The following is a 54,607-nucleotide window of genomic DNA, read 5'->3' on the forward strand; positions in this document are numbered from 1 at the left end:
CATGATGGAGTACCCCATCGGCCGCGCCTACGTCGACACCCGCATCCAGACCATCTACGGTGGCACCACCGAGATCATGAAGGAGATCATCGGACGCGACATCGCCGCCGAATACGCCTGATCCACCCCGTATCCGAAGGAGAGACACCATGTTCGATCTGTCCGGCAAGCGGGCACTGGTCACCGGCGGCTCGGCCGGAATCGGGCTGGGCATGGCGCGCGGGCTCGCCTCCGCAGGTGCCGACGTGGCGCTGTGGGGCCGCGGCGCCGAACGCCTCGAGAAGGCGGCGGCCGATCTCGCGACGACCGGGGCCCGCGTGGTGACCCGATCGGTGGACGTGTCCGACGAGGAGGCCGTGCGCGACGGTGTCGCCGCGACGGTCGCGGAGCTCGGCGGCCTCGACGTCGTCGTGGTCAACGCCGGAATCGGTGTGCCCCTCGTCAAGTTCGTCGAGTCGAGTACCGAGGACTACCGGCAGGTGACGGCCGCCAACCTCGACGGGGCGTACTTCACCCTGCGCGAGACGGCCAGGGTGCTCGTCGACCAGGGCACCGGCGGATCGGTGATCGTCACCTCCAGCCTGGGTGCGATCCAGGGCGCCGGGCGCAATCAGGCCTACGCCGCCACCAAGGCAGGGGTCCTGGCCCTGGCCAAGGGGTGCGCGGTGGAACTTGCCCGGCACCGCATCCGCGTCAACAGCGTGCTGCCCGGCTGGATCGCCACCGACATGACCGGACCGCTCCAGGGCTCCGAATCGTTCACCACGCACGTCATTTCCCGGGTACCGTTGGGCCGGTGGGGAACTCCCGAGGACTTCGCCGGCATCGCCGTGTACCTCGCGAGCGACGCGTCCGCGTTCCAGACCGGATCGTCCACCCTGATCGACGGCGGCTACTCGATCTTCTGACGTCGCCGGAAATGTTGTCCCGCAAGTTCGTCCACGAGGAGAAGCTATGGCACTGACCGCATTCCTGGAGCTCGAGTTCAAGCCCGACGTGCTCGGGGAGGCCCGCGCGCTGATGGATCGTGTTCTGAAGGAAACCCGCGCGTTCGACGGCTGCCTGGGCCTCGAGGTGCTCGCCGACCGTTCGAACGAGGCCCGCTGGGTGGTCGTGGAGAAGTGGGAGTCGGAGCAGCACGACGCCGCGTACCGCGAGTTCCGGGCCGGGCCCGGTGCGATCACCGATCTCGGTCCGCTGCTCGCGGGTGCGCCGAAGCTGACCTATTACAACGAGGTCTGACCGGCAGGGGTGGGCAGATCCCGCCCTGGGGTGCCTGGCCGGGGGCGGCGCCGTCGCCGACGATCGATACGTCGGATCGACGCCCGCCTACCCGGTCCCGGGAACGGCGGAACCTCCCAGAAAAGGCGGACGCCATGAACATCGAAGAGATGGCCCGGACCCTGCTCACCCTCGACGCCGGTGACGAAGCCGCGCTGCGCAGCGTCGCGGCGATCGAGGACGCCACCTTCGCGGCCTACGCGAGCGACTACGTCGAGGCCATGACGCGGCCCGGCTGCAAGGGCTGCCACGGCGGCTGATCGGCGGGCGTGCAACGGCCGGGGCACCACGGTGCCCCGGCCGTACCGTCCCGACGACCGCCACCGAAGGAACCCCTCATGACCGCTGCGCTGCCGTTGCTGCTGCGCTCGCACCCCCACCTCACCACCGCCTCCGCCGAATCCCGGGACTTCCAGGCTCGCGTCGGGCATCCCGCGGCGACGGATCCGGCGCCGTGTGTCCTCGTCCTCACCCGGGCCGCCGACCGCGAGATCGACGAGCTGTCGCTGTGGCTCGCCGCCCGCGGCATCGCGCTGGTGCGTCTCGACAGCGACCGGTGTGCCGACACGGACGTGCAGTGGGATCCGTTCGCCGGCCTGCTCACCCGCGACGGCCGGACGTTCCGGCCCCGGGTGTGCTGGCTGCGCTACTTCGACGTCGACGCACTGCGCACCGCGCAGACCACCCCCGACGCAGTGCAGCACGTGCGCGACCAGTGGCAGGCGCTCGTCGCCGCCCTTGCCGCGCACCCCGGCCTGCACACGCTCAACTCCGGGGCCCGGCCCGGAACCCCCGACCGCCTGACCCAGCTCGCCGCCGCCCGCGCGGCCGGGCTGCGTGTGCCCGCCACCCTCGTGACCACGCGGCTCGACGTCGCGGCCCGGGCCCTGCCGGGGCCCGGCGACCTGCTGGTCAAGAGCCTCGGCCGGCACTGCGTCGAACCGCAACCCGGCCGCCTGCGGGGCGTCTACCCGCAGCGCGTCACCCGCGCGTCACTCGACGGCGAACACCGCACGGGCGCACCGGTGCTCGTGCAGGAGTATGTGGCCGCCGACCGGGAGCTGCGGATCCACGCCGTGGGCGGAACGCTGATCGGCTACGCGGTCACCCGGCCCACTCCCGAGTCGCTGTGGACCCGGCCGGAGTCGATCACCGTGCGGCGCTGCGACATTCCCGCCGACGTGGCCGCATCGCTGCGGACGCTCCTCGACCGGTTCCGGCTCGACCTCGCCGCCTTCGACCTGCTCGACACGCCCGGCGGCCCGGTGTTTCTCGAGGTCAACCCCGAATTCGACTGGCGCTGGACCGAACACGGCGCCGGTGACACCGACACCACGAACGCGGTGCGCGCCCTGATCGCCGCCGCGACCGCCCCCGCCCCCCGAGGAGAGAACCGATGACCCGCGTCGCCGTTGCCGAGTATGCGGTGCTGTTCTGGCGTGACGGCACGCTGGTGTGGGACGACTACCTGCACCACCGGCAGTTCGCGCTCACCCCCGACAGCGAGCGGGTGCTGCGCTGGTTCGCGTCGTGGCGCGAACTCGACAGCATCGCCGAACTGGGGGAGCTGCCGCTCGGAATCGCTCGCCGGCTGCTCGAGGCGCAGGTCCTCGTCGCCGAGGGATCGGCCGAGCACGTCGAACAACAGCAGATGCTCGCCGAGTGGGGCACGTGGGGCCCCTCGGCCCGCTACCTGCACTTCGCGGCCCGCACCGGCTCCGACGTCCGGTTCGCCGACGTGCTCGACGACGAGCTGCGGTCGGCGGCCAAGGCGAGCGAGCAGCCCGCCCCTGCGCCGGCCAAGTCCTACCCGCAGCATCCGATGATTCCCGTGCCCGGCGACCGGCCGGACTCGTCCGCGTGGCGGCGCCCGGGACTCGTCGACGCCCTGTTCGAGCGCCGCTCGGTCCGGCAGTTCACCGCCGACCCTGTGTCCCTGGACGCGGTGGGCACCGTCGCCCGCGTCGCGACGGGACCCGTCGAAGTGATCGACCATCCGCAGGTGGGGCAGGTGCTGTTGAAGACCAGCCCGTCCGCCGGCGCCCGCACCCCCATCGAGCTGTACCTCTACGCGAACCGCGTCGACGGGCTCGCGCCGGGGTTCTTCCACTACGCGCCGCTGCGCGGCGGGCTGGAACGGATCGGCGACAGCGTGCCCGGCTCCGTGCTGGGCGCGGCGCTCGGCGAGCAGCCGTGGCTGTCGGACTGCGCGGCGTTGCTGATCTACACGGCGGTACCGGCCCGGACCCGGTGGCGGTACGAACGTTCCCGCGCCTACCGCGACATCCTCATCGAACTCGGCCACGTCAGTCAGACCGTCCTGCTCACCGCCACCGCGCTGGGCCTGGGCGCGGTGACGGCGACGGCGATGCGCGACCGCGAGCTCGAGGACCTGCTCGGCTGCGATCCCACCGCCGAGCCGGCCCTGGCGGTCACCGCGCTGGGCTGCCCCGCCGCCGGACTCGGGTGACGCCCGTTGTCCGCCGGCGGTGGTGCGCTCCGCAACCCCGACTTCGCGCGGCTGTGCGCCGGTCAGGCGGTCGCGCAGCTCGGCAGCCGCGGCTACGGCGTCGCGATCATGTTGTGGGTGCTCGCGGTCAGCGGTTCGGCCGCGACGGTCGGGCTGGTCTCGACCGTGACGATGGGTGCCTTCACGGCCGCGACGGTCCCGGCCGGCTGGATCGTCGACCGCTTCGATCGCCGTCGCGTCATGATCACCGTCGACGCCTGCTCGGCGGCCGCCGCCGCGGTGCTCGCGGGCTGCGCGTGGCGCGGTCTGTTCCATCCGGTGCCCGTCCTCGTCGCGGTGTCGGTGCTCGGGGCGGGGTGGGCGGTGCGCGGACTCGCCGAGGACGCGGCTGTGCCGCAGGTGGTCGAGCGCGAGCAGATCGGCACGGCGTACGGGCTTTTCGAGGCGCGGGGGTACGCGACCGGGGTGGCCGGCCCGCCGCTCGCGGCGACCCTCTACGGTCTCGGCGCCGCGCTGCCCTTCGCGGGCCATGCCGTGTCGTTCGTGGTGGCGGGAGCGGCCGCGGCCCGGGTGCGCACCCCGCTGCAGGCGCCGCGCGTCCCCGGTTCCGCCGCGGAACGGCCGTGGGCCGCCATCCGGGACGGGTTGCGGTGGTTCGCATCCCACCCGTTCGTTCGCACCACCGCGGCGCTGACGGCCGTCGCCGAGTTCGTGGTCAACGGCTGTGGTCTGGTGGTGGTCGTGCTCCTGGCCGGCAGCGGCGCGCCGTCCTCGACGGTCGGGATCGCGCTCGCCGTCGCGTACGGCGGGGGCATGCTCGGGGCGCTGGCGGTGCCGCGGCTCCGCCGCCGGATCCCGGCGCACCGTCTGCTCGTGCTCTCGGCGAGCCTCGGTGTCCTGGCGGTCCTCGCGGCGGCCACGGGGTCGCCGGTCGTCGCCGCCGCCGGTTATGCCGCCCTGCTGGCGGTGACCCCGTCGTGGTCGGTGGTGGTGACCGCACGCTGTGCCGAACTGGTGCCCGACGAGGTGCGGGGCCGGGTCGGCGCGGCGACCGGGCTGGTCACCTCGTTGCCGGCGATGTTCGCCCCGCTGACGGTGGGCGTGCTGACGACGGCCGTCGGCGCGGCGAGCACCGCGTGGATGCTCGCCGCGCTCCTCGGCGGGGTGGTCGTGGCGACCGCGGTCAGCCGGACGGTGCGCCTACAGGCCGGCGAGCCGCTCCCGCGCCGCGCGGTACTCGGTGGCGAGCCGGTCGACGAGCTCGGCGGCGGGGACGACGGCGTCGACCGCGCCGACGCCCTGCCCGGAACCCCAGATGTCGCGCCAGGCCTTCGCCTTCGCGCCGGTTCCGGAACTCTCGCCGGTGCCGAAGTCCATGGCCGACGGGTCCGACACGGCGAGGTTGTTCGGGTCGAGCCCGGCGGCTTCGATGCTGCCGCGCAGGTAGTTGCCGTGCACGCCGGTGAACAGGTTGGAGTAGACGATGTCGGCGGCGCTGGAGTCGACGATCATCTGCTTGTAGCGGGCGTCGGCGTTGGCCTCGGCGGTGGCGATGAACGCCGAACCGACGTAGGCGAGATCGGCGCCGGCGGCCTGGGCCGCGAGGATCGAACGGCCGTGCGCGATCGAGCCCGACAGCAGCAGCGGGCCGTCGAACCACTCGCGGATCTCCTGGATCAGCGCGAACGGTGACTGGGCGCCCGCGTGGCCGCCGGCGCCGGCGGCGACGGCGATGAGGCCGTCGGCGCCCTTGTCGACGGCCTTGCGGGCGAAGGTGTTGTTGATGACGTCGTGCAGGACGATGCCGCCGTAGGAGTGGATGGCGTCGTTGACGTCGGTGCGGGCGCCGAGGGAGGTGATGACGACCGGGACCTCGAACTCGACGATCGTGGCGAGGTCTTCTTCGAGGCGGTCGTTGGAGCGGTGCACGATGAGGTTGACCGCGTAGGGCGCGGACGGCGCCTCGGGGTGGTTGGCGTCGTGCTTGGCGAGGGCCTCGGTGATGCGGGTGAGCCACTCGCGCAGCATCGCCTGGGGGCGCGCGTTGAGCGAGGGGAAGGAGCCGACGACGCCGGAGGTGCACTGGGCGATCACCAGGTCCGGACCGGAGACGATGAACATCGGCGACGCCACGACGGGCAGGCGCAGCCGGTCTTGCAGGATCGAAGGCAGGGCCATGCGAATCTCCTTGGTGATTTCGGTGTTACGACTGCCCGAGCCGGGCGGCCATGAGCGGGATGAGGGCCTGCAGGCCCTTCAGCGGGCGGGCCATGACCTTGAACGAGATGATCCGGCCGCGGTCGTCCCAGCGGATCAGGTCGATGCCGTTGACGTGGATGCCGTCGAGATCGGCGGTGAACTCGAGAACCGCCGAGTCGTCGTTGTACCACTCGTCGACGTAGCGGAACCCCGCACCGGAGAACACGGTGAGCGCCGCTCGCAGGTAGGCGACGGTCTTGGCCTTGCCTTCCTGCGGTGTGAACACCGCGGGGGAGGAGAACACGGCGTCGTCGGCGATCAGGTCCTCGAGGGCGGCCATGTCCTCGTGCTCGACGATGTGATGCCAGCGTTCGACGACGGGGGGCCGGGTACGAGTGGTCATGGTTCCCTCTCTGTGTTCGTCGCTTCGAGCGTAGGGGCCGCGCCACTAAACAGTCAATGGTGACCGTTCATCCGCGGAACGGCGGTACGGGCAGATCGTCGCGGAACAGGTCCGGCAGGTCGGCGGACACACTGTCCGGGAACGCTGCGGGACGCTTCTCGAGAAACGCAGAGATGCCCTCGCGGGCGTCGCGCCCGACGCCGCGGAGGTTGATGCCGCGCGTCTCGATGCGGTGCGCGACCATGGGGTGCTCGGCGCCCAGCGTGCGCCACATCATCTGCCGCGAGAGCGCCACCGACACCGGGGCCGAGTGCTCGGTGAGGCTGCGGGCCAGCGCATACGCCCGCTCGAGCAGTTCGGCCCCGGGATACAGCGCATAGACGAGCCCGGCCGTGTGGGCCTCGGCCGCGTCGAAGATCCGTCCCGAATACACCCAGTCCAGGGCAGTCTGCAGCGGAACCAGGCGGGGCAGGAACCAGGTGGAGCACGACTCGGGGACGAGGCCGCGGCGGTTGAACACGAAGCCGATGCGGGCGTCGTCGGCGGCGAGGCGGAAATCCGCCGCGAGCGTCATGGTGATGCCGACGCCGACGGCCGGGCCGTTGATCGCCGCGATGATCGGCTTGCGGCACTCGAACATGCGCAGCACGACGCGGCCGCCACCGTCGCGCCGGACGTCGGCGGCCGTGTCATCGCGCCGGACGTCGGCGGTCGCGGCGTCGCTCGGCTCGTCGAGTCGCTGCGCGAACGTGTCGGCACCGCCGGAGAGGTCGGCGCCGGCGCAGAATGCGCGCCCGGCGCCGGTGAGTACGACGGCGCGCACGGAATCGTCGGCGTCGCAGCGGTCGTAGGCCGCGATCAGCTCGTGCTCCATCGTGGTGGTGAAGGCGTTGAGCCGGTCGGGGCGGTCGAGGGTGATGGTGGCGATGCCGTCGGCCACGGCGAGTGCGATGTGTTCCACGCCGGCCAGCATGACATGTTTACTGAACGATCGGTAGGTGCGGGGGCGCAGGGCGCGGCGTGCGGGTTTATCCGCGGGTCACGCGGCCGCGGCGGAACTCCCGGCCGCCCCAGATGCCGGACTGCCGGGTCTCGGTGGCGTAGGCGGCGCACGCGGTGACGAGGGGGCAGCGGGCGCACACGTTGCGGGCGTAGTCGAACGACTCCGACGGGTCCGGGAACCAGGCGTCCGGCGTCGCGTCGCCGCGGCACGCGGCCAGGTCCCAGTCCGGCGTGGCGTCCGACGGGGCGAGCAGGTCGGTGAGCATCGAGGTCACGGGCAGGTCCTCCTTCCGAGGATGGGGATGCAGATCTGGTCGGGGCGGCGCAGGACTCGCGACGGAGTCGCTGCCGCCCAGTGCGGTGTCTCGAATCCGCTTGTGGCAGATGGGTTCTCGGTGCCGTAAACGAAGTCGGAGCGGCGGTCACCGGACGAGGGGTGTCCGCCCGGCGGTCAGCAGCTGCCGGGTGGTGCCGCCGGCGGCCCCGCATGTCGGGGCCCGGTCGGCGGAAGGATGCCCGCGACGGGCTGCCGCATCGGCTGTCGCACCGGCGCAGCCGGGGGTGATGTGCACATCGCATGCCTCCTTCCGTGTCGTGGCCTTCCGTGTCGTGGCCGTCGTCGATCGGTCGGGTCCAACACGCCCCGCGGCCGGGTTCTTCCCGCCCGTGCGCGAACAGTGACGGGTACCTCATGACCCCGGCCTCCCTACATAGGTTTCGGCTATGGGTCGATACCCCGTTCGGACTTTGTCTCGGGCGCCGGTCCGGTGATCGACTCGACGGGACGTTCCGCCCCGTGCCCGGCCGGAACCCCGAGGATCCCGAGGAGACACCACGTGAGCGCTGTACTGACCGAGTTCGGCGACGGCATCGCCGTCATGACCATCAACCGGCCCGAGGCGCGCAACGCCGTCGATCTCGAGGTCGCCAAGGCGCTCGCCGCCGCCGTCGACGAGTTCGAGGCGCGACCGGACCTGGTCGTCGGGATCATCACCGGCGCCGGCGGCACCTTCTGCGCCGGCATGGACCTCAAGGCGTTCACCCGGGGCGAGCGGCCCTCGCTGCCCGGACGGGGATTCGCCGGGCTCACGGAGCGGCCGCCGACCAAGCCGCTGATCGCCGCGGTCGAAGGCTGGGCACTCGCCGGCGGGTGCGAGCTCGCCCTCTCGGCGGACCTCGTCGTCGCCGCCCGGGGCGCCAAGTTCGGCCTGCCCGAGGTCAAGCGCGGGCTCGTCGCCGCGGCCGGCGGTCTGCTGCGCCTGCCCAAGGTGCTGCCCTACCAGCTCGCCATGGAGATCGTGCTCACCGGTGACCCCCTCACCGCCGAGGTGGCGCACGCGCACGGCCTGGTCAACACCCTCACCGAGCCGGGCGCGGCCCTCGACGGCGCGCGGGCGCTCGCCGCCCGCATCAGCGGCAACGGACCGCTCGCCGTCCGTGCCTCCAAGCAGATCATGTCGTCGGCCGTGCAGTACACCGACGCGGAGGCGTTCGCGTCGCAGCGTGCGCTCGTCGAGCCGGTGTTCGCCTCCGCGGACGCGCAGGAAGGGGCCCGCGCGTTCGCCGAGAAGCGCGCGCCGGTGTGGCGCGCGGAGTGACGGCTCCGGGAACCGCTACGACGCGAGGATCCGGGCCTTCTCGGCCTCGAACTCGGCCTCGGTCAGCACACCCTGCGTCTTCAGTTCGGCGAGTTCCTTCAGGGCGGTGATCCGGTCCATGCCGCCGGCGCCGCTCTCTGCGGGGGGAGCGGCGGCCGGCGCCGGGGCGGGCGGTGGTGGCGCGTACTGGGGCTGTTCCTCCGCCGCCCAGCGCCGGCCCTGGCGCCGGGAGACCCGGTTGGAAACAGCGGTGGCGGTTCCGGCCACCACGGCGGTGCGGGCGACCCCGCGAAGCAGTCCGGGCATGACGGTGTTCTCCTCGGGTGGGCGTTCGGCGTAGTCGGAATCGGATCCTGCTGCGGTGGTTCAGGTCTGGGCGTCGAGCGCCTCGAGTGATGCGAGGATGCTCTGAACCGGGATGCGGCCGGAGGCGACGAGTTGGGCTCCGTTGCGGCGCAGGGCGGCCGCGAAGGGTGCGGCCCAGGTGTTCTCGTAGACGACGATCGCCGCCGAGCATCCCGGTTCGAGAGCCGCACCGGCCTCGCCGAGGTCGGTGTCGTCGAGCAGGCCGGTGGCCGCCTCGGCGAAGAGGGTCACGTCGATGTCGCCCTCGAGTCCGACCTCGGAGATGTCGATCCCGCTCAGCGAGCCGTCGGTGTCCTTGCGGACGAAGGCGAGGTCGAGCACGCGGATGATCCCGCGCGCGACGAGGTCGCGCAGCAGCGGCAGGGCCGAGCCGTCGGGCTGACGGTCTGCCGGGAACTCGACGACGAGGTAGTCGATGGGACCTATTTCGTCGATGTCGGCATCGTTCACGGGTATACCTCTTTTCGCTGTACCGGGAACGGGGTCGTCGGGCCGTGTCCACCCGCGTCGACTCGGTGGCTGGTGCACGCGACCGACCCCGGCAGCCACCATCCTGCTCCGCTCGGTCCCGGAATGCCCTCGCTTCGGTCGATGTGGTGACCAAAGGCCTCTCGCATCCCTGGAATGCCGGTCGTCGGGCGGTCGAGGTCCGGCGAAGATCATCAACTCTATGCGAGGCGGCCGGTGGCGCGCGCACAATACCGTACGTCGGGCCGAATCGAAGGGAAGGCGATTGGCATGTCCCAGGACACGAGTGTCAAACACGATGTGGCGGCCGGTACCTCCATGGGCGCCGCGATCATTCTCGTCACGATCGGCATCCTCCAGGTCTTCCAGGGGATCGCCGCCGTGGCGGAGGACGAGTTGTTCGTCGTCGGGATCGAGTACACCTACAAGTTCGACTTCACCACCTGGGGATGGATCCACATCGTGCTCGGTGCGGTGATCGCTCTGGTGGGTTTCGCGCTGTTCACCGGCGCGACCTGGTCGAGGGTGGCGGCCATCGTGCTTGCGTCGCTGTCGATTCTCGCCAACTTCATGTGGCTGCCGTACTACCCGTGGTGGTCGGTGCTCATCATTGCGCTCGATGTGGTCGTCATCTGGGCGGTGGCCACGTGGAATCCGCGCCGGGACTACTACTGACCGCGGCACCGCCGGGCCGGGGCGTCGCCGATGACCGACGGTGAGGCCGGGCCGAGCCTGCCGGGGGTGGGGGGCCGCCGGTTGCTGTGGCTGGCTGTGCTGCGGCCGGCGCTCACCACGATCGTGTTGTTGATCGCGTACTTCGTGCTGCCGTTCGAGGATTTCGACGATGTCTCGGCCGTGGCAGTGCTCGCCGGTGGGTTCCTGGTGGTGTGCGCCGTGTGCGCCTGGCAGATCCGGCAGGTGCTGCGGTCACCGTACCCTGCCGTGCAGGCGATCGAGGCGCTGCTGCTGACGGTCGCCGTCTACCTGGTCGGGTACGCGACCGCGTATCACGTCCTGTCGTACAACGTTCCGGAATCGTTCGACGTGCCGCTCTCACGGATCGATGCCCTGTATTTCTGCGTGACCGTTTTCGCGACAGTGGGTTTCGGAGACATCGTCGCCACCACCCAGGCCGCGCGGGCGGTCGTCACCGCACAGATGGTCGGCAACCTCGTCCTCCTGGCGCTCGGCCTCCGGTTCCTGACCGCCGCCGTGAAGTGGCGCCAACAGCAGAAGAAGACGTGAGAGGGAGAACCTGATGACCGAGACCTCGAGAAGCGAGCCAGTGGTCGAACACCCCACCAGGGAGGAGCGGGCGGAACGGGGGCGGGCGGCCCGCAGCCGGACCCCGCTGTCCGCGCTCGCCGAGTTCGATACGAGCCGTCGCCCCGATCCGCTCGACCTGTTGGAGCGGCAGGCGACGTCCCGGGTGCCGGAGCTGGTTCCGGTGCGCTACGGCCGCATGGCAGAAACGCCGTTCTCCTTCTACCGGGGTGCGGCTCTGGTGATGGCGGACGATCTGTCCCGCGGGCCGACCACGACCGTCCTCACCCAGCTGTGCGGGGACGCGCACATGAGCAATTTCGGAATCTTCGCCACCCCGGAACGCAAGCTGACCTTCGACATCAACGACTTCGACGAGACCTACCCCGGCCCGTTCGAGTGGGACGTCAAGCGACTGGTCACCAGCCTCGTGATCGCCGCGCGGGACAACGGTTTCACGGGCAAGCAGCAGGCGCGCATCGCCCGCGCCTGCGCAGCGGAGTATCGCGAGACGATTGCCCGGCAGGCGGAGCGGGGAAATCTGGCGGTGTGGTATTCGCACATCGAGCCCAGCACCGAACTCACGGAACTGCGCGACGAACTCGACTCCTCCATGAAGAAGCGCCTGCGCAAGACGCTCGAGAAGTCGCGCCACCGGGACAGCGTCCAAGCGCTCGCCAAGTTGACCGAAGTGGTCGACGGCCGGCGCCGGATCATCAGCGCCCCGCCGCTCATCGTCCCCATCGAGGAGGTCCTGCCCGACGCGGACGCCGACGAACTCTACGCGGATCTGCACCAGCGCCTGCGTGACTATCGGTCGACGCTCCAGTGGGACCGGCGGGTGCTCCTCGAACAGTTCGAGTTCGTGCAGGCGGCGCGCAAGGTGGTCGGTGTCGGCAGCGTCGGAACCCGGGCCTGGATCTTCCTGTTGCGCGGCACGGGTGACGACGACCCGCTCTTCCTGCAGGCCAAGGAGGCGCAACGGTCCGTGCTCTCGTACTACGTGGACGGGCCCACGTTTGCCAACGAGGGCGAACGTGTGGTCAACGGCCAACGTTTGATGCAGGCGGCCAGCGACATCTTCCTCGGCTGGCAGCAGGGCCCCGGACCGGACGGCGTCCGGCGAGATTTCTACCTGCGTCAGTTGCGGGACGGCAAGGGCTCGGCGGTCGTCGAGGCGATGACTCCCACCGGAATGACGCTGTACGGGCGGCTGTGCGGACGGGTACTGGCGTATGGGCACGCCCGATCCGGCGACCGCATCGCGATCGCCGAGTATCTCGGTTCCGGCACCGAATTCGACGACGCCATCACGGCATTCGCGATCGCCTACGCCGAACAGAACACACGCGACCACGCCGCACTCCTCGGTGCGATCTCCGAGGGGCGGATCACTGCCCGGCGAGGTATCTGATCCTGACGGACCATCTCACCGAACGGGAGGTCATGCCTCTTCCAACGCCTCGCCGATTCCCTGGAGGAGGCGGTGGTGATGCGCCTCGGCCAGAAGGTGACCCGCGGTGAGAGCAACTGCAACCGGCCATTCGAGGAGCTCGAGGGCAACCAAGGTGCCGATACCCGCGAGGTAGGCGAGCTGCTCGGGTGGCGGAATGCTGATGCGGCCCATGATCGGCAGGTCCAGGACGAGGTGTTCGGCTTCGCGCAGCCGTTCGAGGGCGGGCCGAGGCGCTGTCGCAGCTGACGTCGTGGCAGTCATGGGAGCCTCTTTCACTGTCGGTTCTACGGACGACGTTCCCTCCCCGTCCGTACTTGCGGATTCTGCTGCCATGTCACTGCCGGATCGGTGGGGCCGGAGTGGCGCGATCGGCCCTCTGCGGTCCGGGCGGCTCCCCGACGGTGCGCACGCCGTCGGGGAGCCGATTCGTGTTTCGGCCGCAGGGTCAGCGCCGGTCTCTGCGGTCCTCTCGTCGATCTTCCCGGCGGTCGGAACGACGGCGGACTCCGTGGGCGACCACCGCCGCCGTCGCGACGGTCGTGGCCGTACGAGCCACGGGCGCGGGTCCGATCACCGCGGCGCGACGCATACGCCTGGCTGCGAGGGGCATGTCAGTCTCCTTCTTGTTCGTCGGCCTCGATTGCGGCCAGCAGGGCTTGTACGGGGATGCGGCCGCTGGCCACCAGCTGTCCGCCGGCCCTGCGTACCGCCGATGCGAACGGCGCGGCCCACAGGTTCTCCCACACCAGCAGGGCCGCGGTGCTGCCGGGCTCGACGGCCGCGGCGACCGCTTCGACGTCCTCCTCGCTGAGCAACATCGCCAGCTCGGCTTCGTAGGAGCGGAGCGCGCCGATCTCGCTCTCGTCCAGGTCGGCGAGCTCGAATGCTTCGAGCGATCCGTCGGCGTCCTTCTTCAGCAACAGCAGATCCAGTACACGCACTGTTCCGCGTTCGACGAGGTCGTCGAGCGCGGGTGCGATCTCGCCCCTGAACCTGCTGCCCGGGAACTCCACCACGATCCAGTCCACCGGACCGAGTTCGTCGATGTCGCCGCCGAGTTGTTGTTGGACTTGTTCGGTCATCTTGTCATCTCCTCTGCCGAGCTGCCGTCCGTGGAATACCAAGGGCGACAGATTGTTCGTGAGTTCCACGTCCGACGGGCGGTCCTCTACGAGCCGCTTCGTCTCGGATGGCCGGCTTGTCGAAGAGTCAGATGACGACCTGGCACGTCGGTCTGCCGGTGTTTTCCGACAGAGTCGACGCTAGACCTGATGGCCGCGCCCGGAAAGGGGATCCGGTGAAGGCCGCTCGATCCGATGACCTACCGTGCCGGAAATGGACCCGAGCAAGGCAGATCGGATGTTCCGGACACAGATCCGGTGCCGCGCCGTCTACGCCTCGTGTGCCGGCTGCTGTTCGGGACGGGGGTGACGGCGGAACCATGCGGCGTACCGGTCGGCGAGGGGGGCGGCGGTGACCCCGTGGGCGAGGACCGACAGGCCCACGGTGACGACGGCGGTGAGCAGCAGCAGGTCCTCGTGGGGCAGGGTACCGGGTTCTTCGAGAATCAGGATGACGAAGACGATGGTGGCCAGTCCGCGGGGGCCGAACCAGCCGAGGAAGGCAAGGGTCGGGGTGCGGGCGTGGGTGCCGAGCAGCGACAGCGCGACGGGGACCATGCGGACGACGGTCAGGCTCAGCACGGCGTAGGCGAGCGCCGGCCACGACAGGTGTCCGAGGGCCGGGCTGAGCAACACCGCCCCGAAGACGATGAACGTGACGGCATTGAACACATCCCCGGCCTCGTCGATCAGGTGGGAGACCTCCCCCTCGGCGCGGCGCCGGATCGCCCCGAAGGTCAGCCCGCCGACGAACGCGGCGATGAATCCCGAGCCGCCGAGGGGCACGGCGACGGTGTAGGCCAGCGTGGCGGCGGCCACCGGCACGATCTGAACCCATAACGGGTCGATCGTGCGGTGCCGCCCGGCGAGGATCAGCACCGCCGCCGCGACCGCCCCGGCACCTACCCCGGCGACGATGCCGTAACCGATCTGCTCGGTGACCAACCGTACGGCTGCACCGCCGCCGATTGCCCCGGACTCGGCGCGTGCGATCGCCAGCACGATCAGGAACAGCGGTACGCAGATGCCGTCGTTGAGGCCGCTTTCGACGTTGAGTCCCTGGCGCACCCGCGACGGCAGGATCGGCAGGGTGACCACCGCCTGCCCGAGAGCGGCGTCGGTGGGCGCGAGGAGCACGGCGAGGAGCAGCGCCTCGGGCCAGGAGAGGTCGCCCAGCACGAGCACCGCGGCGGCGAACCCGGCCGCGATGGTCAGCGGTAGTCCTACACCGAGAAGACGTGCAGGAAGTGAGATCTCGGCTCGTAGAGCGGTCGGGTCCACGCGGGCGGCGTCGGAGAACAGTACGAGGGCGAGGGTGACCTCGGCGAGAAGTTTCACCGTTTCGCTGGTGGCCTCGATGTCGATCAGCCCGGCAGCCTGTGCGCCCAGCACGAGGCCGCCGACAGTGAAGACCATCGGGGCCGTGATGGAAGTGCCTGCGACCCGTCCGGAGATCGCCGCGAATACGAGCAGGATTCCGGCGATCGCCGGAAGCGCCCAGGTCACGATGCCGACTCCGCGGGCGGAGGACGATGGGCGGGTGCGTCGGCCGGCCATTGCTGCTGCGCGAAGGGGCCGAGCATCGCGTCGAGATCGTGGCGTGCGCACGCCAGTTCGAGCGTCGCGCCGTTGTCGTGCCGGAAACGAACCGCGACCGGGTCGTCGATCCGCTTGACCGTTGCCGGGTCGATCTCCGACGGTCCGCTCTCGACAGCCTGGATTCCGCACAGGCTGGTGCGGGCGAGGAACGGGTTGCCGCCGTGGAGTATCAGGACCGCGTGGATCCAGTTTCCGACGCCGGTGATCCGGGAGAACTCCGACTTCAACCCCGGAACCTGACCGGAGACGATCCGGACCTTGCAGCCGAATCCGCCGGGTAGGTGCTTGATCCGGTGGCGTCCGCGCAGCAGAATGCCGAGAGCGACCGCACAGAACCACAGCGGAATTCCCAGGAACGTCAGGATGATCCAAATCATGAGCCGGATCCTTCTCGCCTCGCCGCCAGGGGTCTTTGGGACCGGTTCGACCGGAGGGGCGGCGTGGTCACATTCTGCCGAATCCGAGACATCGTGCGAAGAACTTCGGCGGATCGGACCGTTTGCATGTTCGGCGATTCGGCCGGGCGGTACGCTCGAGATGCCGGAGACCGACAGGTCTGCTCGAGATCGGGAGCGTCGCCATGGCAAGGACCCACCACGGAAAAATCGCCGTCGACATCCGCGACTCCGTCCCGGACTGGGCGCCGTATCTGCCTGCGCAAGCGCCCGAGGGCGCCCCGAACGTCCTGATCATCGCATGGGACGACGTCGGGTACGGCAGCATGGACATCTTCGGGGGCCCGGTCGAGGCACCCACCATGCGCCGCATCGCCGACCGCGGTGTGAAGTACTCGAACTTCCACACCACCGCGCTGTGTTCCCCGACGCGGGCGTCGCTGCTGACCGGGCGTAACGCGACGACCAACGGCATGGCGACCATCGCCGAGTTCAGCTCCGGGTTCCCGGGCATCTCCACCCACATTCCCTTCGAGAACGGGTTCGTCTCCGAGGTGCTGGCCGAGCAAGGGTGGAACACCTACTGCGTCGGCAAGTGGCACCTGACCCCGGGCGACGAGACGAACATGTCGGCGGTCAAGGCCCGGTGGCCGTTGGGCCGCGGGTTCGAGCGGTTCTACGGCTTCCTCGGCGGCGAGTCGAGCAGCTGGTACCCCGACCTGGTGTACGACAACCATCCGATCGACGCCCCCGGCACCCCGGAGGACGGCTATCACCTGTCGAAAGACCTGGCGGACAAGGCAATCGAATTCATCCGCGACGCCAAGGTCGTCGACCCGGACAAACCGTTCTTCATGTACCTGGCCCCGCAGGCCGGGCACGCCCCGCATCACGTGTTCACCGAATGGGCCGACCGGTACAAGGGCAGGTTCGACCAGGGCTACGAGGCCATCCGTGCCGAGATACTGCAGCGGCAGAAGGACCTCGGGTTGTTGCCCGAGGGCACCGAGCTTTCCCCGATCAATCCGCACGGGGAGCCGGCCACCACCGGACCCGACGGACAGCCGTGGCCGCTGCTCGACACCGTCCGGCCCTGGGACTCGCTCACCGCCGACGAGCAACGCCTGTTCGTACGGATGGCCGAGGTCTTCGCCGGCTACATCTCCTACACGGACGATCAGCTCGGCCGGGTGATCGACCTGCTCGAAACGACCGGCGAGCTCGACAACACCCTCATCGTCGTGGTCTCCGACAACGGTGCCAGTGGTGAAGGAGGGCCGAACGGATCGTTCAACGAATGGCGGTTCTTCAACGGGATTCCCGACACCACCGAGGGCACCCTGCCGCACCTCGACGAGCTCGGCACACCGCTGTCGTACAACCACTACAACACCGGCTGGGCGTGGGCCTTCGACACACCGTTTCCGTACTGGAAGCGCTGGGCCGGCTACGAGGGTGGCGTCGCCGACATGTGCGTGCTCTCGTGGCCGGCGCGGATCGACGCCTCGGCCGAGCCCCGCCCGCAGTACGTCCACGCCGTCGATGTCGTCCCGACGATCTACGAGTTGCTCGGCATCACCCCGCCCGAGGTCCTGAAGGGGTACACCCAGAGTCCGCTCGAGGGAGAGAGCTTCGCGTCCTCGCTGACCGATCCCGCAGCGCCGGGCAAGGCCGTGCAGTTCTACGCGATGCTGGGGCAACGCTCGCTGTATCACGAAGGGTGGCTCGTCTGTTCCGTGCATCCGCCGCTGTCCGGGTGGGGCCACTTCGACAAGGATGTGTGGGAGCTGTACCACCTCGCGGAGGACCGAGCGCAACTGCACAACCTCGCCGAGGCCGAACCCGAGCGGCTGGAAACCCTGAAGAGCCTGTGGTTCTACTACGCCGGCCGCTACCACGGGCTACCGCTGGACGACCGGAGCGCGCTCGAACAGGTGCTCGCCGAACGCCCCCGCCCGGGAAAGGCGCGAGACCGCTACGTCTACTACCCGGACTGCGCGGACGTCCCCGAGGCGGCCGGTGTCGCCATCACCGGACGGTCCTACACGATCGTCGCCGGAGTCCACGTGGACTCGGCCGATGCCGAGGGCGTCCTCTACGCCCACGGCGGCCTGGCCGGCGGCCACAGCCTCTACGTCAAGGACTGCCGTCTGCGCTATGCCTTCAACTGGGTCGGCACGCACCTGCAGACCGTGGTCGCCGACCGGGACATCACTCCCGGTGCCCACGTGTGCACCGCCGAATTCGCCGTCGCCGGGAAGAACACCGATCCGGCGATGCCGGGCTTCGCCGGCACCCTGACCCTCTACGTCGACGATCAGCAGGTGGCCACCGGTGAGATCGTCACCCAGCCGGGGGTGTTCTGCCTCGTCGGTGACGGTATCTGCGTCGGGCGTGACAGTGCCTCTCCGGTCACGCCGGACTACGTGTCCCCGTTCCCGTTCACCGGGGGAACGATCGACAAGGTCGTCGTCGACGTTTCCGGCGAACGCTATGTCGACCACGAGGCGCAGGTGCGGGCCTGGTTCTCGATCGATTGACCGGCGCTGCTCAGCGGCCGCGCACGATGCAGCGGAATCCGATGTGGCAGGTGGAGGTTTCCGCGCTTTCCCCCTGCCTGGCTGCGGGCCGGTAGCGCAAGCAGTAATTGGGGGCGCAGAGGTGTGATCCGCCCTTGATGACCCGCAGGGGATGGGCCTCGGCACCGGTCTCCGGCGCGAGCGTGCGTGGGTTGGCGGGAATGCAGCACGCCGTGGCGGGGGCGGTGTCACGTCCGTCCGCCCCGTGACGAGCGGTGAAGTAGTCCGTCGTCCATTCCCACACGTTGCCTGCCACGTCGACCAGGCCGTAACCGTTGGGCCGGAAGCTGCCCACCGGGGACGTGCCGACGTACCCGTCTTCGGCGAGGTTCTGCCACGGGAACTCGCCCTGCCAGGTGTTGGCCAGGTACCGCCCCTTCGGGGTGTACTCGTCGCCCCACACGAACCGGGCCCGATCCAGGCCGCCGCGGGCCGCGAACTCCCACTCGGACTCGGTCGGCAGCTCCTTGCCCGCCCACCGAGCGTAGGCGAGCGCGTCGTAGTGAGACACGTGCGTCACCGGATGGTGTTCGCGGCCGCCGGCCGAACTTCCGGGGCCCTCGGGATGCCGCCAATCCGCACCCGGCACCCACGACCACCACCGGCGGTAGTCGTCGAGGGGTACGCGCCGAGCCGGCGGGGTGAACACCAGCGACCCGGGTACCAGCAGCGCCGGGTCGGCATCGGGATAATCGGCGGGTTCGGGCGCGACCTCGGCGGTGGTGACGTGACCGGTGTCCTTCACGAAACGCCGGAACTCGGCGACGGTCACCGGATGAATGTCCATCCAGAATCCGTCCACACTCACCTGGTGGACCGGACGCTCCTCGGGATAGAACTCCTCCGACCCCATCCAGAAGGTTCCGCCCGGAATCCAGGTCATCTTCTTCGGTGCTCGACCCGCCGACGCCGCTGGCTGCATGCGTCGAGTATCTCGGAACCGGCTCGCTGCGGGCGGGTCCTCGGGATGCCGCGCAGGTCCGCGCAGGTCCTGGCCTGTCAGACCTGCATTCCGGTCTGTCCCGCGGATGCCTGTCCCAGAGCCGTGGCCTTGAGTTGCTCGAACTCCGCTTGGGTGATCACTCCCGAGTCGTACAGCGCCTTCGCATCGGCGATCTGCTCGGCCGGGGACTTGCCGGCCACCTGCCGGATGTACTCGTCGGTGGCCTGCTTGGTCTCCTGCTGGGCACGCATCGACCGCTCCGCCATGCCGCGGCCCCGGGCGATCAGATACACGAACGCGGTCAGGTACGGGATGACGACCAGCCCGATCACCCAGAGGGCCTTGGCGAAGCCGGAAACGGTGTGATCGCGGAACAGGTCGACCAAGATCTGGAACAGCACGATCAGATACGCCACGAACGCGAACACGATGATCGTGTACCACACGTAATCCCAGAACGAATCCATGATGTGCACCTCCTGTGAGCGGCTCCGGCGATGGACCGAACCTCCGCGATATCGGGCGACTCACATCGAGAATGACACCCCAACCGGCGTCTCCGCAGGGGATAAAGACCTTGAAACCCGCCCCGACCCTGAAACCCACCGTCCCCCCAGGTGTCCACGACACGAAGACGCCCGTACGCGGGCCGGGCCCGCATCCGACACGAACGCGGCGCGACCTGTGTCCGTTTCGAGACGTGCTCGCGGTCGAAGCGGTGATTCAATGGTGAGATGTGCAGATGGATGGCATATTCCGGCGACCCGATCCTTGCTGAGGATCTGCTGTTCCGCCCGCAGCACTCGCTGATCGATCAGAGCCTGCATTCGCGCCTCGGAGCCACCACCACCAACGGTGATGGTTTCGGCATCGGATGGTACGGGAGGGGGCCGGAGCCGGCGGTGTTCAAGAGCATCGATCCGGCCTGGAACGACCGGAACCTGCGCGAGCTCGCCGCTCAGGTGGAGACACCGCTGCTGTTCGCACACGTGCGGGCCTCGACCGGGACACACGTCCAGCGCAGCAACTGCCATCCCTTCCGGCACGGGCACTGGTTGTGGATGCACAACGGGGTCCTCAACGGGTTCCGGGAGATCAAACGCGAGCTCGTGCTGGCGGTGGATCCGGCGCTCTACCCCGACATCGAGGGCTCGACCGACTCCGAGATGCTGTTCTATCTCGCGCTGACGTTCGGTCTCACCGAGGACCCGTTCACTGCCGTCGCCCGGGCTGTCGGATACGTGGAGAAGATCGCGCACGCCCATGCGGTCGAGCACCCCGTGCAGATGACCGTGGCGACCACGGACGGCGAGTCGATGTGGGTGTTCCGTTATTCCAGCGAAGGCAAGAGCCGATCGCTGTTCTTCTCCACCAAGCTCGCCAGGCTCCTCGAACTGCATCCCGAGGTGGAGGTGCTGCACCAGCTCGGTGCCGAGACCCGCTTCATCGTCTCCGAACCGCTGCGCGATCTGCCGGACGCATGGAACGAAGTACCCGAGTCCTCCGCGGGCGTGGTCCGACCCGGCGAGGACGAGATCCGGCCGTTCCGGCCGCTCGCACCGGTGTAGGCCCGGCGGAGCAGAGTCTCTGCGTCGGGCCGGGCGAATACCGAGGCAAGTACCGGGTGCAGACCGTGCCGGGAGACAGGGGGACTTCAGGTCCTCGTCCCCCGATCACCCGAATCGAGCGATGACCTTGTGCCCTACGCCACAGGCCCTCGTCGGCGGAACACTGTAGTCAAGTAACTGCAGGAGTTTCGAGATGAACGCAGAGCAGCCCCTGGCCCTCCGGTTGTGGCGCCGCGCTCCGTGGAGCGGCAACCCGCTGATGCGACGATCCGAGCGAGTCGAATCCGCACTCGTTCTGGTCGTCGCGATGTTCGTGCTCGTCATGGTTCCCCTCGCCGCCGCGTACGGGACGGCGACCTACGCGCGGGTCGGCCAGCTTGCGCTGGAGGAACGTCTGGAACGCCACCAGGTGACGGCGATCCTCCTCGAGGAACCGGGACCGATGGGTGCCGGTTCGATGACGGACACTGCGACCCGGGGTCCGGGGGACCCGGACCGAGCGACCGCGCGGTGGGCGACCGGGACCGGCGAAATGCGCACGGGGAAGGTGGAGACGCCCTTCGGTGCGAAGCCGGGCGAGACGATCGACATCTGGATCGATTCGATCGGTGATCCCGTCGCCGCGCCCAGGACCGGCTCGGACGGCGTCGTGGCCGGTGTCAGTGCCGCACTCACGGTGTGGGGGGTGGGCTCCGGCATCGCCCTGCTGCTCCTTTACGGAGTTCATCGCGTCGGCGTGCGGCGGAGGATGTCGGCATTGGATCGCGAATGGAACGAAACCGGACGGAGCCCGGGATGGACATTGGGTTGACCGCCCCCGGGTCTGCGGGCCGGGGGTCTGCGGACCGTCCTGCAGCGCACACGGGGATGCTCGGCAGCGCGGAGAGGATTCCTCGATCCGGTTGCCGGACAAGATGGTACGCGGGGAGGGCGAGATGAGTGACTGGGTCTGCCGGTTGGTGGTGTCGCCGGGGTCCGGCGACAGTCCGGCTCAACTGCATATGGTGCTCCGCGACGATCTCACGGACGTGGAGGTGCTCGCCCGTGTCCTCGGCCTGGTTCACGAGTTCTATGGTCCCGGCGTGCAGGTCGACGACCTGAAGCCCGAGTCCTGGGCGCAGACCCGATCTGCGTCCCGGATCCGTTCACCCGACGGATGAGAAAACGGAGGCGTACGGCAGGTCGTTTTGCGACAGTTGCACCGAGCTACATCACAGGGAAGGGGATTAATCGTGTCCGAGGATATGCGTGTCGGTCAGGGCGGTGTGAGCCACGGCAGCGCGGGCGGGAGCAGTGCCGCCGAGGGGGGCGTCAAGCAGGGGATCGCGGCGGGCACGTCGATCGGTGCCGCCATCATTCTCACCACCGTGGGTATCCTGCAACTGCTGCAGGGCATCGCGGCGGTGGCGGAGGACGAACTGTTCGTGGTGGGACAGGAATACACCTTCAAGTTCGATTTCACCGCCTGGGGTTGGGTTCACATCGTCGCGGGTGCTGTCGTCATCCTGGTGGGCATCGCTCTCCTCACCGGAGCCACCTGGGCGCGAGTCGCGGCGATCGTCATCGCGGCCCTGTCGATCCTGCTCAACTTCATGTGGTTGCCGTACTACCCGTGGTGGTCGATTCTGATCATCGCTCTCGACGTGGTGGTCATCTGGGCGGTATCGACCTGGAATCCACGACTGGACTACTAGGTTCGACCGGCGGCCGGCATGGGGTGATCGCTCCGGATCGGCCGTCGATCGGCGCGATGTGAAGGGGCGGGACCGTCTCGTGCCCTCGGGAGCACGCTTCGTCTGTGCCGCCGTGCCTCTGTCACCGAGTGGAAAGAGAAGACGATGGACAGCGACCTTTCGCGCAGCGGCACGGGCACCGCTCCGCTCGACACCGCCGAGCGGGCCGAACTGGAGCGGTTGCGGGCAGAGGTGGCCGCGCTGCGCGCCCGGACGGCGGCCGTGCCCGAGGCCCCGGCGGCGCCGCCTCCCGCGCCGCGTCCGCCGCGGCACGCGCTGCGCTGGACGGCGGTGGCGCTCCTGACCGTGCTGGTCGCTCTGCTGGCGATCACGTCGGTGACGGCGCGATTCGTACGCAGTGAAGTCCTCGACACGGACCGGTACGTCGCCACGGTGGCGCCGTTGGGTTCCGATCCCGCGGTGCAGACCGAGATCGCGGGCACGATCACCGACGAGATCTTCGCGCGGGTCGATGTCGAAGGGCTCACGGCGGACGCGCTGACGGCCCTGACCGGCCTGGTGCCGGCGACCGCGGACGCGCCCCGCGTGGACCGTGCGGTGGAGGGCCTCGCGCCGGTGATCGCCGGTCAGGCCCGCAACTTCGTGTACGAGACGGTGCTGTCGCTGGTGCAGACGGATCAGTTCGAGGATCTGTGGATCCAGGCCAACCGTGCCGCGCACACCGGCTTGGTGGCGGTGGTCACCGGCAATGTCGGTCCTTCGTCGGTGACGGTGGACGAGAGCGGGACGGTCAGCATTTCCCTGGGTACGGTCATCGACAACGTCCAGGCTCGTCTGCTGGATCGGGGATTCACCTTCGCCGAGAAGATCCCGGACATCGACAAGCAGTTCGTGTTGTTCCAGTCGCCGGAGCTGGTCAAGGCGCAACGGGCGGTCAGCGCACTGGACACGGCGTCGGACGTGCTGCCGTGGCTCACGATCGCCGCCGCCGTGGCCGCGGTGGCCGTGGCTCCGCCCGGCCGTCGCCGTCGCGCCCTGGCGTTCGTCGGGGCGGCGCTGGTCGTGGGGATGCTGATCCTCGCGATCGCGCTCATCGTCGCCCGATCGCTCTATCTCGACGACATTCCTCCCGACGTGCTGTCCCCGGACACCGCCACGGCGATCGTCGACACCGTGCTGGTGCCGCTGCGGAACGCTCTGCGGGCGGTGGCGGTCCTGGGCCTGGTGATCGCGGTCGGGGCGTACGTGACCGGGGGATCGGCCTCCGCGGCTGCCGTCCGCCGCGGGTTCGGGCGGGGCATGGACGCGGTGCAGCGGGCCCGCAAGCCGCGGCCACCGAACCAGGTGGAAGCCGGCGCGTACCGGGCTCGGACCGCGTTGCGGCTGGCAATCATCGGCATCGCCGCGCTGATGCTGATGTTCTGGCGCTATCCGACCGGCCTCGTGGTCGTGTGGGTCGTTCTCGGTGCTCTGTTGGCCCTGCTCGCGCTCGAGGTGCTGATCCGACCGGCCCGCGCCTGGGAGCAGCCGACGGAGGGCGCGATGTCGGCACCGCCGACGGAAGACGCGACGTCGGCACCGCCGACGAAGGACGCGACGTCGGCACCGCCGACGAAGGACGCGACGTCGGCACCGCCGACGAAGGACGCGACGTCGGCACCGCCGGCAGACGAACAACCGACGGAGAAGATCCCGGGCTCGAAGACCGGGGCGTGAGTCCGATGGATACCGTTCCCGGCGACGAGGTGCCGCCGTCGCGCACGTGGTGGGCTCGGGCGGCGTTCGTCGCCGTCTTCTGTGCCGCCGCCGTTCCGGTGATCGTCGAAGGCCTGCGCGGAGCCGTCGCACTCCTGGTCGTGAGCGTGGCAGTGGCGGCGGTGACGGTCGCGGCTGCGTACTGGTTCCTCGCGACCCGGGGACTGCTGCGGGTGCTGTCTCTGGGCCTGGCGGTGCTCGCACCGCTCGTCCTGCTCGTGTTGTTCGTGCGAGAGCGCCAGCTCTGGGTCGTGCTGGTGTCGGCTGCGCTGGTGCTGCTCGCCCTGGTGTGTGCGAGGGCGGCGCTGCGATCCGACGCAGAGCACGGGATGCCCGAGTATCCCGCCGCGCCGGTCCGCCGGCCGTTTCTCGTGATGAATCCCCGGTCCGGCGGCGGCAAGGTCGTGAAGTTCGATCTGCAACGCAAGGCCGAGGAGCTCGGTGCCGAGGTGGCACTGCTCGCCGGACCGGGCCCGGTCGACGTCGAGGTCCTGGCCCGGCAGGCGGTGGCGCGTGGCGCCGACCTGCTCGGTGTCGCCGGAGGCGACGGGACACAGGCCCTGGTGGCGGCGATCGCGGCCGAGCACGGTCTGCCGTTTCTGGTGATCAGCGCCGGCACGCGGAACCACTTCGCCCTGGACCTGGGACTGGATCGGGAGGATCCGGCCGCAGGCCTGGATGCGCTGCGGGACGGTGTGGAACTCCGCGTCGATCTCGGCAGGATCGGCGGACGGGTGTTCGTCAACAACGCCTCGTTCGGCGTCTACGCCGACGTGGTGCAGAGCCCGGAGTACCGGGACGACAAGGCCGGGACGGCGCTGCGGATGATGCCCGATCTGCTCGCCCGCGACAGCGTCACCCGGCTGCGTGCCCGCATCGACGGTGACACGACGGTGGAGGGTGCGCAGGCCGTCCTGGTGAGCAACGGCCCGTACGCGACCGACGACCTCGCGGGGTTGGGACGCCGGCCGCGTCTGGATCGCGGGGTGCTCGGAGTGGTGGCGATCTCGGTGACGGGCGCCGGGCAGGCAGTCGGCCTGCTGCGCCGTGCCCACAGCCGGGGGCTGGTTCAGCGCGCGGCCACCGAGGTGGTCGTCGACGCGGAGGCGCCGGAGATACCGGTCGGCGTGGACGGGGAAGCGTTGATGTTGCCCACGCCTGTGCGCTGCACCGTCGAGCCGCAGGCGCTGCGGGTGCGGGTGCCCCGGCACCGTCCGGGAACCCTCGTCTCGGCACCCACCTGGGACTGGGTGCGGCTCCGGGACCTGGCCTGGCGGCCTCAGCGCTCGTCGTCGGTCTCGTCGGGCCTGCGCTGACCCTCGCCGGGCCGTGCGCCCACCGGCCGGCGCGGTAGCGATCCGGTGCCGAACAGTGCGGCGACGGTGATCAGTGCCGTGATGGCGAAGGCCACCTGTAGGGCCTCGAGCCGCGCGTCCGAGTTGACCTCGACGATCGCATCCGCGGTGGCCTCGTCCACCCCGGCCTCGTCCAGAGCACCCTCCAACTGGGTGTCGGACAGGAACGGCACCCCGGCAGCCATGTCCGTGGTGGCCTGCTGTTGCACCGATTCCGGCACGGCCGGGTTGTTCTCGATGCCGGCGATGACGGAGGTGGTCAGGGTGGCGATCAGGATGGAGCCGATCAGGGCGGTCCCCAGTGACGCGCCGAGATTGGTCGCCGTGTTCTGCAGACCACCGACCTCGGCGCTCTGCGAGTCCGGTACCGCGGACACCGTGACCGCACCGAGCTGGGAGGCCAGCGCGCCCAGTCCGAGACCCATCAGCAGCATCGGGATCGACACGACCGCCGCATTTGCGCCGGGATCCATCCCACCCACGAGGATGAGGATGCCGACGACCATGATCCCGAGGCCGATCCGGACGATGCGCCGGGGATTCGCCTGGGGTCGCAGCTTGGGGATGCCGACGGCCGCCAGGACCAGAGCGATCGACAGCGGAAGGATCCGCACACCCGTCTCGAGCGCACTGAGTTCGAGGACCACGGACAGGAACAGGGGGACGGAGAAGAACACCCCGGCCTGAATGAGGAATTGGGCGAAGAACATGCTCAGACCGCCGGTGAGCTGACTGTTCCTCAGCAGCGCGGGGTCGACCAGCGGTTCGCCGCCCGTTTTCGCCAGGTACGTCTCCCGCCGCAGGAACAGGTAGAGCACGAAGAGTCCACCCAGCAGCAACCAGATGACGGGGGACAGACCCAGGATCGCCGGTCCGCCGGGTTTGGTTTGGATCCAGCCCCATTCGCTCGAGCGCAGCACGCCGTAGACGAACATTCCCAGGCCGGCGACCGACAGGAGCGAGCCGACGAGGTCGAGCCGGATCCGCTGCGGTGGAATGTCTTCCACGCGACGCAGCGCGAGCAGGATCAGGGCGACGATGACGACCTCGCCGAAGAAGACGTAGCGCCAGGACGCGAACGTGGTCACCGCCCCACCGAGCAACGGCCCCACCGCGACTGCCGCGGCACCCGCCGCGGCCACCAATCCGTAGGCGGCGGGGCGGCGTTCGGCGGGGAAGTTCGCCGCGACCAGGGAAACGATGGCGGGCATGATCAGGGCGGCGCCGATGCCCTCGAGCAGGGACCAGCCGATGAGGAGGACGGTGAGATTCGGCGCGATCCCGGTGACGAACGACCCGGCTCCGTAGATGATCAGGCCGAGCCCGAACGCGCGGCGCCGCCCGAGGATGGTGCCGATCTTGCCGCCGGTGATCATCAAGCTGGCCATCACCAGGGTGTAGAGGGTGATGGCGGTCTGGATGCCGGTGATGGTGGTGCCCACGTCCGCGGCCACGGTCGCCATCGACACGTTCATCACGGAGCTGTCGAGCGTCATCAGGAACTGCCCCGCAGCCAGTACTGCGAGCACCAGTGCGGAACCCGAGGCCACCGCCGGCCCCTTCGGCGAACTGTCAAGACTCATGCATCGACCTCTCGCGTCAGACGGGCTCGAGCGGCCGGAACGGCCGGATGTCGTTGCCCGCGGGGCCGACCACGGCGGCGGAGGACTCGGGCATCTCGTTCCATGCGCCCGGCAGATCGCGGAGCGGTTCGGACACGACGAACCGGGCGTCGATGCCCAGACGATGGAACATCTCCACCTCGGGGTGCAGCTCGCGGAGCTTGGCGACCTCGGTGGAGTAGAACAGCGACCGGGTCCGGCCCTCGCTGGAGTAGCGGAACACCCAGATGGTGTCGCCGGCCGTGGTGGCCACGGTCATCTGCACGGGATCGTCGATCCCGCGGTGGCGGGCGACCTTCTCGACCATCCCGACCGCACGGCCGACCGCGGTGAACGGATCGTCCCGGAGACCGAACGTGAGAGCGAGGAAGAACAGCACCTCGGAGTCCGTGGTACCCGCGATGTCCGGGTACAGCGACGGATCCACGGCCATCATCAGTTCCCGCTTGATGTCCCGGAAGCCGAGGATCTCGCCGTTGTGCATCCACAGCCATTCCTCGTGCCGGAACGGGTGGCAATTGCTGCGCTGCACCTGCGTGCCGGTCGAGGACCGCACGTGCGCGAACAGCAGCGGGGTGCGGATCTGCCCGGCGATCTCCCGCAGGTTGTGGTTGTTCCACGCCGGATCGATGCTCTTGAACATCGCCGGTTCGGAACCTATTCCGTACCAGCCGATTCCGAATCCGTCACCGTTGGTGGTGGTGGCTCCGAGATGGGAGTGCAGGCTCTGGTCGATGAGTGAATGCTCGGGCTTGAACAGCAGATCCTCCACGAGGATCGGCTCGCCCGAGTAGGCCATCCATCTGCACACCCGGCCATTGAATCACTCCATCGACGTCGATGCCTTCGTTTCCCCGACTCGGTCGGTGCCCGCGACGGACCTTCGTGCCGCCCTGCTCCGCAGTATCGCGCGCATCACCTCGTCACACCCCCACACGAGCACCGGCAACGGAAGCAGCAGTGCCAGTTGCCACGGCTCGGGCAGCGTCGTCCCGAAGACGTCCTGCAACAGGGGGACGGCCACCACAGCGGCGGCGAACACCACTTCGAACGCGATACCCCACAGCAGGAGCGGGTTGGTGGTGAAGCCGATCTCGGCCAGCGAGGCGTGGCCGGTGCGGGCGGCGACGGCGGTGCCGATCTGGCAGGCGACGATTTCGAGGAACGTCATGGTCGTCGCCTGCTGCCACGTGTGATGCAGCGGGCCGGAACTCGTGTCGGCGCCGAAGGTCCATCCACCCGAGACCAGCGTCAGCAGAAGCAGGCCCATCACGAGTACCGCCGATACGCCGCCCAGCAGTCCCCAGGCGCGGGCCAGCATGGGCCCGTCGATCACCGACTGCGACCGCGGCCGCGGGGGCGCTGCATCAGTCCCGGCTCGGCCGGTTCCCGCCCCAAGGCGAGGGCCGGGAGCGTTTCCGTCCCGAGATCCACGGCGAGGATCTGCATGATCGTGAGCGGGAGCGGAATCCCACCACCGTTGAGCGCGTAGGCGGTCGAGGCGAGGACGGCGTCGAGCTCGTCGTCGGTCATCGCGTCGGCCTCGTCGCCGCCGACGACGCGCAGGCCGCCCTTGCCGATGCCCACGCTCTCGGCGATGCCGCGGGCGGTGAGGGCGTGATCGCCGGTGACGACGATCAGCCGGATTCCGGCGGAATGGCACCGGGCGACGGCGTCCGGCACCTCGGGCCGCGGTGGGTCGATCATCGCGGCGAGACCGAGCAGAGTCAGGCCACGCTCGGCCTCGCCGCGCGTCAGGCCCGCAACCGGCCCGGGGAGGCGACCCGTCGAATCCGAGCATCCCGTCGGTCGTCCAGACCCGGCGGACGCTCATGCGGTTGAGGATCAGTGTGCCGGTCTTGTCCGTGCAGATCACACTCGTGGAGCCGAGGGTTTCGACCGCGGAGATGCGCTTGACGAGCGCGCCCCGGCGCGCCGGCGTGCGCACGCCCACCGCGAGGGCCAGCGTGATCGTCGGCAGCAGTCCGTCGGGCACGTTCGCCACGATCAGGCCGATTGCGAAATTGAGGGCGTCGGTGAGTGAAAGCCCGGCCATGAGCGTGCCGAGCGGGATGAATGCCAGGCCCATCCCGACGGCGACCAGGGCGATCAGCCGGGCCACCCGCTTGACCTGCCGCTCGAGGGGACTGTCCTGGTGTCCTGCGCGCTGGGAGAGCGCGGCGATGCGACCGAGTTCGGTGCGCATTCCGGTGGCGAACACTACGGCGGTCGCTTCGCCGGCGGTGCACGTCGTTCCGCTGAACACCACGTCGCGGGCATGGATGAGGGGAACGTGGCTGTCACCGGTGTCGACGGCGACCGCGACCGGCGCCGACTCTCCGGTCAACGTGGACGTGTCCATCTCAAGGGAACCGGTGAGCAGGCGCGCGTCGGCGGACACGCGGTCGCCCTCGGATACGATGATGACGTCGCCGGGGACGAGGTCACGGGCGTCGATCTCGGTTTCCCGGCCGTCCCGCAGCACGCGGGCCCGCTGGGGTAGGTATGCGGCGAGCGCTTCGACGGCCTGTTCGGCGTGCCGTTCCTGCACGAAGGCGAAGGCCGCGTTGATCACGATCACCACGACGATGGCGACCGCCAGCGGCCCCGAGTCCGAGACCACGGCAAGCGCGGCTGCCACCCACAGCAGCAGGGCCAGCGGGTGGGTGAACTGCCGCAGTAGTTCGCGGATCCAGCCTTCCCCGGGGCGGCGTACCAGTTCGTTCGGCCCGCTGACCGTCAGCCGTCGCTGCGCTGCGCGGGTCGAGATTCCCTTCCGGGACGAGCGCAGGTCCCGAAGGAGTCGGTCGAGGAATTCCTGGGGGTCCGGAGCGGGGAGCTCCTGCTCGATCGGGTCCGTCATGGATGTTCGGTTCGTGCGCTATTGCGCCGCAGCCGGATCTGTCGTCTCGAGGTTCAGCACCGTGCCGGTGGTGGCGCCCCCGTCGACGACGAATTCGGATCCGGTCGAGTATGTGGCCTCGGTGACGACGAACCGCACCATCCGTGCCACCTCGTCGGGGCTGCCGAAGCGGGGGATCGGCTGGGTGGCGGCGATGCCGCGGTCCATCCCCGCCGTCATCGGCGTGTCGATGGGTCCGGGATGAACCGAGCACACCCGGACCCCGTCGGGAGCGAATTCGAGCGCCGCCGTCTTGGTGAGGCCGCGCAGGCCCCACTTGCTCGCCACGTAGGCGCCGGCCCCCGCGTAGCCGGTGAGCCCGGCTGTCGACGAGATGTTGACGACGACACCGTGTGCGCGCCGGAGCGCGGGCCCCGCCACGTGCATGCCGAGCCAGGCGCCCACCAGGTCGACCTGCAGTACGCGCTCGAAGTCGGCCCGGTCCTGGGCCTCTATCGTGCCCGGCACGAAGATGCCGGCGTTGTTGATCAGGGCCCGCAACGGACCGATCGATTCGGCTGCGGCCACAGCCTCCACCCACTGCTCCTCGTTCGTCACGTCGAGGTGCACGAACGTCGCGCCGCCTCCCACCGTCGCCGCGTGCCGGGTGCCCTCGTCGTCCAGCACGTCGGCGACGACGACGCCGGCGCCCTCCCCGGTGAGCGCGGTGGCGACGGCGGCGCCGATGCCGCGGCTGCCACCGGTGACTATTACCGATCCGCCGTCGAGTCCCGTCATGGCCGTTACCCTCCTCGCGCCGACGCGGTGGGGGCCACCGCGACGGATGCTGACGTGCCGTTGCCGACGAGGCCGGAGGTGGGCGCCACCGGTGTGCGCTGGACGGCCGCTGCCGCTGCCGCGGTGGCTTCGTGTTCGAGGAAGGTCTTCAGTTCGCCGATGGCACTCATCATGGGGGCCGGGAACACCACGGTGGTGTTCTTCTCGACCCCCAGCTCCACCAGGGTCTGCAGGTTGCGCAGTTGCAGGGCCAGGGGGTGGGCCATCATCGTGTCGGAGGCGTCTCCGAGCGCGGCGGCCGCCATCGACTCGCCTTCCGCCGCGATGATCTTGGCGCGCTTCTCCCGCTCGGCCTCGGCCTGGCGGGCCATGGCGCGTTTCATGCTGTCGGGAAGCTGGATGTCCTTCAACTCCACCAGGGTCACCTCCACGCCCCATTCGAGGGTGGACACGTCGAGGAATTCTCGAATGTGGACGTTGATGACGTCGGTCTCCGACAACGCCTCGTCGAGGGTGTGGCGGCCGACCACCCTGCGCAACGTGGTCTGGGCGATCTGGTCGATCGCAGCGGCGACGTTCTCGATCGCGACGACCGACTTCACGGCGTCGATGACACGGAAATAGGCGACTGCGGAGATGTCCACGCTGACGTTGTCGCGCGTGATGATCCCCTGGGACTGGATCGGCATCGTGACGATCCGCAACGACACCTTCGTGAGGCGGTCGACGATCGGGATGATCAGATGCAGGCCGGGTTCCTTCACCCCGAGCAGCCGGCCGAACCGGAAGAGCACGCCCTTCTCGTACTGGGTGACGACGTGCACCGACTGCGACAACACGAACATCACCACGACGAGGAGCACCGCGGCGAGGATGATCCAGGTGGTCACGACGTTCCTCCCATCCCGCAGCAGGTCGCGGTTGCCTTCACCGTGCGCTCGTGGACCGCGGCCGGGAAGGGTCGAAAGTCACCGCCGGGGCGGATCGGCGAGTTCGAGACCTTCCGAGCCGCGTCCGTACGAGACCGTGCGCAACACCGGAGGAAACATACCCCCTCGGGTATATTGGTCGGGACGTGCTGTGAGAGGAGCGAGGAGATGACATCGGCGGACTTCGTCGACGGGATCGAAGTGCTGTGGCGACCCGGGTGCCCGTTCTGTTCGCGGCTGCGCCGGGCCCTGCGCCGACGCGGCATCGACACCCGCGAGATCGACATCTGGCAGGACCGCGCGGCCGCGGCGCGGGTCCGTGCGGTCACCGGCGGCGACGAGACCGTGCCGACCGTCTTCGTGGGACGGGTCGCCCTGGTCAATCCCGGGGTGCGCGAGATCGAGGCCGCGATCGAGCGGGAACTCCCCGAGCGAGCCGGCGAACTGCTCCCGGCGCCGGTGTCTCGTCCCCGGAAGCTGTTGTCCCGCATCGGCTTCCCGCTCCGCGGCTGACGCGCCCGACCACCCGTACCGACGACCGAAGGAGTCGCAGTGCCGGAAAACCAACTCGACGAAGAACTCTGGGACGAGCGCTACCGTTCCCGTCCCGCGCTCTGGAGCGGTGAGCCGAACCGTCACCTCGTGGGGGAGGCGGCCGAACTCGAGCCCGGCCTCGCCCTCGACGTCGGCTGCGGCGAGGGCGCGGACGCCATCTGGCTGGCGCGGCGCGGCTGGCGGGTCGACGGCGTGGACGTGTCCGGCGTCGCCCTGCGACGCGCCGCCGAACACGCGGATCGGGCCGGCGCCGAGATCGCCGGGCGCATCACGTGGCTGCACGAGAACCTCACCGCGTGGGACCCCGGCCGGGGGCGGTACGACCTGGTCTCCGCGCAGTACATGCACCTGCCGCCACCGGAACGCGACGTCCTCTTTCGAGGGCTCGCGGAGGCGGTCGCTCCCGGCGGCACCCTCCTGATCGTCGGGCATCACCCCACCGACCTGCAGACCACCGTGCCGCGCCCGCCGCGGCCCGAGCTGTTCTTCACGGGAGCGGACGTCGTGGCGCTGCTCGATCCCGACGGCTGGGACGTCGTCACCGAGGCCGCCGTCGCGCGGTCGGTCACCGACCCGGACGGACGCGCCGTCACCGTGCACGACACGGTGGTCAGGGCCCGACGGCGCTGATCGCGCCACCACGTCGCGAACGTCGTCGTCGGGCGGTCTCCCTCAGGCCAGGGCGAGGAAGAGGCGCTCGAGCTGTTCCTCGGTGAGCCGGTCCGGACACGTGTCGTCCTCCTCGTCGAGCATGCACCGACGAAGCTGCGCGGCAACGATCTTGAACCCGGCGCGGTCGAGCGCCCGGGAGACGGCGGCGAGCTGGGTCACCACGTCCCGGCACTCGCGGCCGGATTCGAGCATGGCGATCACGCCGGCGAGCTGCCCCTGCGCGCGGCGCAGCCGGTGCAGCACCTGCGTATCGGCTTCGGGGGTGACGGCGGTCCTGGGGACGGGGTCGACGGGAGTGTTCATCGCTGTGCTTCCTGCGGTAGGGGACGAGGTTCGAAGGGATACCCCATGGGGTACTTGACATACCCTAGGGGGTATGTGGCAGGGTTGTCCATATCGAGGACGAAATCGACCCATACGGAGGAACCACGATGATTCTCGAGCAGTACTACATCGAGTGCCTGTCGCACGCGTCGTACCTGATCGGTGACGAGGGCACCGGCCGGGCGGTGGTGGTCGATCCGCGCCGCGATGTCACCGAGTACCTCGACGACGCCGCGCGGCACGGGCTGCGCATCGAGGGTGTGATCAACACGCATTTCCACGCGGATTTCGTCTCCGGGCATCTGGAGCTGCTCGAGGCGACCGGGGCGTGGATCGGGTTCGGGGAGGCCGCCGAGGCGGACTACCCGATCCGGCGGCTGCGCGACGGCGAGCACCTGTCCCTCGGGGAGGTGGACCTCGAGATCCTGGCCACCCCGGGGCACACCTGGGAGTCGATCTCGGTGCTGGTGCGCGAGCATCCGGGGGCGACCCCGGCCGCGGTGCTGACCGGGGACTCGTTGTTCATCGGTGATGTGGGTCGCCCGGACCTGGTGAATCTGGGGGATTCGTCGACCGAGGATCTGGCGCGGGCGATGTACCACACGGTGCACGAGAAGCTGCTGACCCTGCCCGATGCGGTCACGGTGCTGCCCGCGCACGGTGCCGGCTCGTCGTGCGGGAAGAACCTGTCGACGGAGCTGACCTCGACGATCGGGGAGCAGCGGGTGAGCAATCCGTCGGTGCAGCCGATGAGCGAGGAGGCGTTCGTGGCGTTGGTCACCGAGGGGCAGCCGGCCGCGCCGGCCTACTTCTCGGTCGATGCCGGGTTGAACAAGAGCGTGCATCCGCTGCTCGATCGGGGGCGCACCATCCCGGAGCTGAGCCCGGCGCGGGTGCGGGCCGAGCTGGCCGCCGGGACCCGGGTGCTCGATGCGCGCGGTGTGGACGACTTCGCGGCGGGGCATCTGCGCGGGTCGGTCAACGTCGGGTTCGACGGCCGGTTCGCCGAGACCGGCGGGATGGTCGCCGAGGTGGGGGAGAAGATCGTGTTGATCACCTATCCGGGGGAGGAGCAGGACGCGGCGGTGCGGCTGGCCCGGATCGGGTCGGACAACGCGGCCGGTTATCTCACCGTCGATCACGACGGGGTGTTCCCGGCGGAGCTGGCGGATCTGGTGCAGACCGCGCCGCGGACCACCGTCGCGCAGCTCGACGAGTTGCTCGCCGCCGATGCGGTGACGCTGGTCGACATCCGCAATCCCGGTGAACGCGAGTTCGGGGTGATTCCGGGGGCGGTGCCGATCCCGTTGGCGCAGCTGCGGACCCGGCTCGGGCAGGTGCCGACCGGCAAGCCGATCGTGGTGCACTGCGCCGGTGGGTGGCGTTCGAGTGTGGCCGCGTCGCTGCTGCGGGCGCAGGGCTTCGACAACGTCTCGGACCTGCTCGGCGGTTACAACGCCTGGGCCGAGGCCCACGTCCCCGCCTGATCCCGCACCGTCCGAAATACGCGGCAGCCCGCCCCCTGGCCGACCAGGGGGCGGGCTGCCGTCGCTCTGCGCCGCACCCGTCCGGTCCGAAGAGGGTTGTGATCGACTGGGATCATGCCCGGATGAGTCACCGACCCCGCGCAAGGAGCAGCAGATGACCTACTTCGAACGGATCGGTCCGGCCGCGTTCCAGCCGACCCACCACGTCAGCGGTGCCTGGAACCCGCAGGAGCAGCACATCGCGCCCGCACTGGGTCTGCTGGTCCACGCCGTGGAATGCGACCGTGACGCACGCCGCGACGACGGACTGGTCGTCGGCCGCCTGTCCTACGACATCCTCGGCACCGTCCCGGTCGACACGGTCGAGACCACCGTCACCGTCCTGCGTCCCGGGCGCACCATCGAGCTTGTCGAGGCCGTCCTCGCCCACGACGGTCGCGCCGTCGTACGGCTGCGGGCCTGGCTCATGCAATCCCGCCCCACCCCCGCGCTGGAGGCGACGTCGCTGCCGCGGATCGACCCGCCCGACGCCATGGCTCCCTGGGACGCCTCGACGGTGTGGCCGGGCGGGTTCATCGCCTCCACCGAGATCCGCCGCATCCAGCTCGAGCCCGGCCGGGCGGCGTACTGGGTGCGCACGCCGCTGCCCCTCGTGCTCGACGAGAAGGTCAGCGCGCTGGCCGGTGCCGCGGGACTGTTCGACATCGCCAACGGCATGACCGTGCGCGTGTCCCCGAAAGACGTCGCCTTCCCCAACGTCGACCTCACCGCCCACCTGTTCACCGAACCCCGGGGCGACTGGCTCGGCTTCGACACCACCGTCTCGTTCGGTCCCGACGGCCTGGGGCTGACCAGCAGCGTCCTCCACGACACGCACGGCCCCGTCGGCACCGTGTCCCAGATCCTCACCGTCCGCCCCAACTGACGGCGAGGGCTGTCGCACCCGTGGGGCGAACTCGCCTCACGGTGTCCGCGACGGGCCCGGCCGGGCGCCGACATAGGCCGCGAGGTGCTCGCCGGTGAGGGTGGAGCGGGTGGTGACGAGGTCGGCGGGTGTGCCCTCGAAGACGATCCGGCCACCGTCGTGGCCGGCGCCGGGGCCGAGGTCGATGATCCAGTCGGCGTGCGCCATGACCGCCTGGTGGTGCTCGATGACGATGACGGACTTGCCGGAGTCGACGAGCCTGTCGAGCAGGCCGAGCAGTTGCTCGACGTCGGCGAGGTGGAGGCCGGTTGTCGGTTCGTCGAGGACGTAGACGCCGCCCTTCTCGGCCATCCGGGTGGCCAGCTTGAGTCGCTGCCGCTCACCGCCGGACAACGTGGTGAGCGGCTGGCCGAGGGTGACGTAGCCGAGCCCGACGTCGGCGAGCCGCTGCAGAATCTTGTGGGCCGCCGGGATCCGCGCCTCGCCGGCGCCGAAGAACTCCTCGGCCTCGGCCACCGGCATCGCGAGCACGTCGGCGATGCTCCGGCCGCCGAACGTGTACTCCAGCACCTCGGCCTGGAACCGCCTCCCCTCGCAGTCCTCGCAGGTGGATTCGACGGTGGCCATGATGCCCAGGTCGGTGTAGATGACTCCGGCGCCGTTGCAGGCGGGGCACGCGCCCTCGGAGTTGGCGCTGAACAACGCCGGCTTCACGCCGTTGGTCTTCGCGAACGCCTTCCGGATCGGGTCGAGCAGTCCGGTGTACGTCGCCGGGTTGCTCCGCCGCGAGCCCTTGATCGCCCCCTGGTCGACCGACACCACTCCGTCGCGCCCGGACACCGAACCGTCGATCAGCGAGCTCTTGCCCGAGCCCGCCACCCCGGTGAGGACGACCAGCACGCCGAGCGGAATGTCCACGTCGACGTCCTGCAGGTTGTGGGTGCCGGCGCCGCGCACTTCCAGCACACCCGACGGTGTCCGCACCGAGGGCTTCACCGACGCCCGGTCGTCCAGGTGCCGCCCGGTGAGCGTGCCACTGGCACGCAGCCCCTCGACGGTGCCCTCGAACACCACCTCGCCGCCCTCGGTGCCGGCGCGCGGTCCGAGGTCGACGACGTGGTCGGCGATCGCGATCGCCTCCGGCTTGTGCTCGACGACGAGCACCGTGTTGCCCTTGTCGCGCAGCTGCAGCAGCAGGTCGTTCATACGCGCGATGTCGTGCGGGTGCAGGCCGATGGTGGGTTCGTCGAACACGTACGTTACGTCGGTGAGCGAGGAACCGAGGTGGCGGATCATCTTGGTGCGCTGTGCCTCTCCCCCGGAGAGGGTGCCCGCCGGCCGGTCGAGTGAGAGGTACCCCAACCCGATCTCGGCGAACGAGTCGAGAAGGTGTTGCAGCCCGGTGAGCAGCGGGGCCACCGACGGTTCGTCGAGGCTCCGGACCCAGACGGCCAGGTCGCTGATCTGCATCGAGCAGACGTCGGCGATGTTCTTTCCCTTGATCTTCGACGACCGGGCCTCCTTGCCGAGCCGGGTGCCGTCGCACTCGGGGCAGGTGGAGAAGGTCACGGCCCGTTCCACGAACGCCCGGATATGCGGCTGCAGTGCGTCGACGTCCTTGGACAGCATCGACTTCTGGATCTTCGGGATCAGCCCCTCGTACGTCAGGTTGATCCCTTCGACCTTGATCTTGGTCGGCTCCTTGTACAGCAGGTCGTGCAGTTCCTTCCTGGTGTACTTGCGGATCGGTTTGTCCGGGTCGAAGAAGCCGCAGCCCCGGTAGATCCGGCCGTACCAGCCGTCCATGCTGTAACCGGGGATCGTGAGCGCACCCTCGTTGAGCGACAGACCGTCGTCGTACAACGCGGACAGGTCGAAGTCGGTGACCGCGCCCATCCCCTCACAGCGCGGACACATGCCGCCGAGCCGGGTGAAGGTCGCCCTCTCGGTCTTCGTCTTGCCGGCGCCGCGTTCGACCGTGATCGCACCGCTGGCCTTCACCGAGGGGACGTTGAACGAGTACGCGTTGGGCGAGCCGATGTGCGGCTGCCCCAGCCGGCTGAAGAGGATGCGCAGCATCGCGTTTGCGTCGGTGGCGGTGCCGACGGTGGAGCGGGGGTTCGAGCCCATCCGCTCCTGGTCGACGATGATCGCGGTCGTCAATCCTTCGAGGACGTCGACCTCGGGCCGCGCCAGCGTCGGCATGAAACCCTGCACGAAGGCGCTGTAGGTCTCGTTGATCATCCGCTGCGACTCCGCGGCGATCGTGCCGAACACCAGAGAGCTCTTGCCCGAACCGGAGACGCCGGTGAACACCGTCAGCCGGCGCTTCGGGATCTCGACGCTGATGTCCTTGAGGTTGTTCACGCGCGCACCGTGCACGCGGATCAGATCGTGACTGTCGGCAATGTGCGGCGCAGACGACCGCGTGTCCGTCCTCGTGGCCATGCTCATGGTGTCTCCATCTGCCGGGAAGGGAAAGCTCGAGTCAATGGTGACGTCCATGGCGGTCAGGCTAGGTGCGGCTCGGTGACTCCCGCTTCTCGATTCCTGATCGGTCTGGTCACCGTCTTCGCGACGCACGACGGCATCCCCGCCGCCGTGCGCGCGGCCTGACGCCGATAGACGCTGGGGGGCACACCGACCAATTCGGTGAAGCGAGTGCTGAAGGTCCCCAGCGACGCGCAGCCGACCGCGAAACACACCTCGGTGACGCTGAGATCGCCGCGACGCAACAGCGCCATCGCGCGTTCGATGCGCCGCGTCATCAGGTACGCGTACGGCGACTCCCCGTACGCGGCCCGGAACTGGCGGCTGAGGTGCCCGGCCGACATGTGCACGCCACGGGCGAGCGCCTCGACGTCCAGCGGCTGCGCGTACTCCCGATCGATCCGGTCACGGACGCGGCGCAGCCGCGCGAGGTCACGCAGGTGCTGCGCGTCAGCGGGTCTGCTGGTCACCCACGCGATCGTGCCACGTCGCAGCGGAGTTGCCCAGCGCTGCCGGCCGCCCCCCACGAGGCCGGATCGATCAGGAATCGAGAAGCGCGGGACACGGAGCCGCTCCTAACCTGCTCGTCATGGATATCACCATTCACACGAGCTTCCTGCCGCACGACGACCCGGACGCGTCGCTCGCCTTCTACCGCGACGTCCTCGGCTTCGAGGTCCGCAGCGACGTGGGGCAGGGCAGGATGCGCTGGATCACGGTCGGCCCGGCCGGTCAGCCCGACACGTCCCTCCTCCTGGCGCCGCCGGCCGCCGACCCGGGCATCACCGACGACGAGCGCCGCACTATCTCGGAGATGATGGCGAAGGGCACCTACGGCTGGATCCTGCTGGCCACCCGGGACCTCGACGCCACATTCGAAAAGGTGCAGGCCGGCGACACCGAGGTCGTCCAGGAGCCGACCGAACAGCCGTACGGCATCCGCGACTGCGCCTTCCGCGACCCCGCGGGCAACATGGTCCGCATCCAGGAACTTCGCTGAGACGTACGGGCGTCGATGCGGCCGTGCCGGCCGGCACGGCGACCACCGGCAACAAGGGCGGCAGCGCACCGTCGCAGAGGTGCCCGCCCTGCCGACGGCCCACCAGGGCCGCGCGGAAGACGGAGAGGGGAGTGCTCTCATGTGTCGGCCCGAATGGCGGCGTGCACGCGCCGACGCGCAGCGCCGGACCGATCTCGCGCGGCTGCGCCGCGTCCGTGACCGGATCGATCGGGAGTACGCGCAGCCGCTGGACGTCGAGGCGCTCGCCCGTGGCGTGCACATGTCGGCCGGGCACCTCAGCCGCCAGTTCCGGGCCGCGTACGGGGAGTCGCCGTACGCGTACCTGATGACGCGGCGCATCGAACGCGCGATGGCGCTGTTGCGTCGCGGCGATCTCAGCGTCACCGAGGTGTGTTTCGCGGTCGGCTGCGCGTCGCTGGGCACCTTCACCACCCGCTTCACCGAGCTGGTCGGCATGCCGCCCGGCGTCTTCCGGCGCCGGGCGGCGGATGTTGCGTCCGGCCATGACGATGCTGCGGGTACGGCCCGCGATGCGGGCTCTGCGGTCATGACGGGCGGGATGCCGGCGTGTGTGGCGAAGCAGGTGGCACGACCGGTCAGGAATCGAGAAGCCCCGGCCTGCAAGCAGTCCCTAGCGTGATGGTCATGACAACCACCGCATCCGACACGTCCATCGCATCTGTCACCCTCGAGGTGGCCGACCCCGAGACCGCCCACCGCTTCTACACCGCCTTCGGCGTGGACACGTACCTACGCCTGCGGGCATCCGAGTCGCACTCCACCGGATTCCGTGGCTTCACCCTGGCGCTCACGGTGTCCCGGCCGGCCACCGTCGACAGCTTCCTCGGCGCCGCCGTGGACGCCGGCGCCACGGTGCTCAGACCCGCCGCGAAGTCGCTCTGGGGCTACGGCGGAGTCGTCCAGGCCCCGGACGGGACGATCTGGAAGGTCGCGACCTCGGCGAAGAAGGACACCGGCCCGGCCACCTCTGAGATCGACGAGATCGTCCTGCTGCTCGGTGTGGAGGACGTGAAGGCCAGCAAGCAGTTCTACGTCGGCCGGGGCCTGACCGTGGCCAAGAGCTTCGGCGGCAAGTATGCCCAGTTCACTGCCGGCGAGTCCAGCCCCGTCAAGCTGGCGCTGTACAAGCGTCGCGGCCTGGCCAAGGACCTCGGCGTCCCCGCCGACGGCACCGGCTCGCACCGCATCGTCCTCGGCAGCACGGCCGACCCCTTCATCGACCCGGACGGATTCGCCTGGGAGGCTGCCACATCGCTCACCCCCGCGCCGCCCGCGGTGCCTGCACAGTCCTGACCTGCCTCATCCCTGTTGTGAGAGGAAACCTGCCATGCAGCAAGCGAAGTCGTCCACCGAGAACTCCGGCGCGAGCGCCGAGCAGTACCACGGATTCACCGCCGAGGAGCGGGCCGCGATGAAGGAGCACGCGCAGGAGCAGAAGAAGGCGGCGGCGCGGCGCGGTTCGCGGGCGGAGAAGGAGGCGGCAGCGGAGCGGGACGTGCTCGCGAAGATCGCCGAGATGCCGGAAGCGGACCGGGTCCTCGCCGAGCGGATCCACGACATCATCAAGACCGCCGCTCCGGACCTCGCGCCGAAGCTCTGGTACGGGATGCCCGCGTACGCCAGAAACGGCAAGGTCCTCTGCCACTTCCAGAGCGCGCAGAAGTTCGGGTCGAGGTATGCCACGCTCGGCTTCAGCGACGAGGCGGCGCTCGACGACGGCGCCATGTGGCCGATCGCCTACGCCCTGAAGGAGCTGACCGCAGCCCAAGAACAGCGCATCAGCGCGCTCGTGAGGAAGGCCGTGGGCTGAGGCCGTCGGTGCCGGCGTTGCCTTGAACCCGATCGAGCCGAGCCGACGACCGTGACGAGGCGGACCGAGGTCAGGCGTTGCCGGGCCCGGTGGTGGCCGGTTCCACGTGGATGAAGGTCTCGGTGTGCGGCAGCACCGCGTCGATGGCCGCCTCGATGCGGTCGGCCATGTCGTGGGCGGTCCGCACGGTCCAGTCGCCCGGAACGGTCACGACGACGAACACCTGGCGTTGCCGGCCCGATTCGACGGTGCGCAGCGGCGCGAACTCGACCGGGCACTCGGCGCGGAACCGGTCCAGCACGGCGTTGACCTGGTCCTGTTCGTGCTGGGGGAGGGCGGCGCTGAGCAGGCCGCTGACCGAGCCGCGAAGCAGCCGGTATCCGGTCCACAGGATGTTGACACCCACGACGAGGGCCACGATCGGATCCAGGGGTTCCCAGCCGGTGACGGTGACCAGCACGATGCCGACGATCACTCCGGCGGAGGTCCACACGTCGGTCAACAGGTGCTTGCCGTCCGCGACGAGCGTGATCGAGCGGTGCGTGCGACCCACGCGCTGCAGGGTGATCCCGACGGCGAGGTTGATCAGGGAGGCGACGGTCGTCAGGGCCAGCCCGAGCCCGGGCTGGACGAGCGGAATCGGACTGATCAGGCGTTCGATCGCGGTCCAGACGATCGCGGTGGCCGCGACGAAGATCATCGCACCCTCGACCAGGGCGGAGACGTACTCGGCCTTGCCGTGACCGAAGTGGTGGCTGGCGTCCGGGGGCCGGGCCGCCACCCGCAGTGCGATCAGCGCCACCACTGCGGCGACGAGGTTGACCCCGGATTCGAGGGCGTCGGAGAGGAACCCGACCGAGCCGGTTGCCCACGCGGCGCTCGCCTTGAGGACGATGGTGACCACGGCGGCGGCCAGCGAGAGCAGCATGAAGCGGAACAGCAGCCGATCCTGCCGCTGCCGCGATTCGGGCGTCGACGTCGTCCCCATCCGGCTCCTCCCGGTCCGTCGGTCTCCTCGGTCGCGGAGCGCGCGGTCGGCGCAGAACGCGCCCGGGCAGGTGTTCCCACTTCGGGGCGCGGGAACACCTGCGTCGGGTCGGACGGTGCGTCAGGCGGCCGTCGTGGCGTCGAGCAGCGCCTGACGCTGGTTGGCGCCGAGGCCTCCGATGCGGCGGGTGTCCGGGATCGACAGCTGCTCGAGGAGCTTGGCGGCCTTGACCGCGCCGACGCCGGGCAGCGCCTTGATCAGGGCCGAGACCTTCGTCTTCTTCACGACCTCGTCGGTCTCCGCCTTGTCGAGCACGGCCGAGACGTCGAGCTCTCCGGCCTTGACGGCGGCGAGCAGCTCGCTGCGGGCCTTGCGCACTTCGGCGGCCTTGGCGAGTGCGGCGGTGCGCTGTTCGTCGGTGAGAACGGGTGCTGGCATGACGGCCCCCTGTGTTGTCCGATGGTGAGCGGCCCCGGGCGAGGCTGCCGCGGCTGATGCTGCCAGGTCGGACCGACAATTCGTCGTTCCGGCACGCGGGGACGGCAGATCCGCGGGGTTCGCGGTGCGGATCCGGCCGATCCCGGCCCGTGCCCTGCGACTACGCTGTCACCGGTTCACGACCGGCGGGACGGAGTTGACGATGTGCGCGGCGAAGGCGGCTACGGTCGGGACCGGCAACGGCCGGCAGGCGATCCTCGACTCGGCGATGCGGAACATGAACGAGCGCGGGTACCACGGCACCTCGATGCGCGACATCGCCCGGGACGCCGACATCACCGTCGCCTCGATCTACCACCACTTCAAGTCCAAGCAGGAGATCCTGCAGGACATCATGACCCGGGCGCTGCACGATGCGATCGCCATGACCCGCGGGGCGTTGCTGCGGGCGGGGGGTTCGCCGGACGCGCAGCTGCAGGCGCTGGTGCGCGCGTGGGTCATGTTCCACACCACCCGGCAGCTCGATGCGCTGGTCGGTGCGACGGAGCTGCGCAGCCTGAACGAGGCCGGTCGCCGGCTCGTCGTCGCGCTGCGTGACGAACAGGAGGGTCTGTTCCGCGACGTCGTCGAGCGGGGCGTCGAGGAGGGGGCCTTCGAGGTGGAGTTCCCGCGCGATGCGGTGCGCGGAATCATCAACATGGGCCAGTCGGTGTGCGCCTGGTGGCGGTCCGACGGGCCGCTGCGGCCGGAGGAGCTCGCGGACCGCTACGCGGATCTGGCCCTGGCGATGGTGCAGCACCGTCCCCGTCACGGCGGCCTCTCGGTTTCCTAACGATTGATCGGCTGCCGCCTCTTCGGTGCTGCAGCATCTTCCTTCCGCATCGGCATTATCGCAGATGGGATCCCGTCCGTCGGTAGCCGTGTTGACACCGAACGCTCGTTCGGCGACTCTGTAGGTCACCCGAACGATCGTTTGGCCGACAGGCCGACGCAGGAAGGAATCCGCGATGACTGCATCGCCTGCGGGCGCCGTCGCCGACCTCGATCTCGACGCGCTGACCGTCCACCTGCAGCGCGTACTCGGCGGTGAGGTCACCGGCGCGCTCACCGCCTCCCTCATCGGCGGTGGCCGCTCCAACCCCACCTACCGGCTCGCCGACGACGAGCACGCATGGGTGCTGCGCCGACCGCCGTACGGGCACGTGCTGCCCAGCGCGCACGACATGCGGCGCGAGTTCACCGTCATCAACGCCCTCGGTGGCACGTCCGTCCCCGTGCCCCGCGCGGTGCACCTGTGCGAGGACGAGAGCATCCTCGGCGCGAAGTTCTATCTGATGGAACTCGTCGACGGCGTGGCCGTCGGCACCGTCGAACAGGCCTCGGCCCTCACCGCCGACGAGCGTCGCCGCCTCGGGTTCTCGCTCGCCGACACCCTGGCCGCGCTGCACGACATCGACCCCGACGCCGTCGGGCTCGGCAGCTTCGGCCGTCCGGACGGCTACCTCGAGCGCCAGCTCGGCCGGTGGGCGAAGCAGTGGGAGGCCTCTCGCCGCGTCGACCGGCCCGAGGTGGCGGTGCTGCTCGACAAGCTCCGTCGCGCGCTGCCGCAGACCCGCCACCCCGGGATCGTCCACGGCGACGTCAAGCTCGACAACGTCCTCGCCGCGCCGCAGGATCGCGGACGCATCGCCGCCGTGCTCGACTGGGAGATGGCCACCCTCGGCGACACCCTCGCCGACGTGGGAATCATGCTGAGCTTCTGGGATGTTCCCGGTGCGGCATACAACCCCATCACCCGCGGCCTCGCCACCCTCGACGGATTCCCCACCCGCACGGAGCTGCTCGAGCGCTACGCCGCCGCGCGCGGAATCGATCTCGCCGACATCGACTGGTACACCGTCTTCGCCGACTTCAAGATCGCCGTCATCCTCGAGGGCATCGGTGCCCGCCACGACCGGGGCGAGACGGTGGGGGAGGGCTTCGACGGCATCGCCGACATGGTCGGGCCGTTGCTCCGGCGCGCCCTCGATCTCGCTGCCACCTCGGCCCTTCCCGAACTGCGCCGCTAGGCGATCACTCCCTCAGAATCGGAGCAACAATGGATTTCGAATACAGCCCCAAGGTCCGCGAACTGCAGGACCGGCTCACCGGCTTCCTGCAGGAACGCATCCTGCCGGCCGAGCCGATCGCCGCGCAGCAGCTCGCGAGCAAGCCCGACTACTGGGGTGCCCCGCCGATCATGGCCGACCTCAAGGCTTCCGCCAAGCGGCAGGGGCTGTGGAACCTCTTCCTCCCCGAGGCGGGCGGGGCCGGCCTGACCAATCTCGAATACGCCCCGCTGGCCGAATTGACCGGATGGAGCCCGCATCTCGCCCCGGAGGCGCTCAACTGCGCCGCGCCGGACACCGGGAACATGGAGCTGCTCGCCCGCTACGGCACCGACGCCCAGAAGCAGCAGTGGCTCGGCCCCCTGCTGGAAGGTGAGATCCGGTCCTGCTTCTCGATGACCGAACCCGACGTCGCCAGCTCGGACGCGAGCAACGTCCGCCTCGAGATCGCCGACGACGGCGACGAGTGGGTGCTCACCGGACGCAAATGGTGGTCCACCGCCGCACTGCGGGAGGACTGCCGCGTCGCGATGGTCATGGGGGTCACCGATCCCGGCGCTCCGGCCGGATCCCGGCACTCCATCGTGCTGGTCCCGATGGAGACGCCGGGCCTGGACATCGTCCGCTCCACGTCCGTGCTCGGGTTCGACGACCGGCACGAGGGCGGGCACGGCGAGATCGTCTTCGACCGGGTGCGGGTGCCCAAGGCGAACCTGCTCGGCCCGCGCGGCAAGGGTTTCGCCGTCGCGCAGGCCCGCCTGGGCCCGGGCCGGATCCACCACTGCATGCGCCTGATCGGCATGGCCGAACGCGCCGTCGCGCTGATGACGGAGCGGGCGCGCACCCGCGTCGCATTCGGCAGGCCGCTGGCCGACGAAGGGGTCGTGCAGGCCACCGTCGCCGACGCACGCATCCAGGTGGATGCGGCCCGCCTGATGGTGCTGCGCGCCGCGTGGCGGATGGATGTCGAGGGCGCCAAGGCCGCCCGGCACGACATCGCCGCCGCCAAGGTCATGGTGCCGCTGACGGTGAAGAAGATCGTCGACGACGCCATCCAGATCTTCGGCGGTGCGGGCCTGTCCCAGGACACACCGCTCGCAATGCTGTACTCGCAGGCGCGGTTCCTGCAGATCGCCGACGGCCCCGATCAGGTGCACCGCCGGTCCCTCGCTCGCGCCGAGTTCGCCGCGACTCCGGTGCTGCGCGAGGTCCGCGGATAGGACCACACCCCACCGCGACGACGACGGCAGGGTGAGTGGGGCGGCAGGGGAGACGGCGAGCATCCACGCCGGAGTGTGCTCGTCGTGGCGGGGCCGCTCCTGCGCGCCGTCGACATCCGGATTCGCGACGAGAACGACGGCCGCCCAACACCGGGTGTGCAGGTGCCCCGAGGGATCGCACTCGGTCGGCCACACTCCGGCGTCGATCCGCGCGACTTCGGAACCGGTAGATCCACCACTCGCACCGGCCGGGCGGTGCGCAGCTCGTCGAGCACGCGCCCGCATGGACGAGGCGAGCACACCGGCAGCTAGTGACCTTCGCCGAGGCGCCCGGAGAGCCGGTCGAGGCGTTCGAGGCCGGCGCCGTCGAGGCCGACGATCTCGACGCTCTTACCTTTGTTGGCGTACTTGTGCCGGATCGCGTCGAGGGTGGCCACGGTGGAGGCGTCCCAGATGTCGGCGCCGGTCAGGTCGATGACGACGTTGCGCGGGTCGCCCACGTAGTCGAACTGGTAGATCAGGTCGTTGGAGGAGGCGAAGAACAGCTCGCCGTGCACCTTGTAGACACGGGTGTCGACCTTGCCGTCGTGGTCGGTGTCGGCTTCGGAGACCTTCTCGATGCTGGTCAGGTGGGCGACCCGGCGGGCGAAGAGCACCATCGCGGTGACCACGCCGAGGATCACCCCGATCGCGAGGTTGTGGGTGATCACGGTCGCGGCGACCGTCACCAGCATCACGAGGGTTTCGCTGCGCGGCATCAGCTTCAGGGTGCGCGGGGCGATGCTGTGCCAGTCGAGGGTGGCGACCGACACCATGATCATCACCGCCACGAGGGCGGCCATGGGGATCAGGGCGACGACGTCACCGAGGGCGACGACGAGGATCAGGAGGAACACCCCGGCCAGGAAGGTGGAGATGCGGGTGCGGGCCCCGGAGACCTTGACGTTGATCATGGTCTGGCCGATCATCGCGCAGCCGCCCATGCCGCCGAAGAATCCGGTGACCAGGTTGGCAACCCCCTGGCCCCAGCCCTCACGGGTCTTGTTCGAGTGGGTGTCGGTGATGTCGTCGACCAGTTTGGCGGTCATCAGGGATTCGAGCAGGCCGACCAGGGCCATCGCGAGCGCGTAGGGGGCGATGATCGCGAAGGTCTGCGTGGTCAGCGGCACGTCGGGGAGGAACAGCGCCGGGAGGGACTCGGGCAGCGCACCCTCGTCGCCGACGTTCGGCACGTCCCAGCCGAAGGCGAGCACGGCGGCGGTGAGCACCGCGATCGCCACCAGCGGCGCCGGGACCACGGAAGTGAGCTTGGGGAGGAACACCATCACGCCGAGTCCGACGGCGACCAGCGGGTAGACCAACCACGGGACGTCGATCAGGTGCGGCAGCTGGGCGGTGAAGATCAGGACGGCCAGGGCGTTGACGAAGCCCACCATGACGCTGCGCGGGATGAACCGCATCAGCTTGGCCACTCCGAGGACCGACAGCACCACCTGGAACAGGCCGCCCAGGAGGACGGTGGCGACGAGATAGTCGAAGCCGTGCTCGCGGGCCACCGGCGCGACGACCAACGCGATCGCGGCGGTGGCGGCAGAGATCATCGCCGGCCGGCCACCGACGATGGAGATCGTCACGGCCATGGTGAACGAGGCGAACAGCCCGACCCGCGGGTCGACGCCGGCGATGATCGAGAACGAAATCGCCTCCGGGATCAGTGCCAGGGCCACGACCAGGCCGGCCAGGATCTCGGTCTTCAGGCGTTTCGGGGAGCGCAGGGCGGCGCGCACCGAGAGGACGGGATCGTCGTCCGCCTCGTGGACGGCCGGCGCGTTGCCGGCAGGAGTTGTCCCGGCAGGAGTTGTCACAGTCGTGTCTTCTTTCCATGAGAAGCCGGGGGCGACGCCCCCGCGCGGGCGGGACGGCATCGTCTCGTCCGCGGAACCCGCAGAACTCTACCCTCCGGTGAGGGTAGAGTTCGAATCGAGGGTCGGGCCGCTCGCTACGGTGGAGGCGCGACCGGGAGGAAAGGGTGCGGCTGTGACTATCGATTCGGGGCATATGCAGATCGGGCAGGTGGCTGCGCGCACCGAGCTGTCGATCAAGACCATCCGTCACTACGACGAGGTCGGCCTGGTCACCCCGTCCGCCCGCAGCGCCGGCGGGTTCCGCCTCTACACCGAGGACGACGTGCAGCGCCTGCTGGTGATCCGGCGGATGAAACCGCTCGGGTTCACCCTCGACGAGATGCGCGCGTTGCTCGCCGCTCTCGATCGGATCGCCGCCGCCGCGACCTCCGGGCAGGGGGCCGCCGACGCACGCGGCGTGCTGGCGGAGTTCCATCGGCGGGCCGAGGACAGTTGCGCTCGTCTGCGCACGCAGCTCGCGTACGCGGAAGAACTCACCACCATCCTGGGTGAGCACGCCACCGGAGCCTGACCCTGCCGTCGGCGTCGGCGGTGACTGCGCCGAGGACGGGCACCGGATCCCGCGCCCGCCGGCGACCGCGTCGCCGGCATCGATTTCGATGTGGACGTGACCGCCCGCGGACAGCGGCCCCGACGCGACCGCATCGAACTGAGCTGTCACCGGGATGCCGTGCAGTGGGCGGCCGCCGACACGTTCGGCTGTAGCGGCTACTGCGGGCGCAGTGGAGCGAACTGGAACCGCTGCTGCGGCCGGGACGGCTGCGGGCTGCCGAACCGGCGAGAACGCACCCGCGAACCGACGACGACTCGGCCTGCCGCGTTCGCAACGAGCGGCAGGCCGAGTCGTTTTCGTCGTCGACCGGGTTTCCCGGCCCGGCGTCACACCGGTGTGTCGACGAAGCGCTCCTTCAGCTTGCGCTTGACCAGCTTGCCGGTCGGTGTCCGGGGCATGTCGTCACTGAACACGATCCGGCGCGGGAGCTTGTACTTGGCGAGGCGACCGCGGAGGTGGTCGGCCAGTTCGGCGGCGAGCGCGTCGTCGCCGTCGAAGCCGGGGGCCGGTTGGATCACCGCGGTGACGATCTCGCCCATCTCGGCATCGGGCACCCCGATCACGCCGGCGTCGAGGACCTTGGGGTGCTCGACGAGCGCGTTCTCGATCTCCTGCGGGTAGATGTTGACTCCGCCGGAGATGATCATGAACGAATCACGGTCGGTGAGGAACAGATACCCGTCCTCGTCCAGGTAACCGACGTCGCCGGTCGTCGTCCACGCCGGGTGGTGCGGGTGCTGGGCGTCGCGGGTCTTCTCCGGTGCGTTGTGGTACTCGAACGGCAGCAGGTCGCGTTCGAAATAGATCGTGCCGATCTGCCCCGCCGGCAGTTCTTCGCCGTTCTCGCCGCAGATGTGGACGACGCCGAGCGCGGCCCGGCCCACCGTGCCGGGTTTGCGCAGCCATTCCTCCGTGTCGACGAGGGTGAGGCCGTTGAGTTCGGTGGAGGAGTAGTACTCCGACAGGATCGGGCCCCACCACGCGATCATCTGCCGCTTGACCTCGACCGGGCAGGGGGCCGCGGCGTGCACGGCGACCTGCAGGCTGGACACGTCGTAGCGGGAGCGCACGTCCTCCGGCAGTTTGAGCATGCGCACGAACATGGTGGGCACCCACTGGCTGTAGGTGACCCGGTACCGCTCGATGTATTCGAGGGCCTTCTCGGGGTCGAAGCGGCCCATCACGACGACCGTGCCGCCGAGGGCCTGCACCGCGGCGCAGGTGCGCAACGGTGCCGCGTGGTACAGCGGTGCGGGGGACAGGTATACCGTCTCCGGATTCACGCCCCACACCGAGGCGTTCATGGCGGTCATCGTGTCACCGGGTTCGTGGACCTGGCGGTCGGGCAGCGCGGGCTTGATGCCCTTGGGGCGGCCCGTGGTGCCGGACGAGTAGAGCATGTCCGCCCCCCGGGGTTGATCGGCGGGCGCGGCATCCGACTCGGCGGCCGCGGCCGCGTCCAGGTCGGCGTATCCGGGGAGCGTGCCGCCGAAGGCGAGCTGGTGCTCGGTGTTCGGCAGCAGAGCGGGAAGCACCCGGGCGATCTCCTCCAGCGCGGCGTCGACGAGCACGGCCTTCGCGCCGCAGTCGTCGACGATGTAGGCGGCCTCGCCGGGAGTGAGATGCCAATTCACCATGGTGACGTAGAGGCCCGACCGCATTGCCGCCCAGTAGATGTCGAACACCCGGGGAGTGTTGGTGGCGAGCACCGCGACGTGGTCTCCGCGGCGCAGTCCCAGCGTGCGGAGGTGGCGGGCGATACGGATCGAGTTGGCTTCGAGCTCGGCGAAGGTGACCGTCCGGCCGGTGTCGGCCATGATCACGGCCGGCTTGTGCGCAGTGGTGTCGAGGTAGGCACCGGGATACATGGGGTCTCCAGTGTTCGTTCGGGCGGAGAGTCAGTGGCGCCCGGGAGGGCAGTGGCGCCGAAGGGGCAGTGGCGCCGACGGGGCAGTGGCGCCGGGAGGTCAGGCGCGACGACGGGCGAGGGCCACCAGGCAGGCGAGGGCGAGGACCGAGAGCGCTGCGATGAGCAGCCCCACGCGCCAGAGGTTGGCGACCTCCCCGTTGATCAGCGCGACCATCGCCATGGGCGCCATGCCGCCGAGGATCGCTGCCGCCTGGTACCCCAGGGACGCTCCGGAGTAGCGGATCTCCGGGGGGAAGAGTTCGGCGAACAGGGCGGCCTGCGGCCCGGTCTGGAACGACATCACCACGCAGGAGACGATCAGCGCGACGGCCAGCGGCCAGATGTCTTCCGACGAGGACGCCCCGATGAGCAGCCACATCGGCACGGCCCACAGGCCCATGCCGACGATGCCGATGCCGTAGATCAGCTTGCGGCCGTAGCGGTCCGACAGGTAGGCGGTCAGCGGCACCATCGGCACGAGTACACCCGCGGCGATCAGGATGATCGCCAGCACGTCCGAACGGGTGATGCCGAGGTTGGTCGTGGCCACCTGCACCGAGCCGGTGATGGTGATGTAGAACATCACGATGCCGACGAGATAGGTGCCGCCGGCCATGAGCACGGTGCCGCTGTTGTGCCGGAGGACTTCGAGGACCGGGGAACGCCGCTGGGCCGGCGCGGCCGCGAGCTTGGCCTCCACCTGCTGGAACTCGGGGGTCTCCTCGAGGTAGCGGTGGATGGCGAAGGCGACGAACAGCATGAACAGGCTGATCCAGAACGGCACGCGCCAGCCCCACGAGGTGAACGCCTCGGGCGAGACCGCCCACGCCACCGCCAGGAAGACCGCGTTGCCCATCACCACGCCGATCGGGATGCCGAGCTGGGCGAAGCTTCCGTAGAAGCCGCGGCGATGGGCCGGGGCGTACTCGGTGGCCAGCAGGACCGCGCCGTCCCACTGCGCCCCGACCGCCAGTCCCTGGCAGATGCGCAGCAGGACGAGCATCGCGGGGGCGAGCCAGGTGATCGACGTGTTCGGCACGAAGCCGATCAGGGTGGTCGCGACACCCATGAGCAGGATGGCGGTCACGAGTACCGGCTTGCGCCCGTACTTGTCGCCGAAGTGGCCCGAGACGATCCCGCCGATGGGGCGGGCGACGAAGCCGACCGCGACGGTGGCGAACGAATTGAGCGCGGCCACGACCTCGCTGCCGGTGGCGAAGAACGTCTTGTTGAACACGAGCGCCGCGGCGGTGGCATAGATGAAGAAGTCGTACCACTCGAGGGAGGTCGACACCGCGGCAGCGAACGCGGCCTTGCGGGCCGCCCGGCGCGAGTGCGGCGGGGCGGCGGGTGGCGGAGAGCTGGGCGCCGTCTCCTGCGCCTGTGGAACCGAGGGGGTGGCCATGGCTGCCCTTCCTGCGAACGTGTGTAGCCAATCGATCGTTCGGTTAGCAGTCGATAAGTTATGTGACGCGCCGCACAAAGTCAAACGCACGCCGAGGGTGAGGTCGGCCTCGTGGGGACCTGCGAGCGAGGGGCCCGTGGGACCAGCCGTCCTCGAGTGTGGGTCGTTCACCGCCTGGAGCTGGTCGGATAGCAATGTGTGGTGCTGGAGGCGTGGTGTATACGACTGCTCCTGTGCGCGCGGGCAGGAACGCCTGTCAGGCGCGGCGGGGGCGCCGTCGGGGCTGAGCTCTCTGCGTAATCTTCCGAGTTTCGAGCCGACCGACTGTTTACTCGGCCTGCATGGATGCGTCGGCCGGGGCGGCGCGGCGAGATGTCTCGGCGTCGGCGGTCGCTGTGCGGGCGAGGTCGCTTCCCGGTGGTGCATCACGCCGTTGTCGTCGCGGGTCAGGTCGGTGTGGTCATGGGTCAGGTCGCTGTGGTCAGGTGAAGGATCAGGGGCAGAGTTACTACGGACAGGACTGTCTGCGCTCCGGTGATGGACGCCATCAGTTGCGAGTCGCCGCCCATACGTCTGGCGAGAATGTACGCCGAGGGCGCGGTGGGGACGGCGCAGATGAGCACGACGGCGGTCAGGGCTGCGGCGGTCAATCCCAGTGCACTTGCGAGGGCGGCGGCCGACAGGGGAAGGGCGACCAGTTTGATCGTCGACGCGATGGTGATGTCGAGGCCGTCGCGGAGCCGCACCCGAAGGGTGATCGCCGCCCCTGCCACGAGTGTGCCGGTGACAAGTGCGGGTTCTGCCAACATCTCCACCGGTACCGCAATCGCCGGGGGCAATCCGATGCCGGTGAGGTTCAGCGTCAGGCCCGCAACGCATCCCAGAATCAAGGGATTGGTGCCCAGGTGGCGCCACGTACTCGACATTGCAGCCGCGTGATTGCGGGCACCGTAGAACGACAGCGCGGTGACCGACACGACGTTGACCAACGGAACCATCACCGATGCCGCGAGTGCGAAGGCGGCTACTCCGCCGGTGCCTTCGAGCGCCGAGGCGAACGGGGGTTCCCCCTGACATGTGGACATCGTGAACACTGGGTCGTGAGGATCCAGAGGAAGAGATGTCACTGATGGTGATGAAGGCATACTCGGCGGAGTTCAAGGCCGATGCCGTCGCGCTGTACCTGTCCGATCCGAACCATACCTTCGACGGCATCGGCAAGGACCTGGGTGTCAGCCGGGAGACCCTGCGCAACTGGGTGCGCGCCGAACGTAAACGCACCGGCGCGCCCGCGGCCGGCCGCGGAGCCACGCGGCCGTCACGACCGTCCGGCGAGGTATCGTCCGAGTCCGTGCTGGGAGAAGAGAACAAGCAGCTCAGGGCCCAGATACGGAAGCTCGAGACCGAGCGGGAGATCCTGCGCAGGGCCGCGAAGTATTTCGCGGGCGAGACGAACTGGTGAGCCGCTTCCAGTTCGTCGACGACCACCGCGACACCGTGTCGGTGAAGTGGCTGTGCCGGATCCTCGAGGTGTCCCGCTCCGGTTTCTACCGGTGGCGGGCTTCGGCGCCGGCCCGCGCCGAACGCGCCCGCGCCGATCGGGAGTTGGCCGAGCGGATCGGCGTCATCCACGCCGATTCCGACGGCACCTACGGGTCCCCTCGGGTGACCGCCGAGCTGCGCGATGCCGGGTTCGAGGTGAACCACAAGCGGGTCGAGCGGGTGATGCGCGAGCACGGGATCGTCGGGGTGCATCTGCGTAAGACGGTGCGCACCACGGTGCCCGCTCCGGACGCGGCCGTGGTACCGGACCTGATCCGGCGGGACTTCACCGCGAGCGCACCGAACACCAGGTACGTCGGGGACATCACGTACTTGCCGATCGGCGACGGTCAGTTCCTTTATCTGGCAACGGTATTGGATCTGCACTCGAAGCGGTTGGCGGGGTGGTCGATCGCGGAGCACATGCGCACCGAGCTGGTCACCGAAGCGTTGCGGGCGGCCGCGTCGGTGCGTGGTCCTGTCGGGTTGGACGGCGCGATCTTCCACAGCGACAACGGGGCTCAATATGCGTCGACCGGGTTCGCCGAGGTGTGTCGTGAGCTGGGGGTGACCCGGTCGCGGGGTGCGGTCGGGACGTCGGCGGACAATGCGGCGGCGGAGTCGTTCAACGCGACGTTGAAACGGGAGACGCTGCAGGGACGGAAACGTTGGGCCAGCGCAGGCGAGGCACGTGCTCACGTGTTCCGCTGGGTCACGCGCTACAACACGAGACGAAGGCACTCCACTCTCGGTCAGATCTGTCCGATCGACTTCGAGCAGCAATCGGCTACGCTGGCCACTGCCGCATAGGAACTGGTGTCCACATCTCGGGGGAAACGCCCAACACCAGCCCGATGTAGGTGTTGATGCGGATGCTTCCTTGCACCAGCGACGTGAGCTGCGGTCCTTCGGCCCGTAGTGGTCGACGAAGGGCGACGAGCAACACGGACACAGCCAGGACCGGGATGGACAAACTGAGAAGCAACGGGACCGGCGATACCTCCCGCAACGGGGTCCGTGCGATCGATTCGACGAACAGCGCAGGCGTGAACACGTGGTAGCTCAGCCACTCCATCCCGCGCCAGAAGCCGGCGTCGGTGACGACACGGCGACGGAGGACTGCGCCCAGGGCGAGGATGAGAACGATGGGGAGAACGGCGGTGGTGACCAGGTGCACGCGACCACCGTGGTGCAATCGGTCAGTGCAGTTCAACCATGACAACATGACCGGTGCGCTGCTGGCCGCGGACCTCGTGAACCTCGGGGAGAGGAGCGTGTGGACCGTCCCGGAGGTCCAGGCCGTGTTTCGCGAGCACGTGATCCGGTGGTCGGATGTCGACAAGAGCGACGTGCCGGCGCTGCGTCGGTGGACGACCCGGCTCCGGGCGGTGTTCGTGGCGCCGGACGAGGAGCAACGCTGCCGGTCGATCAACGCCCTCCTGCTCGACGGGGTAGCCAGCGTGTATCTCACCACGCACGACAACCACCGTCCTCATCTGCATTTCACG

Annotated in this window: 59 protein-coding genes and 2 pseudogenes (2 of these 61 running past the window's edge); 32 read left to right on the forward strand and 29 right to left on the reverse strand. The window is 69.5% G+C overall.

Annotation, left to right across the window (positions count from 1 at the left end; genetic code table 11):
• From HFP48_RS01060 to HFP48_RS01090, 7 genes and pseudogenes are all read left to right on the forward strand, one after another.
• Window positions 1–121: the 3' end of an acyl-CoA dehydrogenase family protein gene (locus tag HFP48_RS01060; RefSeq protein WP_006944601.1), read on the forward strand. The gene continues 1,037 nt to the left of window position 1, outside the view; the window shows 121 of its 1,158 coding nt (coding positions 1,038–1,158); its start codon lies beyond the left edge, outside the window; it ends in the stop codon at window positions 119–121.
• A 28-nt stretch (window positions 122–149) separates the two neighbouring features.
• Window positions 150–908 carry an SDR family oxidoreductase gene (locus tag HFP48_RS01065; RefSeq protein WP_168578881.1) on the forward strand — a complete coding sequence of 253 codons (759 nt, stop codon included), beginning with the start codon at window positions 150–152 and terminating at the stop codon, window positions 906–908.
• A gap of 46 nt (window positions 909–954) precedes the next feature.
• Complete coding sequence (locus HFP48_RS01070; protein WP_029546949.1) at window positions 955–1,242, forward strand: antibiotic biosynthesis monooxygenase; 288 nt, start codon at window positions 955–957, stop codon at window positions 1,240–1,242.
• A 134-nt stretch (window positions 1,243–1,376) separates the two neighbouring features.
• A complete protein-coding gene (locus HFP48_RS01075; protein ID WP_006944596.1) occupies window positions 1,377–1,541 on the forward strand; it encodes a hypothetical protein in 165 nt (54 codons plus the stop codon).
• 78 nt (window positions 1,542–1,619) lie between these two features.
• On the forward strand, window positions 1,620–2,681 hold the full coding sequence (locus tag HFP48_RS01080) for a hypothetical protein (RefSeq protein ID WP_029546950.1): 1,062 nt from the start codon (window positions 1,620–1,622) through the stop codon (window positions 2,679–2,681).
• Complete coding sequence (locus HFP48_RS01085; RefSeq protein WP_168578882.1) at window positions 2,678–3,751, forward strand: SagB/ThcOx family dehydrogenase; 1,074 nt, start codon at window positions 2,678–2,680, stop codon at window positions 3,749–3,751. The genes HFP48_RS01080 and HFP48_RS01085 overlap by 4 nt, the downstream gene beginning before the upstream one ends.
• Before the next feature lie 6 nt (window positions 3,752–3,757).
• Window positions 3,758–4,903, forward strand: a pseudogene (locus HFP48_RS01090) (MFS transporter); the annotation flags it as partial.
• Between the two features lie 48 nt (window positions 4,904–4,951).
• Here HFP48_RS01090 and HFP48_RS01095 read toward each other — a convergent pair.
• From HFP48_RS01095 to HFP48_RS01110, 4 genes are all read right to left on the reverse strand, one after another.
• Window positions 4,952–5,929 (reverse strand): nitronate monooxygenase family protein, encoded by a 978-nt coding sequence (locus tag HFP48_RS01095; RefSeq protein ID WP_168578883.1) that lies wholly within the window; start codon window positions 5,927–5,929, stop codon window positions 4,952–4,954.
• A 25-nt stretch (window positions 5,930–5,954) separates the two neighbouring features.
• Window positions 5,955–6,353, reverse strand: a complete 399-nt coding sequence (locus HFP48_RS01100) for a nuclear transport factor 2 family protein (protein WP_168578884.1) — start codon at window positions 6,351–6,353, stop codon at window positions 5,955–5,957.
• A gap of 67 nt (window positions 6,354–6,420) precedes the next feature.
• Window positions 6,421–7,314 carry a crotonase/enoyl-CoA hydratase family protein gene (locus HFP48_RS01105; protein ID WP_210432795.1) on the reverse strand — a complete coding sequence of 298 codons (894 nt, stop codon included), beginning with the start codon at window positions 7,312–7,314 and terminating at the stop codon, window positions 6,421–6,423.
• Between the two features lie 67 nt (window positions 7,315–7,381).
• Window positions 7,382–7,630, reverse strand: a complete 249-nt coding sequence (locus HFP48_RS01110) for a WhiB family transcriptional regulator (RefSeq protein ID WP_168578886.1) — start codon at window positions 7,628–7,630, stop codon at window positions 7,382–7,384.
• Between the two features lie 561 nt (window positions 7,631–8,191).
• Here HFP48_RS01110 and HFP48_RS01115 point away from each other — a divergent pair.
• A complete protein-coding gene (locus HFP48_RS01115; RefSeq protein ID WP_050034351.1) occupies window positions 8,192–8,953 on the forward strand; it encodes a crotonase/enoyl-CoA hydratase family protein in 762 nt (253 codons plus the stop codon).
• A gap of 15 nt (window positions 8,954–8,968) precedes the next feature.
• Here the strand turns inward: HFP48_RS01115 and HFP48_RS01120 are convergent, their stop codons facing one another.
• Both HFP48_RS01120 and HFP48_RS01125 read right to left on the reverse strand, forming a co-directional pair.
• Window positions 8,969–9,259: an SHOCT domain-containing protein gene (locus HFP48_RS01120; protein WP_029546956.1), complete on the reverse strand. Its 291-nt coding sequence runs from the start codon at window positions 9,257–9,259 to the stop codon at window positions 8,969–8,971.
• A 60-nt stretch (window positions 9,260–9,319) separates the two neighbouring features.
• Window positions 9,320–9,769 (reverse strand): DUF6325 family protein, encoded by a 450-nt coding sequence (locus HFP48_RS01125; RefSeq protein WP_006940473.1) that lies wholly within the window; start codon window positions 9,767–9,769, stop codon window positions 9,320–9,322.
• 288 nt (window positions 9,770–10,057) lie between these two features.
• Here HFP48_RS01125 and HFP48_RS01130 point away from each other — a divergent pair, with 288 nt between their 5' ends.
• From HFP48_RS01130 to HFP48_RS01140, 3 genes are read left to right on the forward strand one after another with little or no spacing between them, the layout of a single operon-like run.
• A complete protein-coding gene (locus tag HFP48_RS01130) occupies window positions 10,058–10,462 on the forward strand; it encodes a hypothetical protein (protein WP_043798307.1) in 405 nt (134 codons plus the stop codon).
• Window positions 10,463–10,492: 30 nt separating this feature from the next.
• Window positions 10,493–11,032: a potassium channel family protein gene (locus HFP48_RS01135; RefSeq protein ID WP_006940470.1), complete on the forward strand. Its 540-nt coding sequence runs from the start codon at window positions 10,493–10,495 to the stop codon at window positions 11,030–11,032.
• Window positions 11,033–11,045: 13 nt separating this feature from the next.
• Entirely contained in the window at window positions 11,046–12,464 is a 1,419-nt protein-coding gene (locus HFP48_RS01140; RefSeq protein WP_043798309.1) for a DUF2252 domain-containing protein, read from the forward strand.
• Between the two features lie 30 nt (window positions 12,465–12,494).
• Here HFP48_RS01140 and HFP48_RS01145 read toward each other — a convergent pair whose 3' ends face one another.
• The 4 genes from HFP48_RS01145 to HFP48_RS01160 all read right to left on the reverse strand — a co-directional run bounded on the left by HFP48_RS01145 (window position 12,495) and on the right by HFP48_RS01160 (window position 15,603).
• Window positions 12,495–12,767: a hypothetical protein gene (locus HFP48_RS01145; protein WP_006940466.1), complete on the reverse strand. Its 273-nt coding sequence runs from the start codon at window positions 12,765–12,767 to the stop codon at window positions 12,495–12,497.
• A gap of 350 nt (window positions 12,768–13,117) precedes the next feature.
• A complete protein-coding gene (locus HFP48_RS01150) occupies window positions 13,118–13,588 on the reverse strand; it encodes a DUF6325 family protein (protein WP_044476165.1) in 471 nt (156 codons plus the stop codon).
• 309 nt (window positions 13,589–13,897) lie between these two features.
• The gene (locus tag HFP48_RS01155) at window positions 13,898–15,133 is read right to left on the reverse strand and encodes a cation:proton antiporter (protein ID WP_168578887.1); all 1,236 of its coding nucleotides are present in this window, start codon (window positions 15,131–15,133) and stop codon (window positions 13,898–13,900) included.
• Complete coding sequence (locus HFP48_RS01160) at window positions 15,130–15,603, reverse strand: hypothetical protein (RefSeq protein WP_168578888.1); 474 nt, start codon at window positions 15,601–15,603, stop codon at window positions 15,130–15,132. The genes HFP48_RS01155 and HFP48_RS01160 overlap by 4 nt, the downstream gene beginning before the upstream one ends.
• Window positions 15,604–15,806: 203 nt before the next feature.
• Here HFP48_RS01160 and HFP48_RS01165 point away from each other — a divergent pair, with 203 nt between their 5' ends.
• On the forward strand, window positions 15,807–18,161 hold the full coding sequence (locus HFP48_RS01165) for an arylsulfatase (protein WP_168578889.1): 2,355 nt from the start codon (window positions 15,807–15,809) through the stop codon (window positions 18,159–18,161).
• Window positions 18,162–18,171: 10 nt separating this feature from the next.
• Here the strand turns inward: HFP48_RS01165 and HFP48_RS01170 are convergent, their stop codons facing one another.
• A complete protein-coding gene (locus tag HFP48_RS01170; protein WP_185713434.1) occupies window positions 18,172–19,083 on the reverse strand; it encodes a formylglycine-generating enzyme family protein in 912 nt (303 codons plus the stop codon).
• 116 nt (window positions 19,084–19,199) lie between these two features.
• Window positions 19,200–19,610, reverse strand: a complete 411-nt coding sequence (locus HFP48_RS01175; protein ID WP_168578891.1) for an SHOCT domain-containing protein — start codon at window positions 19,608–19,610, stop codon at window positions 19,200–19,202.
• A 279-nt stretch (window positions 19,611–19,889) separates the two neighbouring features.
• Between HFP48_RS01175 and HFP48_RS01180 the strand changes: the two genes are divergently transcribed.
• From HFP48_RS01180 to HFP48_RS01205, 6 genes are all read left to right on the forward strand, one after another.
• Window positions 19,890–20,711 carry a class II glutamine amidotransferase gene (locus HFP48_RS01180; RefSeq protein WP_168578892.1) on the forward strand — a complete coding sequence of 274 codons (822 nt, stop codon included), beginning with the start codon at window positions 19,890–19,892 and terminating at the stop codon, window positions 20,709–20,711.
• A gap of 193 nt (window positions 20,712–20,904) precedes the next feature.
• Window positions 20,905–21,522: a hypothetical protein gene (locus tag HFP48_RS01185; protein ID WP_168578893.1), complete on the forward strand. Its 618-nt coding sequence runs from the start codon at window positions 20,905–20,907 to the stop codon at window positions 21,520–21,522.
• 124 nt (window positions 21,523–21,646) lie between these two features.
• Window positions 21,647–21,871: a hypothetical protein gene (locus HFP48_RS01190; protein WP_168578894.1), complete on the forward strand. Its 225-nt coding sequence runs from the start codon at window positions 21,647–21,649 to the stop codon at window positions 21,869–21,871.
• Window positions 21,872–21,943: 72 nt separating this feature from the next.
• A complete protein-coding gene (locus HFP48_RS01195; RefSeq protein WP_168578895.1) occupies window positions 21,944–22,405 on the forward strand; it encodes a hypothetical protein in 462 nt (153 codons plus the stop codon).
• A 144-nt stretch (window positions 22,406–22,549) separates the two neighbouring features.
• Window positions 22,550–24,121, forward strand: a complete 1,572-nt coding sequence (locus HFP48_RS01200; protein ID WP_168578896.1) for a hypothetical protein — start codon at window positions 22,550–22,552, stop codon at window positions 24,119–24,121.
• Window positions 24,122–24,126: 5 nt separating this feature from the next.
• Window positions 24,127–25,476: a diacylglycerol kinase family protein gene (locus tag HFP48_RS01205; RefSeq protein WP_210432830.1), complete on the forward strand. Its 1,350-nt coding sequence runs from the start codon at window positions 24,127–24,129 to the stop codon at window positions 25,474–25,476.
• Here the strand turns inward: HFP48_RS01205 and HFP48_RS01210 are convergent.
• The 7 genes and pseudogenes from HFP48_RS01210 to HFP48_RS01230 form a co-directional block, all read right to left on the reverse strand.
• Window positions 25,440–27,098, reverse strand: coding sequence for an MFS transporter (locus HFP48_RS01210; RefSeq protein ID WP_168578898.1), 1,659 nt, complete (start codon window positions 27,096–27,098; stop codon window positions 25,440–25,442). The two genes, HFP48_RS01205 and HFP48_RS01210, sit on opposite strands and share 37 nt — an antisense overlap.
• Window positions 27,099–27,114: 16 nt before the next feature.
• Entirely contained in the window at window positions 27,115–27,936 is an 822-nt protein-coding gene (locus tag HFP48_RS01215) for a class II glutamine amidotransferase (protein ID WP_168580493.1), read from the reverse strand.
• A gap of 24 nt (window positions 27,937–27,960) precedes the next feature.
• Window positions 27,961–28,473: a cation-translocating P-type ATPase C-terminal domain-containing protein gene (locus HFP48_RS31400; protein ID WP_241010955.1), complete on the reverse strand. Its 513-nt coding sequence runs from the start codon at window positions 28,471–28,473 to the stop codon at window positions 27,961–27,963.
• Window positions 28,470–28,844, reverse strand: a complete 375-nt coding sequence (locus HFP48_RS31405; RefSeq protein ID WP_246872586.1) for a cation transporting ATPase C-terminal domain-containing protein — start codon at window positions 28,842–28,844, stop codon at window positions 28,470–28,472. Before HFP48_RS31405 ends, HFP48_RS31400 begins: the two co-directional genes overlap by 4 nt.
• Before the next feature lie 163 nt (window positions 28,845–29,007).
• A pseudogene (locus HFP48_RS31410) lies at window positions 29,008–30,000 on the reverse strand (HAD-IC family P-type ATPase); the annotation flags it as partial.
• 18 nt (window positions 30,001–30,018) lie between these two features.
• Window positions 30,019–30,777: an SDR family oxidoreductase gene (locus tag HFP48_RS01225; protein ID WP_168578899.1), complete on the reverse strand. Its 759-nt coding sequence runs from the start codon at window positions 30,775–30,777 to the stop codon at window positions 30,019–30,021.
• A 5-nt stretch (window positions 30,778–30,782) separates the two neighbouring features.
• Window positions 30,783–31,667, reverse strand: coding sequence for a slipin family protein (locus tag HFP48_RS01230; RefSeq protein ID WP_168578900.1), 885 nt, complete (start codon window positions 31,665–31,667; stop codon window positions 30,783–30,785).
• Window positions 31,668–31,874: 207 nt separating this feature from the next.
• Here HFP48_RS01230 and HFP48_RS01235 point away from each other — a divergent pair, with 207 nt between their 5' ends.
• Together HFP48_RS01235 and HFP48_RS01240 are read left to right on the forward strand one after the other, a co-directional pair.
• Complete coding sequence (locus tag HFP48_RS01235; RefSeq protein ID WP_006940432.1) at window positions 31,875–32,219, forward strand: glutaredoxin domain-containing protein; 345 nt, start codon at window positions 31,875–31,877, stop codon at window positions 32,217–32,219.
• Between the two features lie 39 nt (window positions 32,220–32,258).
• The gene (locus tag HFP48_RS01240) at window positions 32,259–32,891 is read left to right on the forward strand and encodes a class I SAM-dependent methyltransferase (RefSeq protein ID WP_102800064.1); all 633 of its coding nucleotides are present in this window, start codon (window positions 32,259–32,261) and stop codon (window positions 32,889–32,891) included.
• Window positions 32,892–32,933: 42 nt separating this feature from the next.
• Here HFP48_RS01240 and HFP48_RS01245 read toward each other — a convergent pair whose 3' ends face one another.
• On the reverse strand, window positions 32,934–33,236 hold the full coding sequence (locus tag HFP48_RS01245) for a metal-sensitive transcriptional regulator (RefSeq protein WP_006940428.1): 303 nt from the start codon (window positions 33,234–33,236) through the stop codon (window positions 32,934–32,936).
• Window positions 33,237–33,364: 128 nt separating this feature from the next.
• Between HFP48_RS01245 and HFP48_RS01250 the strand changes: the two genes are divergently transcribed.
• Both HFP48_RS01250 and HFP48_RS01255 read left to right on the forward strand, forming a co-directional pair.
• A complete protein-coding gene (locus HFP48_RS01250; protein WP_006942079.1) occupies window positions 33,365–34,744 on the forward strand; it encodes an MBL fold metallo-hydrolase in 1,380 nt (459 codons plus the stop codon).
• A gap of 154 nt (window positions 34,745–34,898) precedes the next feature.
• The gene (locus HFP48_RS01255; RefSeq protein WP_065923208.1) at window positions 34,899–35,669 is read left to right on the forward strand and encodes a thioesterase family protein; all 771 of its coding nucleotides are present in this window, start codon (window positions 34,899–34,901) and stop codon (window positions 35,667–35,669) included.
• A gap of 36 nt (window positions 35,670–35,705) precedes the next feature.
• On the opposite strand, the gene HFP48_RS01260 is transcribed toward HFP48_RS01255, so the two are convergent.
• A complete protein-coding gene (locus HFP48_RS01260; protein ID WP_168580494.1) occupies window positions 35,706–38,117 on the reverse strand; it encodes an excinuclease ABC subunit UvrA in 2,412 nt (803 codons plus the stop codon).
• A 62-nt stretch (window positions 38,118–38,179) separates the two neighbouring features.
• Window positions 38,180–38,629 carry a helix-turn-helix transcriptional regulator gene (locus HFP48_RS01265; protein WP_029546973.1) on the reverse strand — a complete coding sequence of 150 codons (450 nt, stop codon included), beginning with the start codon at window positions 38,627–38,629 and terminating at the stop codon, window positions 38,180–38,182.
• Window positions 38,630–38,748: 119 nt separating this feature from the next.
• Here HFP48_RS01265 and HFP48_RS01270 point away from each other — a divergent pair, with 119 nt between their 5' ends.
• The 4 genes from HFP48_RS01270 (at window position 38,749) to HFP48_RS01285 (ending at window position 41,011) form a co-directional block, all read left to right on the forward strand.
• Window positions 38,749–39,159: a VOC family protein gene (locus HFP48_RS01270; RefSeq protein ID WP_050034359.1), complete on the forward strand. Its 411-nt coding sequence runs from the start codon at window positions 38,749–38,751 to the stop codon at window positions 39,157–39,159.
• Window positions 39,160–39,298: 139 nt separating this feature from the next.
• Window positions 39,299–39,820, forward strand: coding sequence for a helix-turn-helix transcriptional regulator (locus tag HFP48_RS01275; protein ID WP_065923207.1), 522 nt, complete (start codon window positions 39,299–39,301; stop codon window positions 39,818–39,820).
• Between the two features lie 5 nt (window positions 39,821–39,825).
• Window positions 39,826–40,494: a glyoxalase gene (locus HFP48_RS01280; protein ID WP_210432796.1), complete on the forward strand. Its 669-nt coding sequence runs from the start codon at window positions 39,826–39,828 to the stop codon at window positions 40,492–40,494.
• 34 nt (window positions 40,495–40,528) lie between these two features.
• Window positions 40,529–41,011 carry a DUF1801 domain-containing protein gene (locus HFP48_RS01285; protein ID WP_065923206.1) on the forward strand — a complete coding sequence of 161 codons (483 nt, stop codon included), beginning with the start codon at window positions 40,529–40,531 and terminating at the stop codon, window positions 41,009–41,011.
• A gap of 70 nt (window positions 41,012–41,081) precedes the next feature.
• Here HFP48_RS01285 and HFP48_RS01290 read toward each other — a convergent pair whose 3' ends face one another.
• Together HFP48_RS01290 and mihF are read right to left on the reverse strand one after the other, a co-directional pair.
• A complete protein-coding gene (locus tag HFP48_RS01290) occupies window positions 41,082–41,999 on the reverse strand; it encodes a cation diffusion facilitator family transporter (protein ID WP_029546978.1) in 918 nt (305 codons plus the stop codon).
• 120 nt (window positions 42,000–42,119) lie between these two features.
• Window positions 42,120–42,437 (reverse strand): integration host factor, actinobacterial type, encoded by a 318-nt coding sequence (mihF, locus tag HFP48_RS01295; protein ID WP_006944561.1) that lies wholly within the window; start codon window positions 42,435–42,437, stop codon window positions 42,120–42,122.
• A gap of 202 nt (window positions 42,438–42,639) precedes the next feature.
• On the opposite strand from mihF, the gene HFP48_RS01300 reads away from it, so the two are divergent.
• The 3 genes from HFP48_RS01300 to HFP48_RS01310 all read left to right on the forward strand — a co-directional run bounded on the left by HFP48_RS01300 (window position 42,640) and on the right by HFP48_RS01310 (window position 45,765).
• The gene (locus HFP48_RS01300; protein ID WP_029546979.1) at window positions 42,640–43,269 is read left to right on the forward strand and encodes a TetR/AcrR family transcriptional regulator; all 630 of its coding nucleotides are present in this window, start codon (window positions 42,640–42,642) and stop codon (window positions 43,267–43,269) included.
• Window positions 43,270–43,444: 175 nt separating this feature from the next.
• A complete protein-coding gene (locus HFP48_RS01305; RefSeq protein WP_029546980.1) occupies window positions 43,445–44,506 on the forward strand; it encodes a phosphotransferase family protein in 1,062 nt (353 codons plus the stop codon).
• Between the two features lie 29 nt (window positions 44,507–44,535).
• Window positions 44,536–45,765, forward strand: coding sequence for an acyl-CoA dehydrogenase family protein (locus HFP48_RS01310; RefSeq protein WP_006944558.1), 1,230 nt, complete (start codon window positions 44,536–44,538; stop codon window positions 45,763–45,765).
• A 308-nt stretch (window positions 45,766–46,073) separates the two neighbouring features.
• Here HFP48_RS01310 and HFP48_RS01315 read toward each other — a convergent pair whose 3' ends face one another.
• A complete protein-coding gene (locus tag HFP48_RS01315; RefSeq protein WP_241010959.1) occupies window positions 46,074–47,552 on the reverse strand; it encodes a SulP family inorganic anion transporter in 1,479 nt (492 codons plus the stop codon).
• Between the two features lie 271 nt (window positions 47,553–47,823).
• Here HFP48_RS01315 and HFP48_RS01320 point away from each other — a divergent pair, with 271 nt between their 5' ends.
• Entirely contained in the window at window positions 47,824–48,201 is a 378-nt protein-coding gene (locus HFP48_RS01320; RefSeq protein ID WP_006944555.1) for a MerR family transcriptional regulator, read from the forward strand.
• A 368-nt stretch (window positions 48,202–48,569) separates the two neighbouring features.
• On the opposite strand, the gene HFP48_RS01325 is transcribed toward HFP48_RS01320, so the two are convergent.
• The 3 genes from HFP48_RS01325 to HFP48_RS01335 form a co-directional block, all read right to left on the reverse strand.
• Window positions 48,570–50,111 carry an acyl-CoA synthetase gene (locus HFP48_RS01325; protein ID WP_065923204.1) on the reverse strand — a complete coding sequence of 514 codons (1,542 nt, stop codon included), beginning with the start codon at window positions 50,109–50,111 and terminating at the stop codon, window positions 48,570–48,572.
• A gap of 99 nt (window positions 50,112–50,210) precedes the next feature.
• Window positions 50,211–51,557 carry an MFS transporter gene (locus tag HFP48_RS01330; RefSeq protein ID WP_168578901.1) on the reverse strand — a complete coding sequence of 449 codons (1,347 nt, stop codon included), beginning with the start codon at window positions 51,555–51,557 and terminating at the stop codon, window positions 50,211–50,213.
• A 467-nt stretch (window positions 51,558–52,024) separates the two neighbouring features.
• Window positions 52,025–52,642, reverse strand: a complete 618-nt coding sequence (locus tag HFP48_RS01335) for an AEC family transporter (protein ID WP_246872497.1) — start codon at window positions 52,640–52,642, stop codon at window positions 52,025–52,027.
• A gap of 44 nt (window positions 52,643–52,686) precedes the next feature.
• Between HFP48_RS01335 and HFP48_RS01340 the strand changes: the two genes are divergently transcribed.
• Window positions 52,687–53,909 (forward strand): IS3 family transposase gene (locus HFP48_RS01340; RefSeq protein ID WP_168580496.1). Its coding sequence is split into 2 segments (ribosomal slippage): window positions 52,687–52,999 and window positions 52,999–53,909, totalling 1,224 coding nucleotides; the frame shifts between segments, so codons are not numbered across the junction.
• Here the strand turns inward: HFP48_RS01340 and HFP48_RS01345 are convergent.
• The gene (locus tag HFP48_RS01345; RefSeq protein ID WP_246872498.1) at window positions 53,887–54,276 is read right to left on the reverse strand and encodes a hypothetical protein; all 390 of its coding nucleotides are present in this window, start codon (window positions 54,274–54,276) and stop codon (window positions 53,887–53,889) included. The genes HFP48_RS01340 and HFP48_RS01345 overlap by 23 nt on opposite strands.
• Window positions 54,277–54,322: 46 nt before the next feature.
• On the opposite strand from HFP48_RS01345, the gene HFP48_RS01350 reads away from it, so the two are divergent.
• Window positions 54,323–54,607 carry the 5' portion of a CGNR zinc finger domain-containing protein gene (locus tag HFP48_RS01350; protein ID WP_246872499.1) on the forward strand. 222 nt of this gene lie beyond the right edge of the window, so only the first 285 of its 507 coding nucleotides appear in the window; it begins with the start codon at window positions 54,323–54,325; its stop codon lies beyond the right edge, outside the window.

The organism is Rhodococcus sp. DMU1, from assembly GCF_012272955.1.
Taxonomy (GTDB): Bacteria; Actinomycetota; Actinomycetes; order Mycobacteriales; family Mycobacteriaceae; genus Rhodococcus; species Rhodococcus aetherivorans.

Excerpts from the sequence above, each read along its gene's own strand:
- HFP48_RS01160 (WP_168578888.1), bottom strand. The coding sequence starts at position 15,603 with ATGATTTGGATCATCCTGACGTTCCTGGGAATTCCGCTGTGGTTCTGT.
- HFP48_RS01325 (WP_065923204.1), bottom strand. The coding sequence starts at position 50,111 with ATGTATCCCGGTGCCTACCTCGACACCACTGCGCACAAGCCGGCCGTG.
- HFP48_RS01270 (WP_050034359.1), top strand. The coding sequence starts at position 38,749 with ATGGATATCACCATTCACACGAGCTTCCTGCCGCACGACGACCCGGAC.
- HFP48_RS01080 (WP_029546950.1), top strand. The coding sequence starts at position 1,620 with ATGACCGCTGCGCTGCCGTTGCTGCTGCGCTCGCACCCCCACCTCACC.
- HFP48_RS01145 (WP_006940466.1), bottom strand. The coding sequence starts at position 12,767 with ATGACTGCCACGACGTCAGCTGCGACAGCGCCTCGGCCCGCCCTCGAA.
- HFP48_RS01235 (WP_006940432.1), top strand. The coding sequence starts at position 31,875 with ATGACATCGGCGGACTTCGTCGACGGGATCGAAGTGCTGTGGCGACCC.
- HFP48_RS01225 (WP_168578899.1), bottom strand. The coding sequence starts at position 30,777 with ATGACGGGACTCGACGGCGGATCGGTAATAGTCACCGGTGGCAGCCGC.
- HFP48_RS01330 (WP_168578901.1), bottom strand. The coding sequence starts at position 51,557 with ATGGCCACCCCCTCGGTTCCACAGGCGCAGGAGACGGCGCCCAGCTCT.
- HFP48_RS01180 (WP_168578892.1), top strand. The coding sequence starts at position 19,890 with ATGGCATATTCCGGCGACCCGATCCTTGCTGAGGATCTGCTGTTCCGC.
- HFP48_RS01335 (WP_246872497.1), bottom strand. The coding sequence starts at position 52,642 with ATGTCCACATGTCAGGGGGAACCCCCGTTCGCCTCGGCGCTCGAAGGC.
- HFP48_RS01250 (WP_006942079.1), top strand. The coding sequence starts at position 33,365 with ATGATTCTCGAGCAGTACTACATCGAGTGCCTGTCGCACGCGTCGTAC.
- HFP48_RS31405 (WP_246872586.1), bottom strand. The coding sequence starts at position 28,844 with ATGATCGACCCACCGCGGCCCGAGGTGCCGGACGCCGTCGCCCGGTGC.
- HFP48_RS01130 (WP_043798307.1), top strand. The coding sequence starts at position 10,058 with ATGTCCCAGGACACGAGTGTCAAACACGATGTGGCGGCCGGTACCTCC.
- HFP48_RS01175 (WP_168578891.1), bottom strand. The coding sequence starts at position 19,610 with ATGGATTCGTTCTGGGATTACGTGTGGTACACGATCATCGTGTTCGCG.
- HFP48_RS01085 (WP_168578882.1), top strand. The coding sequence starts at position 2,678 with ATGACCCGCGTCGCCGTTGCCGAGTATGCGGTGCTGTTCTGGCGTGAC.
- HFP48_RS01285 (WP_065923206.1), top strand. The coding sequence starts at position 40,529 with ATGCAGCAAGCGAAGTCGTCCACCGAGAACTCCGGCGCGAGCGCCGAG.
- HFP48_RS01260 (WP_168580494.1), bottom strand. The coding sequence starts at position 38,117 with ATGGCCACGAGGACGGACACGCGGTCGTCTGCGCCGCACATTGCCGAC.
- HFP48_RS01205 (WP_210432830.1), top strand. The coding sequence starts at position 24,127 with ATGGATACCGTTCCCGGCGACGAGGTGCCGCCGTCGCGCACGTGGTGG.
- HFP48_RS01065 (WP_168578881.1), top strand. The coding sequence starts at position 150 with ATGTTCGATCTGTCCGGCAAGCGGGCACTGGTCACCGGCGGCTCGGCC.
- HFP48_RS01210 (WP_168578898.1), bottom strand. The coding sequence starts at position 27,098 with ATGAGTCTTGACAGTTCGCCGAAGGGGCCGGCGGTGGCCTCGGGTTCC.
- HFP48_RS01255 (WP_065923208.1), top strand. The coding sequence starts at position 34,899 with ATGACCTACTTCGAACGGATCGGTCCGGCCGCGTTCCAGCCGACCCAC.
- HFP48_RS01280 (WP_210432796.1), top strand. The coding sequence starts at position 39,826 with ATGACAACCACCGCATCCGACACGTCCATCGCATCTGTCACCCTCGAG.
- HFP48_RS01165 (WP_168578889.1), top strand. The coding sequence starts at position 15,807 with ATGGCAAGGACCCACCACGGAAAAATCGCCGTCGACATCCGCGACTCC.
- HFP48_RS01070 (WP_029546949.1), top strand. The coding sequence starts at position 955 with ATGGCACTGACCGCATTCCTGGAGCTCGAGTTCAAGCCCGACGTGCTC.
- HFP48_RS01245 (WP_006940428.1), bottom strand. The coding sequence starts at position 33,236 with ATGAACACTCCCGTCGACCCCGTCCCCAGGACCGCCGTCACCCCCGAA.
- HFP48_RS01290 (WP_029546978.1), bottom strand. The coding sequence starts at position 41,999 with ATGGGGACGACGTCGACGCCCGAATCGCGGCAGCGGCAGGATCGGCTG.
- HFP48_RS01100 (WP_168578884.1), bottom strand. The coding sequence starts at position 6,353 with ATGACCACTCGTACCCGGCCCCCCGTCGTCGAACGCTGGCATCACATC.
- HFP48_RS01075 (WP_006944596.1), top strand. The coding sequence starts at position 1,377 with ATGAACATCGAAGAGATGGCCCGGACCCTGCTCACCCTCGACGCCGGT.
- HFP48_RS01300 (WP_029546979.1), top strand. The coding sequence starts at position 42,640 with ATGTGCGCGGCGAAGGCGGCTACGGTCGGGACCGGCAACGGCCGGCAG.
- HFP48_RS01310 (WP_006944558.1), top strand. The coding sequence starts at position 44,536 with ATGGATTTCGAATACAGCCCCAAGGTCCGCGAACTGCAGGACCGGCTC.
- HFP48_RS01190 (WP_168578894.1), top strand. The coding sequence starts at position 21,647 with ATGAGTGACTGGGTCTGCCGGTTGGTGGTGTCGCCGGGGTCCGGCGAC.
- HFP48_RS01140 (WP_043798309.1), top strand. The coding sequence starts at position 11,046 with ATGACCGAGACCTCGAGAAGCGAGCCAGTGGTCGAACACCCCACCAGG.
- HFP48_RS01275 (WP_065923207.1), top strand. The coding sequence starts at position 39,299 with ATGTGTCGGCCCGAATGGCGGCGTGCACGCGCCGACGCGCAGCGCCGG.
- HFP48_RS01135 (WP_006940470.1), top strand. The coding sequence starts at position 10,493 with ATGACCGACGGTGAGGCCGGGCCGAGCCTGCCGGGGGTGGGGGGCCGC.
- HFP48_RS01095 (WP_168578883.1), bottom strand. The coding sequence starts at position 5,929 with ATGGCCCTGCCTTCGATCCTGCAAGACCGGCTGCGCCTGCCCGTCGTG.
- mihF (WP_006944561.1), bottom strand. The coding sequence starts at position 42,437 with ATGCCAGCACCCGTTCTCACCGACGAACAGCGCACCGCCGCACTCGCC.
- HFP48_RS01170 (WP_185713434.1), bottom strand. The coding sequence starts at position 19,083 with ATGACCTGGATTCCGGGCGGAACCTTCTGGATGGGGTCGGAGGAGTTC.
- HFP48_RS01200 (WP_168578896.1), top strand. The coding sequence starts at position 22,550 with ATGGACAGCGACCTTTCGCGCAGCGGCACGGGCACCGCTCCGCTCGAC.
- HFP48_RS01305 (WP_029546980.1), top strand. The coding sequence starts at position 43,445 with ATGACTGCATCGCCTGCGGGCGCCGTCGCCGACCTCGATCTCGACGCG.
- HFP48_RS01185 (WP_168578893.1), top strand. The coding sequence starts at position 20,905 with ATGAACGCAGAGCAGCCCCTGGCCCTCCGGTTGTGGCGCCGCGCTCCG.
- HFP48_RS01320 (WP_006944555.1), top strand. The coding sequence starts at position 47,824 with ATGCAGATCGGGCAGGTGGCTGCGCGCACCGAGCTGTCGATCAAGACC.
- HFP48_RS01120 (WP_029546956.1), bottom strand. The coding sequence starts at position 9,259 with ATGCCCGGACTGCTTCGCGGGGTCGCCCGCACCGCCGTGGTGGCCGGA.
- HFP48_RS01215 (WP_168580493.1), bottom strand. The coding sequence starts at position 27,936 with ATGGCCTACTCGGGCGAGCCGATCCTCGTGGAGGATCTGCTGTTCAAG.
- HFP48_RS01150 (WP_044476165.1), bottom strand. The coding sequence starts at position 13,588 with ATGACCGAACAAGTCCAACAACAACTCGGCGGCGACATCGACGAACTC.